The 57,671-nt window shown below is 56.3% G+C and carries 51 protein-coding genes, 1 tRNA gene and 3 pseudogenes (1 of these 55 only partly in view); 23 read left to right on the forward strand and 32 right to left on the reverse strand.

The genetic code is table 11. From position 1 onward, the window contains the following. Positions 1-961 carry the 5' portion of an agmatinase gene (speB, locus tag N8E89_RS21035; protein ID WP_262263071.1) on the reverse strand. 101 nt of this gene lie to the left of the window's left edge, so the window shows 961 of its 1,062 coding nt (coding positions 1-961); its start codon is at positions 959-961; its stop codon lies beyond the left edge, outside the window. A gap of 213 nt (positions 962-1,174) precedes the next feature. On the opposite strand from speB, the gene N8E89_RS21040 reads away from it, so the two are divergent. Continuing rightward, the gene (locus tag N8E89_RS21040) at positions 1,175-2,221 is read left to right on the forward strand and encodes a LysR substrate-binding domain-containing protein (protein WP_262263072.1); all 1,047 of its coding nucleotides are present in this window, start codon (positions 1,175-1,177) and stop codon (positions 2,219-2,221) included. Between the two features lie 11 nt (positions 2,222-2,232). Beyond that, positions 2,233-3,408 (forward strand): aminotransferase, encoded by a 1,176-nt coding sequence (locus tag N8E89_RS21045; protein WP_262263073.1) that lies wholly within the window; start codon positions 2,233-2,235, stop codon positions 3,406-3,408. A gap of 76 nt (positions 3,409-3,484) precedes the next feature. Here N8E89_RS21045 and ggt read toward each other — a convergent pair whose 3' ends face one another. Together ggt and N8E89_RS21055 are read right to left on the reverse strand one after the other, a co-directional pair. After that, the gene (gene ggt / locus N8E89_RS21050) at positions 3,485-5,230 is read right to left on the reverse strand and encodes a gamma-glutamyltransferase (RefSeq protein ID WP_410010443.1); all 1,746 of its coding nucleotides are present in this window, start codon (positions 5,228-5,230) and stop codon (positions 3,485-3,487) included. A 106-nt stretch (positions 5,231-5,336) separates the two neighbouring features. Further along, on the reverse strand, positions 5,337-6,059 hold the full coding sequence (locus tag N8E89_RS21055) for a glutathione S-transferase (protein ID WP_262263074.1): 723 nt from the start codon (positions 6,057-6,059) through the stop codon (positions 5,337-5,339). A 295-nt stretch (positions 6,060-6,354) separates the two neighbouring features. On the opposite strand from N8E89_RS21055, the gene N8E89_RS21060 reads away from it, so the two are divergent. The 5 genes from N8E89_RS21060 to N8E89_RS21080 all read left to right on the forward strand — a co-directional run bounded on the left by N8E89_RS21060 (position 6,355) and on the right by N8E89_RS21080 (position 11,653). Continuing rightward, positions 6,355-7,698 (forward strand): extracellular solute-binding protein, encoded by a 1,344-nt coding sequence (locus N8E89_RS21060; protein ID WP_262263075.1) that lies wholly within the window; start codon positions 6,355-6,357, stop codon positions 7,696-7,698. 90 nt (positions 7,699-7,788) lie between these two features. Next, positions 7,789-8,685, forward strand: a complete 897-nt coding sequence (locus tag N8E89_RS21065; protein WP_262263076.1) for a carbohydrate ABC transporter permease — start codon at positions 7,789-7,791, stop codon at positions 8,683-8,685. A gap of 9 nt (positions 8,686-8,694) precedes the next feature. After that, complete coding sequence (locus N8E89_RS21070) at positions 8,695-9,582, forward strand: ABC transporter permease subunit (RefSeq protein ID WP_262263077.1); 888 nt, start codon at positions 8,695-8,697, stop codon at positions 9,580-9,582. Positions 9,583-9,593: 11 nt separating this feature from the next. Beyond that, positions 9,594-10,712, forward strand: coding sequence for an ABC transporter ATP-binding protein (locus N8E89_RS21075; RefSeq protein ID WP_262263078.1), 1,119 nt, complete (start codon positions 9,594-9,596; stop codon positions 10,710-10,712). Positions 10,713-10,732: 20 nt separating this feature from the next. After that, positions 10,733-11,653 (forward strand): sugar phosphate isomerase/epimerase family protein, encoded by a 921-nt coding sequence (locus N8E89_RS21080; protein WP_262263079.1) that lies wholly within the window; start codon positions 10,733-10,735, stop codon positions 11,651-11,653. Positions 11,654-11,695: 42 nt separating this feature from the next. Here N8E89_RS21080 and N8E89_RS21085 read toward each other — a convergent pair whose 3' ends face one another. From N8E89_RS21085 to N8E89_RS21120, 8 genes are all read right to left on the reverse strand, one after another. Further along, complete coding sequence (locus N8E89_RS21085; protein WP_262263080.1) at positions 11,696-12,682, reverse strand: aldo/keto reductase; 987 nt, start codon at positions 12,680-12,682, stop codon at positions 11,696-11,698. Between the two features lie 70 nt (positions 12,683-12,752). Further along, positions 12,753-15,062, reverse strand: a complete 2,310-nt coding sequence (locus N8E89_RS21090) for a Tex family protein (protein WP_262263081.1) — start codon at positions 15,060-15,062, stop codon at positions 12,753-12,755. 77 nt (positions 15,063-15,139) lie between these two features. After that, a complete protein-coding gene (locus N8E89_RS21095) occupies positions 15,140-16,279 on the reverse strand; it encodes a Gfo/Idh/MocA family protein (protein ID WP_262263082.1) in 1,140 nt (379 codons plus the stop codon). A 14-nt stretch (positions 16,280-16,293) separates the two neighbouring features. After that, a complete protein-coding gene (locus N8E89_RS21100; RefSeq protein ID WP_262263083.1) occupies positions 16,294-17,040 on the reverse strand; it encodes a sugar phosphate isomerase/epimerase family protein in 747 nt (248 codons plus the stop codon). A 27-nt stretch (positions 17,041-17,067) separates the two neighbouring features. Further along, positions 17,068-18,156 carry an ABC transporter ATP-binding protein gene (locus N8E89_RS21105; protein ID WP_262263084.1) on the reverse strand — a complete coding sequence of 363 codons (1,089 nt, stop codon included), beginning with the start codon at positions 18,154-18,156 and terminating at the stop codon, positions 17,068-17,070. Positions 18,157-18,158: 2 nt separating this feature from the next. Then, a complete protein-coding gene (locus N8E89_RS21110) occupies positions 18,159-19,076 on the reverse strand; it encodes a carbohydrate ABC transporter permease (RefSeq protein WP_262263085.1) in 918 nt (305 codons plus the stop codon). Continuing rightward, positions 19,069-19,962, reverse strand: a complete 894-nt coding sequence (locus tag N8E89_RS21115; protein ID WP_112760094.1) for a carbohydrate ABC transporter permease — start codon at positions 19,960-19,962, stop codon at positions 19,069-19,071. The genes N8E89_RS21110 and N8E89_RS21115 overlap by 8 nt, the downstream gene beginning before the upstream one ends. 76 nt (positions 19,963-20,038) lie before the next feature. Then, the gene (locus N8E89_RS21120; protein ID WP_262263086.1) at positions 20,039-21,274 is read right to left on the reverse strand and encodes an ABC transporter substrate-binding protein; all 1,236 of its coding nucleotides are present in this window, start codon (positions 21,272-21,274) and stop codon (positions 20,039-20,041) included. 318 nt (positions 21,275-21,592) lie between these two features. On the opposite strand from N8E89_RS21120, the gene N8E89_RS21125 reads away from it, so the two are divergent. After that, the gene (locus N8E89_RS21125; protein ID WP_262263087.1) at positions 21,593-22,648 is read left to right on the forward strand and encodes a LacI family transcriptional regulator; all 1,056 of its coding nucleotides are present in this window, start codon (positions 21,593-21,595) and stop codon (positions 22,646-22,648) included. Between the two features lie 8 nt (positions 22,649-22,656). Here the strand turns inward: N8E89_RS21125 and N8E89_RS21130 are convergent, their stop codons facing one another. Continuing rightward, the gene (locus tag N8E89_RS21130; protein ID WP_262263088.1) at positions 22,657-23,511 is read right to left on the reverse strand and encodes a PCC domain-containing protein; all 855 of its coding nucleotides are present in this window, start codon (positions 23,509-23,511) and stop codon (positions 22,657-22,659) included. A 205-nt stretch (positions 23,512-23,716) separates the two neighbouring features. On the opposite strand from N8E89_RS21130, the gene N8E89_RS21135 reads away from it, so the two are divergent. Continuing rightward, positions 23,717-24,574: an IclR family transcriptional regulator gene (locus N8E89_RS21135; protein WP_262263089.1), complete on the forward strand. Its 858-nt coding sequence runs from the start codon at positions 23,717-23,719 to the stop codon at positions 24,572-24,574. Positions 24,575-24,631: 57 nt separating this feature from the next. Continuing rightward, positions 24,632-26,212 (forward strand): acyl-CoA synthetase, encoded by a 1,581-nt coding sequence (locus N8E89_RS21140; RefSeq protein ID WP_262263090.1) that lies wholly within the window; start codon positions 24,632-24,634, stop codon positions 26,210-26,212. Between the two features lie 924 nt (positions 26,213-27,136). Here the strand turns inward: N8E89_RS21140 and N8E89_RS21145 are convergent. Continuing rightward, a tRNA-Met gene (locus N8E89_RS21145) sits at positions 27,137-27,213 on the reverse strand. A 277-nt stretch (positions 27,214-27,490) separates the two neighbouring features. Between N8E89_RS21145 and N8E89_RS21150 the strand changes: the two genes are divergently transcribed. From N8E89_RS21150 to N8E89_RS21165, 4 genes are all read left to right on the forward strand, one after another. Continuing rightward, on the forward strand, positions 27,491-27,874 hold the full coding sequence (locus N8E89_RS21150) for a hypothetical protein (protein ID WP_262263091.1): 384 nt from the start codon (positions 27,491-27,493) through the stop codon (positions 27,872-27,874). Between the two features lie 342 nt (positions 27,875-28,216). After that, the gene (locus N8E89_RS21155; protein ID WP_262263092.1) at positions 28,217-28,399 is read left to right on the forward strand and encodes a DUF3606 domain-containing protein; all 183 of its coding nucleotides are present in this window, start codon (positions 28,217-28,219) and stop codon (positions 28,397-28,399) included. 8 nt (positions 28,400-28,407) lie between these two features. Then, entirely contained in the window at positions 28,408-28,635 is a 228-nt protein-coding gene (locus tag N8E89_RS21160) for a hypothetical protein (protein ID WP_262263093.1), read from the forward strand. Between the two features lie 120 nt (positions 28,636-28,755). Then, positions 28,756-29,322, forward strand: a complete 567-nt coding sequence (locus N8E89_RS21165; RefSeq protein WP_262263094.1) for a PRC-barrel domain-containing protein — start codon at positions 28,756-28,758, stop codon at positions 29,320-29,322. 251 nt (positions 29,323-29,573) lie between these two features. On the opposite strand, the gene N8E89_RS29430 is transcribed toward N8E89_RS21165, so the two are convergent. The 3 genes and pseudogenes from N8E89_RS29430 to N8E89_RS29060 form a co-directional block, all read right to left on the reverse strand. Continuing rightward, positions 29,574-30,161, reverse strand: a complete 588-nt coding sequence (locus tag N8E89_RS29430) for a sensor histidine kinase (protein WP_410010454.1) — start codon at positions 30,159-30,161, stop codon at positions 29,574-29,576. After that, positions 30,162-30,547, reverse strand: a pseudogene (locus N8E89_RS29435) (PAS domain-containing protein); the annotation flags it as partial. 36 nt (positions 30,548-30,583) lie between these two features. Beyond that, positions 30,584-31,069, reverse strand: a pseudogene (locus N8E89_RS29060) (GAF domain-containing protein); the annotation flags it as partial. A gap of 252 nt (positions 31,070-31,321) precedes the next feature. On the opposite strand from N8E89_RS29060, the gene N8E89_RS21180 reads away from it, so the two are divergent. Next, positions 31,322-32,350, forward strand: coding sequence for a sensor histidine kinase (locus N8E89_RS21180; protein WP_262263095.1), 1,029 nt, complete (start codon positions 31,322-31,324; stop codon positions 32,348-32,350). A gap of 128 nt (positions 32,351-32,478) precedes the next feature. On the opposite strand, the gene N8E89_RS21185 is transcribed toward N8E89_RS21180, so the two are convergent. The 8 genes from N8E89_RS21185 to N8E89_RS21220 form a co-directional block, all read right to left on the reverse strand. Further along, positions 32,479-32,877 carry a DUF1236 domain-containing protein gene (locus N8E89_RS21185; protein ID WP_262263096.1) on the reverse strand — a complete coding sequence of 133 codons (399 nt, stop codon included), beginning with the start codon at positions 32,875-32,877 and terminating at the stop codon, positions 32,479-32,481. Positions 32,878-33,490: 613 nt separating this feature from the next. Next, the gene (locus tag N8E89_RS21190; RefSeq protein ID WP_262263097.1) at positions 33,491-33,760 is read right to left on the reverse strand and encodes a hypothetical protein; all 270 of its coding nucleotides are present in this window, start codon (positions 33,758-33,760) and stop codon (positions 33,491-33,493) included. Between the two features lie 106 nt (positions 33,761-33,866). Then, positions 33,867-34,454 carry a sulfocyanin-like copper-binding protein gene (locus N8E89_RS21195; protein ID WP_262263098.1) on the reverse strand — a complete coding sequence of 196 codons (588 nt, stop codon included), beginning with the start codon at positions 34,452-34,454 and terminating at the stop codon, positions 33,867-33,869. 757 nt (positions 34,455-35,211) lie between these two features. Continuing rightward, the gene (locus tag N8E89_RS21200; RefSeq protein ID WP_262263099.1) at positions 35,212-35,694 is read right to left on the reverse strand and encodes a BA14K family protein; all 483 of its coding nucleotides are present in this window, start codon (positions 35,692-35,694) and stop codon (positions 35,212-35,214) included. A 1,281-nt stretch (positions 35,695-36,975) separates the two neighbouring features. Next, a complete protein-coding gene (locus N8E89_RS21205; RefSeq protein ID WP_262263100.1) occupies positions 36,976-37,341 on the reverse strand; it encodes a hypothetical protein in 366 nt (121 codons plus the stop codon). 269 nt (positions 37,342-37,610) lie between these two features. Then, positions 37,611-37,940 (reverse strand): transcription termination/antitermination protein NusG, encoded by a 330-nt coding sequence (locus N8E89_RS21210; RefSeq protein WP_262263101.1) that lies wholly within the window; start codon positions 37,938-37,940, stop codon positions 37,611-37,613. A 25-nt stretch (positions 37,941-37,965) separates the two neighbouring features. Further along, on the reverse strand, positions 37,966-38,217 hold the full coding sequence (locus tag N8E89_RS21215) for a hypothetical protein (protein WP_262263102.1): 252 nt from the start codon (positions 38,215-38,217) through the stop codon (positions 37,966-37,968). 158 nt (positions 38,218-38,375) lie between these two features. Further along, complete coding sequence (locus N8E89_RS21220; protein WP_262263103.1) at positions 38,376-39,107, reverse strand: class I SAM-dependent methyltransferase; 732 nt, start codon at positions 39,105-39,107, stop codon at positions 38,376-38,378. 417 nt (positions 39,108-39,524) lie between these two features. On the opposite strand from N8E89_RS21220, the gene N8E89_RS21225 reads away from it, so the two are divergent. Beyond that, positions 39,525-40,532, forward strand: coding sequence for an AI-2E family transporter (locus N8E89_RS21225; RefSeq protein ID WP_410010444.1), 1,008 nt, complete (start codon positions 39,525-39,527; stop codon positions 40,530-40,532). A 178-nt stretch (positions 40,533-40,710) separates the two neighbouring features. On the opposite strand, the gene N8E89_RS21230 is transcribed toward N8E89_RS21225, so the two are convergent. From N8E89_RS21230 to N8E89_RS21250, 5 genes are all read right to left on the reverse strand, one after another. Next, positions 40,711-42,567: a type II toxin-antitoxin system HipA family toxin gene (locus N8E89_RS21230; protein ID WP_262263105.1), complete on the reverse strand. Its 1,857-nt coding sequence runs from the start codon at positions 42,565-42,567 to the stop codon at positions 40,711-40,713. Positions 42,568-42,629: 62 nt separating this feature from the next. After that, positions 42,630-42,818, reverse strand: a complete 189-nt coding sequence (locus tag N8E89_RS21235; RefSeq protein ID WP_262263106.1) for a hypothetical protein — start codon at positions 42,816-42,818, stop codon at positions 42,630-42,632. A gap of 822 nt (positions 42,819-43,640) precedes the next feature. Beyond that, positions 43,641-44,735: a M6 family metalloprotease domain-containing protein gene (locus tag N8E89_RS21240; RefSeq protein WP_262263107.1), complete on the reverse strand. Its 1,095-nt coding sequence runs from the start codon at positions 44,733-44,735 to the stop codon at positions 43,641-43,643. Between the two features lie 415 nt (positions 44,736-45,150). Next, positions 45,151-46,641 (reverse strand): peroxidase family protein, encoded by a 1,491-nt coding sequence (locus N8E89_RS21245; RefSeq protein WP_262263108.1) that lies wholly within the window; start codon positions 46,639-46,641, stop codon positions 45,151-45,153. Continuing rightward, complete coding sequence (locus tag N8E89_RS21250) at positions 46,565-47,050, reverse strand: hypothetical protein (protein ID WP_262263109.1); 486 nt, start codon at positions 47,048-47,050, stop codon at positions 46,565-46,567. Before N8E89_RS21250 ends, N8E89_RS21245 begins: the two co-directional genes overlap by 77 nt. A gap of 211 nt (positions 47,051-47,261) precedes the next feature. Between N8E89_RS21250 and N8E89_RS21255 the strand changes: the two genes are divergently transcribed. Both N8E89_RS21255 and N8E89_RS21260 read left to right on the forward strand, forming a co-directional pair. Continuing rightward, complete coding sequence (locus N8E89_RS21255) at positions 47,262-47,531, forward strand: hypothetical protein (RefSeq protein WP_262263110.1); 270 nt, start codon at positions 47,262-47,264, stop codon at positions 47,529-47,531. 278 nt (positions 47,532-47,809) lie between these two features. Then, positions 47,810-48,446, forward strand: a pseudogene (locus tag N8E89_RS21260) (transposase); the annotation flags it as partial. 363 nt (positions 48,447-48,809) lie between these two features. On the opposite strand, the gene N8E89_RS21265 reads toward N8E89_RS21260, so the two are convergent. The 3 genes from N8E89_RS21265 to N8E89_RS21275 form a co-directional block, all read right to left on the reverse strand. Further along, positions 48,810-49,928 (reverse strand): IS110 family RNA-guided transposase, encoded by a 1,119-nt coding sequence (locus tag N8E89_RS21265; RefSeq protein ID WP_262260933.1) that lies wholly within the window; start codon positions 49,926-49,928, stop codon positions 48,810-48,812. Between the two features lie 281 nt (positions 49,929-50,209). Next, positions 50,210-51,357 (reverse strand): IS3 family transposase gene (locus tag N8E89_RS21270; RefSeq protein WP_106667833.1). Its coding sequence is split into 2 segments (ribosomal slippage): positions 50,210-51,108 and positions 51,108-51,357, totalling 1,149 coding nucleotides; the frame shifts between segments, so codons are not numbered across the junction. Positions 51,358-51,611: 254 nt separating this feature from the next. After that, entirely contained in the window at positions 51,612-52,055 is a 444-nt protein-coding gene (locus N8E89_RS21275) for a hypothetical protein (protein WP_262263111.1), read from the reverse strand. Positions 52,056-52,437: 382 nt separating this feature from the next. On the opposite strand from N8E89_RS21275, the gene N8E89_RS21280 reads away from it, so the two are divergent. From N8E89_RS21280 to repB, 5 genes are all read left to right on the forward strand, one after another. Beyond that, entirely contained in the window at positions 52,438-53,037 is a 600-nt protein-coding gene (locus tag N8E89_RS21280; protein WP_262263112.1) for a DUF6088 family protein, read from the forward strand. Beyond that, complete coding sequence (locus N8E89_RS21285; RefSeq protein WP_262263113.1) at positions 53,027-53,593, forward strand: nucleotidyl transferase AbiEii/AbiGii toxin family protein; 567 nt, start codon at positions 53,027-53,029, stop codon at positions 53,591-53,593. The genes N8E89_RS21280 and N8E89_RS21285 overlap by 11 nt, the downstream gene beginning before the upstream one ends. Before the next feature lie 34 nt (positions 53,594-53,627). Continuing rightward, positions 53,628-53,981, forward strand: a complete 354-nt coding sequence (locus N8E89_RS21290) for a nucleotidyl transferase AbiEii/AbiGii toxin family protein (RefSeq protein ID WP_262263114.1) — start codon at positions 53,628-53,630, stop codon at positions 53,979-53,981. A 1,273-nt stretch (positions 53,982-55,254) separates the two neighbouring features. Beyond that, positions 55,255-56,529 carry a plasmid partitioning protein RepA gene (gene repA / locus N8E89_RS21295; RefSeq protein WP_262263279.1) on the forward strand — a complete coding sequence of 425 codons (1,275 nt, stop codon included), beginning with the start codon at positions 55,255-55,257 and terminating at the stop codon, positions 56,527-56,529. A gap of 9 nt (positions 56,530-56,538) precedes the next feature. Then, positions 56,539-57,606, forward strand: coding sequence for a plasmid partitioning protein RepB (gene repB, locus N8E89_RS21300; RefSeq protein ID WP_262263115.1), 1,068 nt, complete (start codon positions 56,539-56,541; stop codon positions 57,604-57,606). The last annotated feature ends 65 nt before the right edge of the window (positions 57,607-57,671 follow it).

The raw sequence follows: 57,671 nt of genomic DNA on the forward strand, positions 1-57,671 counted from the left end.
GCGGTGCGACTTCGACCACGTCGCCGCCGACGAGATTGATGCCTTTCAGGCCGCGGATGAACTCCAGCACTTCACGTGTTGTCAGGCCGCCGACTTCCGGCGTGCCGGTACCGGGCGCAAAACTTGGATCGAGGCTGTCAACGTCAAAGGAAAGATAGGTCGGGCCGTCGCCGACGATGGCTCGTGCCTTTTCGATGATGGCGGGAATGCCAAGACCAGTCACTTCTTCCGCGTGGATTACAGTCATTCCGGATTCGTAGGAGAATTCCCACAAATACTCCGCCGAGCCGCGAATGCCGATCTGGATCGTGCGGCTCGGGTCGAGCACGCCGTCGAGAACCGCGTTGCGGAAGGGACCGCCATGATGGAATTTCGTCTGGTCGAAAGCGCCGCCCGTGTCGCAATGCGCATCGATGTGAATCATGCCCACGGGACGCTGCTTGCCGACGGCCTTCATGATCGGATGAGTGATCGAATGGTCGCCGCCGACGGAAAGGGGGACCACGCCGGCGTCGACGATCTGATTGATGCGGCGCTCGATATCGTCATGGCTCTGCTCCAGCCGGTAGCGGCTGGCGAAGGGCACATCACCAATATCGGCAACGCGCAGGTCGAACACCGGGGCGCATTCGAGAACATGATTGTAGGGGCCAATGCGCTCAATGGTGCGCAGCGCCCGCGGACCGAAACGCGAGCCGGTGCGGTTGGTAACGCCAAGGTCCATCGGCACACCGATCATGGCGACCTGAAGATTGCCGAAATCCGGATTGGTGGCATCGACGGGCATGTGGGGCGCAGTCAGGAAGGTCGGAACGCCGGCATAGGGGGCAAGGCGTGTACCGCTCTTGGAAAAGATCTTGTCTGCAACCTTGCGGAATGTCGGGTCGAACAATTCACCGCCATGGCTCTCGCCATACTTGGCGCGTAACTCGCTCAGCTTCTTATCGTCCCATGATGCCATGACGGTATCCCATTGTCTTCATGCGCGGGGCATAGGAGCGGATTGAAATGCGAAGAATGCCAGATAATCCGTCGCCGTCTGTTCCCCGGGCATTTTGCCTCGTTGGCAGCATTATCAGTGCAAATCAGATAGAAAAGCAATTGACATTGTTATAGCCTCCATTGTGAGAAAATCTCACATGACTTTATGCCGTTTGACCGCTAATGGAATCCTATGACGCCAGGCCGCTTGCCCCCGCTGAACCCCTTGCGCGCCTTCGAGGCGACGGCACGGCATGGCTCCGTGACGGCCGCTGCGCGTGAACTCAACGTTACCCATGGCGCGATCAGCCATCAGATCAAGGCATTGGAGGCAATCCTCGATGTCCAGCTGTTCGAACGTGGCGCGCAGCGCCTGAAGCTCACCCCGCAGGGAGCATTGCTTCTTCCGACCGTTTCGAGGGCATTCGAGGACATTGCAAGCACGACAGCGCTGATCAAGCGCCCGACGACGAGTGGCGAGCTGAGCGTTACCTGTGTACCCGCACTTCTGTCGCTCTGGCTGATCCCGCGCATGAATCAGTTTACCGAGCAATATCCGGATATCCGGCTGACGCTGATCGCCGCAAACGAGCCCGACCATCTGCGCTCGGCGGATGTCGATGTCTGTGTGCTGTACGGGCATGGCAATTGGACCGATTGCTGGATACGGCTTTGGACCACGCTGAAACTCTTTCCTGTGGCCAGTCCGACTCTGCTCAACATGCGGCCGTTACGGTCCGTGCGCGACTTGCGCAACCATGTTCTCGTGCATGGTGACGATGGACGCGAGTGGAACACCTGGCTGGCCGCGGCCGATGCGACCGAGCATGCCCGCGGGGCCCAGCATTTCATGAGCGATGCTCGCCTTTCCACCGAGGCTGCTCTTTACGGCCAGGGCGTTGCGCTCGGCGATACGATCACGGCAAGCAACCTTATTGCCAAAGGGGAACTGATCGTGCCGTTCGATCTCACGGTACCGGCGAATAATGCCTTCTATGTCGCCTGCCGCAACGAGGTGCGCAACGCGCCCATCGTCAAGGTTTTCATCGACTGGCTCTTTGCCTCGCTTGAGGCCGATACGATCACCGAGCCGCAAACTTCAGCACGCCGGATCATCCGCCGGCGCAACGGCAAGGTCAGCGCACCGGAACGCCTCGCGGCACCACCCTCCATTCCGACGACACGCCCAAGACGTCCCGATCGTTCGCACAAGCGCCGGGCCAAGATTGATATCCGATAGGACTTTTGCCCATGACCGCTGCACTGCTCAATTCGCTTGTCACCCGTCTGTCGCCGCCGCCGATACCGGCGGTACAGGCCTGGGGGAAAACCTATGGCGGCGACCATGGCCCGCTCATTGACCTGTCACAGGCGGTACCCGGCTATCCACCGCATGCCGATATGCTGCAATGGCTGGGCGAGGCGGCTTCATCTCTGGCCTATACCAATTACGGGCCGATCGAGGGCGAGACGCCGCTGCGCGATGCCTACGCGGCGCATGTCTCGGACCTGTACGGGGCGAAGATTGGCGCTGGCAATATCCACATCACTTCCGGCTGCAACCAGGCCTTTATCTGCGCGGCCATGGCGGTGGCGGCAGCGGGTGACACCGTGCTGATGAGCGATCCGTTCTATTTCAATCACGAGACGACACTGGCGATGCTCAGAATCAAGACCGGCTTTGTCGCCTGCGATGCCGCCAATGGCTTTGTGCCGACAGCCGATGCGGTTGAACGCGCGCTGACACCCGGGGCGCGCGCGCTTGCACTGGTTACCCCGAACAACCCGACGGGAGCCATCTATCCCCCCGAGCAGTTGAAGGCGATCTTCGACGTGTGCAGGGCGCATGGCCTATGGCTCATCCTCGACGAAACGTACCGCGATTTCCTGCCGGAGGGTTTTGGCGCCCCCCATGGCCTGTTGAATGAAGAGCGTTGGCACGACAATCTCATCCAGCTCTACAGTTTCTCCAAATCCTTTTGCATACCGGGACACCGGCTTGGCGCCGTGACCGCCGGCGAAAAGGTCGTCGAAGAAATCGCCAAGATCATGGATAATCTGCAGATCTGCGCACCCCGGGCGGCTCAGGGCGCCGTGGCCCGGGCTTTGCCGGCGCTCGTTGAATGGCGGGCCGCCAACCGGCACGAAATCGACGTGCGTGCCGATGCACTGCGCGAAGTGATGACGGATCTTGACGGCTGGAAGCTTGAGGCGATCGGCGCCTATTTCGCCTTTGTCCGCCATCCATTTGCAGACCGGTCGTCAACGGAAGTGGCCGAACAACTGGCCAAGCGGGCAGGAATTCTTGCCATTCCCGGCGAGTACTTCGGCCCCCAGCACACGCGCTTCCTGCGTTTTGCCTTCGCCAATGCCGATGCCACAACGATCCGGCAACTGCGCGAGCGTATGGTCGAATTCCGCTTGTAAGATCAGTTGCCGCAATCCCTCGTGCCGTGGTGGGCGCCGCACCACGCATAATGACTTTGCCGGCACGATCCGCATATCAGTAACCGAGCGCCTCCCCTGAGCCGGAACGGCTGTCAATTGCACCATTATAGCGTGCGCCGTCGCCTTTTTCGATTTCAGTTAAGCTTTTTCCGCCAACCAGGATACCCGCTGCCTGGCCCCAGATGGTCCAGCTCTTGTCGATCTCGACGTCGTGGCCCATTTCGGTGAGGATTTTGCGCGTATCAGCGGAAAGAGCATAGGGCTCCATATAGACCTTGTCCGGGAGCCACTGATGGTGGATGCGCGGGGCGTCGATGGCCTCCTGGATATTCATGCCGTGATCGATGACATTGATGATCGCTTCAAGCGTAATTGTGATGATGCGAGCACCGCCGGGGCTGCCGATGACCATGAACGGCTTGCCGTCCTTGGAGATGATTGTCGGGCTCATGGATGACAGCGGCGTCTTTTTCGGCGCAATGGCGTTGGCTTCACCCTGAACAAGCCCGTAGAGGTTGGGAACGCCCGGCTTGGCGGTAAAATCATCCATCTCGTTGTTGAGCAGGATGCCGGTTTCCGGCGCGACAACACCCGCACCGAATGAACCGTTCAGCGTATAGGTGACGGCCACCGCATTGCCTTCATCGTCGACGATGGAGTAGTGCGTGGTTTCTTTGCTCTCGCCAAAACCCTTCGGCATCAATTGCTGCGACTCGCCGGCCTTGAACGGACTGATCTTCTCACGAATATCCTTCGCATATTGTTTGTCGAGCAGTTTCGTCACCGGATTGTCGACAAAATCAGGATCGCCGAGCGAAGCATTGCGATCGACATAGGCATAACGCATTGCTTCGACCATGGCGTGGACCGTTTCGGCCGAACCATAGCCGAGATAACCGAGCGGGTAACCTTCGAGAATATTCAGGATCTCGCAGATAATCACGCCGCCGGAGCTTGGCGGCGGTGAGGAGACGATGTCATAGCCGCGATAATTGCACTTCACAGGCTCAAGTTCGCGTACGGAATATTGTTCGAAATCGCCCTTGGCAAGAATGCCGCCGCCTGCCTGGCTGGCCTTGACGATGGCATCGGCGGTCGCGCCCTTATAAAATGCTTCCGGACCTTGCTCGGAAATAGCCGATAGGGTTGCTGCCAGATCGGATTGGACCAGCGTCTCGCCAATCGCATAGGTCTTGCCGTCCGGCTTCAGGAAGATCTCTGCGGCAGCCCTGTCCTTGGCGAGTTTCTTGGCGCCGCCCTGAAGCGAGGTGACATCGCCCTGGTTGAGCACGAAGCCATCCCGGGCAAAGCGAATTGCCGGCCCCATCAGCTCCTCGCGCGGCTTGGTGCCGTATTTGGTCCTGGCGGTTTCAAAGCCGAGAACGGAACCCGGCACGCCGACTGCCAGATAGCCATCGGTGCTGAGGCCTTTGACCATGTTGCCTTTATCGTCGAGATACATCGTCTTGGTCGAGCCGAGCGGCGCGCGTTCGCGGAAATCGAGGAACGTCGTCTTGCCGTCTTTCAGGCGAATGGTCATGAAGCCACCACCGCCAATGTTGCCAGCCGTCGGGTAGACGACGGCCAGCGCATAGCCAACGGCCACGGCGGCATCGACCGCGTTGCCGCCGTTTTTCAAAACCTCGACACCGACTTGCGACGCAAGATGCTGGGCGGTGACGACCATGCCGTGGTCGGCCTCGACCGGTTCCGGTGACGCTGCAAGCACGGAGGCAGCCGGTGCAAGGCCAATACTCAGTGCAACGGCGAAGACACCAGCTTTCATAGAGCGATAATCCATGGTCGTTCCTCCAAAAAAGGATTGAATGGGCTACTGGAACCTGTCCGGCACGCCATGTCCAGCAAAAGTGACGGCGCAGGACGGATACGGCGGTATCTGGCCTTACTCAGGCGTCCTGGTCAAGCTCGGGATAGTGACGGAAGATGCCTGATTCATTGAAATCGAGCCGGCGTTCGGAGGTGAGATATTTTTCTATGTTGGGGCGCTGCTCAATGGCATCATGCAAGGCAACAAGTGCCGGATAGTGTTTGCCAATATCTTTGGTGGCCCGCGGAAAAGCGTAGCGCAGCCCTTCGACAATCTGAAACAGCGAGAGATCTACGTAGGTCAGCCCGCGGCCGACCGTATGCTTGTTGCCTTGCGGATTTTGCGCCAGTACCCGCTCGAAATGGCCCATGAACTTTGGAATGCGGTGTGTAATGAAATCTGCCGCGCGCTGCTTTGCCGCTTCCTTTTGATCTTCGTAATAAAGGTTTGTTGAAAGAGGATGATGCGTGTCGTGGACCTCGGCAACAAAGTCGGTGATGGTCAGTTGCAGGCCATTGGCAATAAAGCGCAAAGGCTCGTTCTTTGGTGCAAGGCCAAGTTTCGGACCAAGATAGAACAAAATGTTGGCGACGTGCGATACGATGAGATCGCCATCCTTCAGGAAAGGCGGCGCAAAGGGTATGTGAGGCTCGGTCCTGCTCTTGAGCAGCTTCATCATCGCTGCCATGCCATCCGGCCGGCGTGCGACGTCGATATAGTCTGCTGCGGCCTCTTCAAGCGCGAGCCGGACGAATTCGCCGCGGCCTTGAATTCCATCCCAATAATAAAGTTCGAAGGACATGGATATCTCCCTGTTTCAGTGTTTGGGGTTTGCGCAGCCAAACACGGGAATGTGGCATCAATCGCCCTAGAAGGAGAAAGCCGTGTCATTTCAAGTGCTCCCCCTGCGAGCAGAAAGGGATGATTGTAGCCGGCTTGTTAAGCGCTTTTACGCAGCTGTGCATTGTCACAATACTTTCGCATCAGGTCGATCAAAGTTTCACATAGCCACCCTAGACATAGTCCCGATCGAGGCGGCCAGGGTTCTGCTGGAACTGCCCGCAAATTGCTGCCACTCATTGGAACGGGGACTTGAGATGAAAACACATGCTGTCAAATTCAGTTTGACCGTCGCTGCCTTGGCCGTTGGCCTTGGTGCCACGCCTGCGCTTGCAGACAAGACCAAATTCGAGTTCTGGTACGGACTGAGCGGTGATCTTGGCGAGCGCGTCGAGGATGCATGCAAGAAGTTCAACGACTCGCAGGCGGATTATGAAATCGTCTGCACCAGTCAGAACGGCTATCCCGAGACGGTACAGAATTCAATCGCTGCCTACCGTGCAAAGAAGCATCCGGCCATCGCACAGATATTCGACGGCGGCACGCTCGACCTGATGCTATCAGGCGCTTTTGTTCCGGCGAAGAAGCTGATGGAGGACAATGGCTACAAGATCGACTGGACCAACTATTTCGGCGGCATCGCCAACTATTATGCAACGTCGAAGGGCGAACTCTATTCGTTTCCGTTCAATTCCTCGACTGCGATGTTCTATTACAATGTCGATGCCTTCACCAAGGCGGGTATCGAAGGCGCCCCGCAGACATGGGAAGACGTGGAAGCCGCTGCTCGCAAGTTGAAGGCTGCCGGATATTCCTGTCCACTCGGCTTCAGCTTCGACACCTGGGCAACGGTTGAGCAATTTTCTGCAATCCACAACCAGCCAATTGCGACGAAGAGCAATGGTTATGACGGGCTCGACACGGAACTCGTCATCAACAAGACCAAGCTCGTCCATCACCTGACCTTCTTCAAGAAGATGACCGATGAAGGGTTGTTTGTCGTCAAGACCAAGCAGCTCGGCATGGATGTTGTTCCGGCATTCACCTCCGAGACATGCCAGATGATCCAGTCGTCGATCGCCGATCACGGCACAATCGGCAAGACCATCAAGCCGGGCACCAAGTGGGATGTCACCATGCTTCCGGTCTGGAAGGGCACCGAGCGCCAGAATTCGCTGGTCGGCGGCGCGTCGCTCTGGGTTCTGAACAATCGTCCGCAAGCCGAGTACAAGGGCGCTGCTGCCTTCCTCAACTTCATTGCCCAGCCGGATATGGTTCAATGGTGGTCGACGGTCACCGGCTATATCCCGGTTACGAAGACGGGTTTCGAAGCCATGAAGGCCAACGGCTTTTATGACAAGCCAGAATACAAGGGTCGCGACAAGGCCATTGCCAGCCTGACATTCACGCCGACTTCGGCCAACACACGCGGTATTCGCCTTGGCGGTTTCCCGCAAATCCGCAAGGAAATCTCCGATGCCATGGAAGGGATCTTCTTTGGCAAGATGACCGTACAGGCCGGCCTCGACCAAGCCGTCGAACGTGGCAACGCCATTCTTCGACGCTTCGAAAAGACCTATGCCGGGCGCGCGTTGAACTGATCCACATTCTCGTCAATGGTCCTGAGCGCCTAGCGCATCCGGGCCATTGATATTCTTGCATCCGATCAAGAGGCTGGGCCGGACGATCTCATGAACAAGCGCGCTGTCTTCAAAAGCTGGTGGTTGCCGATCCTGTTTGCGTTTCCGCAACTCCTGCTGATTTTGTTATTCTTCTATTGGCCGGCAACGTCGGTGCTCACCTGGGCCTTTTCGCTGGAGCCGGCATTTGGCGGGGTAGGCGAACGGTTGTTCGTTGGCTGGGACAATTTTCGCGACGTCTTTGCCGACACCGAATATTGGCAGTCAGTTTCTCTCAGCCTGTTTTTTGCCTTCAGCGCCACGGCTCTTTCGATGTTCGTCGCTTTTGTGCTTGCCATTTGCGTTGACCGCCAGCTGAAGGGGTCGGGTCTGTTCCGCTTCTTTTATATCTGGCCCTATGCAATTGCCGCCCCGGCGGTTGGACTTGCTTTCCGGTTTATCTTCGCTCCCGAGAGCGGTCTGATCGCTGTGGTCAACACCTGGTCACCTGATCTGTGGAATCCGGCCAAATTCGGCAGCCACGCAATGATCCTGGTAATCGTCTGTTTCGCGTGGAAATGGATCGGTTACAATTTCATCTTCATGACGGCGGGTCTTCAGTCGATCCCCCGCAGCCTGATCGAAGCCTCGTCGATGGACGGATCGGGCCCGGTCCGCAGGGCGCTCGATTTGCAGATCCCGCTGCTTGCGCCGACTTTGTTCTTCCTGCTGGTTCTCAATCTGACCGAAAGCTTCGTTGGCCCGGATACCTACGGCATCGTCGACCTGACGACCGAAGGCGGCCCGAACAAAGCCACCAATGTCATGGTCTATCGCATCGTCAGCGAAGCATTTCGCGGCCTGAACTATTCGGGTGCGGCGGCGCAGAGCCTCATTCTCATCGCCCTGATCATGCTCTTCACCTTCATCCAGTTCCGCTACGTCGAGCGGCGTGTGCATTACAAGTAGGAATCAGCGATGATTGAACGCACCCCCGTCCTCAACGCCGTGACGTACTTCATCATGTGTCTCGGCCTGCTTGTCATTCTCGGCCCGTTCTGGATGATTTTCGCGGCATCGACGCAATCATTGGCACAGGTCAACGCCGTTCCGTTCAATTTCACGCCGGGTGCGGACTTCCTGCACAATCTTCAAGAGGCCTGGCACAGGGCCAATCTTGGTCCTGCTTTGCTCAACAGTCTCATCACCTCGCTGCTGGTCATGACCGGCAAAATCGTGCTTGCAGCGCTGAGCGCCTTTGCAATCGTCTATTTCCGCAGTCCGCTGCGCCATGTGTTCTTCTGGATGGTGTTCCTCACCTTGATGCTGCCGCTCGAAGTGCGGGTGATCCCCACTTATAATATTGCAGCCGATGTTTTCGAACCGCTGCGCTGGCTGATCCAGACGCTCACCGGTATTGAATTGTCGTTGCAGTGGAACTTGCTGAATTCCTATTCCGGTCTGGTTCTGCCTCTTATCGCGACAGCGACAGGCACGTTCCTCTACCGGCAGTTCTACATGACCCTGCCGGATGAACTGGCGGAGGCGGCAAAGATGGATGGAGCGCGGCCGCTGCGCTTCTTCATCGATATCCTCCTGCCGCTATCGCGCACCAATATGCTGGCGCTGGCAACGATCATGTTTGTCTATGCGTGGAACCAGTATCTCTGGCCAAAGCTGATGACGACGGAGGTCGATTACCAGACCGCGATGGTGGCGATGCGAACTCTCGTCCCCTCGGTGAACAGCCTGCCGGAATGGAATATCTCCATGGCCGGTGCCCTCATCATCATGGCGCCACCGCTGATCGTCGTCGCTGTTCTGCAGCGCTGGTTTATACGCGGTCTTGTCTCGACAGAGAAATAAAGGAAAAAACCATGGCTGAAATCAGCATCAAGGACGTTTGCAAATCATACGGCCGAACGCAAATCCTGCATGGTGTCGATCTCAATTTCAAATCCGGAGAATTCGTCGTCATTCTTGGCCCATCGGGTTGCGGCAAGTCGACCCTGCTGCGCATGATCGCCGGGCTTGAGGAAATTACTGGCGGGGAAATCTCGATCGATGGCGTCGTTGTCAATGAGCTCGAGCCACGTGATCGCGGCTGTTCGATGGTTTTCCAGAACTACGCGCTTTACCCGCATATGAACGTGGCGGCGAATATCGGCTATGCGCTGAAGGTAGCGGGCGTTCCGCGCGCCGAGCGCACCCGGCGCATCGTCGAAACCGCCCGTATCGTCGGGCTCGAGGAACTGCTGGACCGCAAGCCGGCCCAGCTTTCCGGTGGCCAACGCCAGCGCGTCGCGATGGGTCGCGCCATCATTCGCGAACCCAAGGTCTTCCTGTTCGACGAGCCGCTCTCCAACCTCGATGCCAAGCTGCGCGTGCAGATGCGCGTGGAAATCCGCCGTCTGCACAAGCGGCTGTCGGCCACCTCGGTCTTCGTGACCCACGACCAGGTCGAGGCGATGACACTGGCCGACAAGCTGATCGTGATGCACAAGGGCAATGTCGAGCAGGTCGGCACGCCGCTGGAAATCTACCATCGGCCGCGGACCCGTTTTGTCGGCTCGTTCATCGGCTCCCCGGCCATGAACTTTTTCGACAGCACTGTCGCGCCGAGCGGCGATTTCGTGCTGCTTGACGGCATTCGGTTGGCGATCGACCCGGCGCTCGGCGGCGACAATGCAGGCAGTGCCGTTTCGGCCGGTATCCGGCCCGAGCATTGCCGGCTGGTTGCGGCGGGAACCGCAAGCAGCGTGCCGGCGACTGTCGATTTTGTCGAAGAGCTGGGTTCGGGCCGCATCGTTCACGTCGAGATCGACGGGCAGAATTTTGCGGTCGCCATGGATGAGGGGCAACTCGTCGAAGCGGGAACAACGGTCGGCCTGCAGCTGCCCTCCGAGCATATTCACCTTTTCTCGCTGGAAACCGGCCTTCGCCTTGATGACGTGCCCGCAGTAAAGCGTACAATTAAAACAACCGTGGCGGCCTAACCCGCTTGAAAGGATCGATCATGAACTCAGCCTCTACTGTTTCTTCCGTCGGTTTTTGTACCTATACGGGCGGCGGCAATTTCGATACCCTCCAAGGCTCGCTGCGCACGATCAGCGATCTCGGCGCTAGCGCTGCCGAACTGTCACTTTATGGCGAAGAACTGATTGCCGGCGGCCGCATTGTTCCGGGTCGTGCGGAGCGCCTGGTCGAGATTACCCGCCAGTTCGACCTGCGCTACAGCGTGCACGGACAGATCGTTTCCAACTTCATGGACCGCGAACATCTCGACCTGCAGAAGACCGTCGTTCGCGCCATGCTCGAACTTTGCAATCGTGCCGAGGCTGGAATTCTCGTTCATCATGGCGGCCAGGCGAAGATGCCGGCGCTGACACGCATTGGCGAGCTTGACCAGATGGAGCGCGATGCGCTGGCCGAAATGGCCGAGATCGCCAAGGGTTATGGCGTGCGTATCGCGCTTGAAAACATCTTTGCGCTGAGCGATGCGGAATACCGTCAGACGCCGGAAAAGGTCGGCGAGACGGTCAAGGCTGTCAACAGCCCCAATCTCTGCGGCCTGATCGACTTCAGCCATGCTTATATCGAATGTACGCGCCTCGGCCTCAACTGGCGCGAGCAGATCCGGGCGATGGCGCCGGTTTCCGGACATCTGCATGTGCATGACAGCTTCGGTCGTCCCTACAGCATGACGAAGTTCTATCACCCGGCCGAAGCGACCGCGCTCGGTATCGGCGATCTGCATCTGCCAATTGGATGGGGCGACATTCCCTGGCAAGAGATCTTTTCCGAACTCACCTTCCTGCCGGATACCATGCTGATCATGGAGATCACGGGAGAGCGATTTGCCAGCGAACAGGCCGACAGTCTTGCACGCGCGCTGAAGCTTGTGGACCTGGTCAATAGCCGCCGGCTTGCAGCATGATGTTGTTGGGCGTGGCCGTTGGCGCGGGCCACGCCTGACCACTCACCGGATTGTAAAGGGCTCAAACGCGGCATAGGCCGCCTCCGGTACATTCACGTTTAGCAGTTCCATGTTTCGGGTCAGGCTGGACGGCTTGGCTGTGCCGATCAGGACATTGGCGACAACCGGCTCACGCAACGGAAACTGCATGGCCGCAGCGGCAAGCGGCATCGAATTGGCTTGCGCGATCTGCTGCATGGCCCGTACGCGCTCGAGAATATCGTCCGAGGCCGGGCCGTAATCGAAATTGGCACCAGGAACCGGTCCCGTTGCGAGGATACCGGAATTGAATACGCCGCCGATCACCAGTGAAATCTGTTGCTCGCGGCACGCCTCGAGCAGCCCGCGCTCAGCCGAGCGATCCAGCAATGAATAGCGCCCGGCGAGGAGGATGCAGTCGATCGGACTTCTCGCGATTACATCGAGGCAGACCTCGACCTCGTTGACACCAAGGCCATAGGCAGAGATCGCGCCGGTGGATTTCAGTGCGTCGAGCGCCTTCATGCCACTGTCGAGCAACTGACGCAAATAGAGCGCATTCTTCTCGGCACCATGCGTGTAGGCGCCTATATCGTGGACGTAGAGAATGTCGATCTGGTTCAAACCGAGCCGGGCAAAGCTGAACTCGAACGAGCGCATGATGCCGTCATAGCTGTAATCATAGTCGACGGTGAAGGGCAGCGGATTGACATAGGAATGGTCGGGCACCTTATCGTCAGAAACGGGCCGCAACAGGCGGCCAACTTTGGTCGACAGAACATAGGTCTCACGCGGCTTGCTGCGCAGAAAATCACCGGTGCGCCGTTCGGACAGGCCGAAGCCATAAAACGGCGCGGTGTCGAAATAGCGTAATCCGGCATCCCACGCTGTTTGCAGCGTATCCATGGCTGCTTCGCGGGTGCACTCGCGGTAGAGCCCGCCGATGGCTGCTCCGCCAAACCCGAATTGCGTAACAGCGAGGGGCGTCTTGCCTATTTTGCGGATATCCAAGGTGCTTCTCCCAGCAGTTCATTATGGTGCGGCGATCGCCGATCGAGGTTCGGCTTGGTCCACGGCAATATCACTTCTTGCGCATCGCGTCCGCAAGAGCCGCCCCGAAGGCGCCTTGCGCAGCCGGTTGTGGCTTCGGCGCCGGCGTGTACGTACGGGGCCGCTGAATGCTGTCGTCAGCTCTCGGGGCCCTTGGCTGCGCGCCGCCGCCATCCTTGCGCATGGTCAAACCGATGCGGTTGCGCTTCACATCGACATCGACGACCCGCACCTTCACCACATCGCCGGCCTTGACCACTTCGTGCGCATCCTTGACGAACCGATCGGCCAGTTGCGAAAGGTGCACGAGGCCGTCCTGATGCACGCCGATATCGACAAAGGCACCAAAGGCCGCGACGTTTGTCACCGTTCCCTCCAGAAGCATTCCTGGCTTCAAATCCTTGATGTTGTCGATGCCATCGGCAAAGGACGCCGTCCTGAATTCAGGCCGCGGATCGCGGCCGGGCTTTTCCAGCTCGGCCATGATATCGCGCACCGTCGGTAATCCGAAACGTTCATCCACGAAGACGCGGGGATCGAGTGCCTTCAAAGCGCTATTGTCATTCATCAGCGAGCGCACATCGCGGCCGCAGGCGCTGACGATCTTCTTGGCAACGCCATAAGCTTCCGGGTGAACGGCCGAAGCATCCAGTGGCTCTGTGCCGTCCGCAATGCGCAGGAACCCGGCGCATTGTTCAAAGGCCCGCGGTCCGAGCCGGGCAACCTTCAGCAGATCGCGCCGGGTCCTGAATGGCCCGACATCGTCGCGATAGGCGATGATCGCTTCGGCGAGCGCGCTGCCGAGGCCCGAAATGCGGGCGAGCAACGATGCCGATGCGGTGTTGAGATCGACGCCGACGGCGTTCACTGCGTCTTCGACCACACCCTCCAGCGAGCGGGCGAGGCGGTACTGATCGACATCATGCTGGTACTGGCCAACGCCGATGGATTTTGGCTCGATCTTGACCAGTTCCGCCAGTGGGTCCTGCAGGCGGCGGGCGATGGAAACGGCCCCGCGCAGCGAGACATCGAGCCCGGGAAATTCGGCTGCAGCAGTCGCCGATGCGGAATAGACCGAGGCTCCCGCTTCGCTGACGATGACTTTCAACGGTTTGGGCGATGGCATGTCGGACAGCATGTCGGCGACGAGACGTTCCGTCTCGCGGCTACCGGTGCCATTGCCGATGGCAATCAGCTCGATCTTGTGCCTGACGATGAGCTTTGCCATTTCAGCCTGGGCACCGCGCACATCATTGCGCGGCGGGAAAGGATAGACCGTTGCCGTATCAAGCAGCTTGCCGGTGCCATCGATGACCGCGACTTTCACACCGGTGCGGATACCCGGATCGAGACCCATGGTCGCGCGCGAGCCGGCAGGCGCCGCCAGCAGCAGATCCTTGAGGTTGCGGGCAAAGACATGGATCGCCTCCTCCTCGGCGCGTTCACGCAGGGCGGTCATGAGATCGATGGAGAGATTGAGCGACAGGCGGATACGCCATGTCCAGCGCACGACCTCCATCAGCCAGCTGTCGGCCGCACCAGCATTGGCCGGGATCGAATAGGCGTCGGCGATCATGCGCTCGACCGGCTTGATGGCGGCGGTGTCTTCCGCATCGACCTCGAGGTCGAGCGACAATACCTCCTCGTTGCGGCCGCGGAGCATGGCCAGCGCACGGTGGCTTGGTACGATTGCCCAGGGTTCGAAGTGATTGAAGTAATCTGAGAACTTCGCGCCGGCTTCCTCTTTCCCCGTTACAACCTTGGCGCGCAGGACGGCGCGATCCTTCATGTAGTTGCGCAGGCGGCCGACTAGATCGGCATTTTCCGAGAAGGTCTCGACGAGAATGTCCCGGGCGCCGTCAAGCGCAGCCTTCACGTCAGGAACGTCATCGGAGAGAAAGTCCTTCGCCAGTTCGGAAGGAATGGTGCGCCGGTCGCAGAGAATTGTTTCCGCCAGCGGACCAAGGCCGCGTTCGCGGGCAATTTCCGCTTTGGTCCGCCGCTTGGGCTTGAAGGGAAGGTAAATGTCCTCGAGCTCTGCCTTGGTGACGGCCCCGGCGATCTTGCCTTCCAGCTCATCGGTGAGCTTACCCTGGCTGCGGATCGACTCGATGATCGTGTCGCGGCGCGCATCAAGTTCGCGCAGATAGATGAGGCGCTCGTCAAGCGTGCGGAGCTGCGTGTCATCCAGCCCGCCGGTCACTTCCTTGCGGTAGCGCGCAATAAAAGGCACGGTTGCGCCGCCATCGAGCAGTTCGATCACCGCATTGGCCTGTTCTGGTCGCGCATTGATTTCGCCAGCGATGAGGCGTGCGATGCGGGCAGTTTTTGTAACAGTCACTGGCATTTCCATAAATATAATCGGGCAGCCAACATAGTGGCGCCCGACCATGATCGCAATCGCCTGGGAGCGATGTCTCAGTTCTTTTTCAACAGCAATTTGGCTTCCTTGATGCCAAGCGCTTGCGGCCGTGTGCAGGTTGTCTTGATGTCGATAAACTTCTTTTCCTCGCCGGAGCGCAGGATGGAGACCATGACATCGACGCCGTGTAATGCCCGCTCGAGCGAGCAGCGGATGTCGCGTCCCTGCAGGATGGCGACTGCCATGTCGGCAAGACCGGCCGTGCGGTAGTTGGCCATCATGCCGGCCGAGTGTTTCTGGTTGGGCGTGCCAAACGGATGTGCCCAGGCTTTCACCGGCCTGGCCTTCTTGCCCGGCTTTGCCAGTTTGACCTTGCCGCCGAAGAAATTCGGATCGGGAAGAAACAGTGAACCGTCCGTGCCGTACAGCTCCATATTGGGATGATGATGGGCCCAGACGTCCCAGCTTGCCGACAGGGTGACCGAAGCACCGCTTTCGAATTCAAGCAGCGCCTGAATGGTTGTCGGTGTTGTCACCTTGATGATTTCGCCCTTGCGCGGTTCGCTGGAGATAGTGCGGGTCGGTTTGGCCATGGATGTCAGCGCTGCCACCCGCCTGATGGGGCCGATGAGGTTGATCAGATTGGCAATATAGTACGGACCAAGATCGAGGATGGGCCCGCCGCCCGGGCGGAAAAAGAAATCCGGGTTGGGATGCCAGTGCTCCATGCCATGGCTCATCACATGCGCCGTGCCGGAGGTGATCGTGCCGACCTGACCGTCATCGACCAGCTTGCGCGCCAGCTGGTGGGCGCCGCCGAGATAGGTGTCGGGTGCGCACCCCGCTTTCAGGCCTTTCTTCGCTGCGAGTTTCTGCAATTCCAGACCGTCCTTCAGCGACAGTGTCAGCGGCTTTTCCGAATAAAGATGCTTGCCGGCGGACAGGATTTGCTTCGACACATCGAAATGCGCGTCCGGCACGGTCAGGTTGACGACCAGATCGATGTCTTCGCTCGACAAAAGGCCATCGATGCTGCGCGCTTCAATGCCATATTCGGATGCACGCCCAGTTGCCGCCGCCTTGTTGATGTCGGCGACGGCACGGATTTCAATTCCCTTGAACAGCGGGGCAAGTCTTAGATAAGTCGTGGAGATATTGCCGGCACCGACGATGCCGATCCCAAGTGTTTTAGCCATGTCAGTGTCTTTCTTCACAATGCCTTGACGGTGGCGATGGAGCGGCGGGCGAACCGTTCATCATCCGATGGATTGTCGTGTTCCATGATGAAATAACGGGCCGGTGTACTTTTCAGGACCGTCATCAGAGCTTTCCAGTCGACGGTTCCATAGCCGACATCGGCCCAGCCGTCCTCATTGGTGTTTTGACCGGCGGCAGCGATGTCCTTGACGTGCACCGCGCTGATGCGTGACCCGTAATTCTCGATCCATTCGAATGGATCGCCGCCGCCGCGAATGATCCAGGCGATGTCCGCTTCCCAGGATATGCTCGGGGCTGCATCGAAGATCAGCTTTTGCGGTATCGAACCATCAGCAAGTGCCTTGAACTCAAAGTCGTGATTGTGCCAGCCGAAAATATATCCGGCCTTGCTGTAAGTGGCGTGTGCCGCTTCGAGCCGCTCACCGAAAGCCGACCAGCCTGCGGCATCAGAGGGACGAAGATCGACCGCCAGGTGTGGGCAGTATATCGCCTTCATGCCGAGTGTCTCTGCAAGATCGAGAACTTTCTGTTGGTCATTTTCCAGGAGGTCGATGCTGAAATGACCTGTCGGCATGGTGAGGCCATTGGCATCGAGCGCACTTCTTGTTGCTTTCGCGTCGGCATAAACACCGCCATAACCCTCAACCTGCCTGTAGCCATTGCGCTGCAACATTTCGAGCGTCTGGTGAAGCGGCGGGAAGTTGCGGGAGCTGTAGAGCTGGTAGGAAAGGTCGGTCACTTTATTTCTCCGTCATGCTTGGGAAATTTAGATGCGGTTTTCGGTCGCGACGTCGAAAAGCGAGGCCATCGCGGGATTGAAGATCAGGACCACTTTTTCGCCTGGCTGGTAGCGCCTGCCGGAATCGACCCGAACCGAGATGGCCTTTCCGGCGACTTTCAGCCAGACCAGACTGTCCGCACCCATGGGTTCATCCAGATCGACCACGGCCTCGCACGAGCGGCCGGCGGGGCCAGGCACATCACTGATGGTGATGTGTTCGGGACGGAAGCCAAGAATGACGGAATGGCCAGGCGCCAGGGACTGCTGGGTCTCATAGCCAGCAAGCGATATGTTCAGATCGCCGGCCGTGAAGACCGGCGGGCCGTTCGTCCCGGTGATCTCGCCTTTGATGAAGTTCATCGCCGGGGAGCCGATGAAGCTGGCGACGAAAAGATTGCGCGGCCTGTTATAGATCGTCAGCGGCTCGTCGAGCTGCTGGATCAGCCCGCCCTTCATCACCGCGATTCGATCGGCAAGCGTGAGGGCCTCGATCTGGTCGTGCGTTACATAGATCATGGTATTGGCCAGCTGCTGGTGCAACCGCTTGATCTCGACCCTCAGTTCCGAGCGCAGCTTGGCGTCGAGATTGGACAACGGTTCGTCGAACAGGAAGACGTCGACGTCGCGTACCAGTGCGCGGCCGATGGCGACGCGCTGTCGCTGGCCGCCGGAAAGCTGGCCTGGCCTGCGGTCCAGCAGCGGCTCGATCTGCAAGATGTTGGCCGCGCGCTCGATGCGCCGCGCGATCTCGTCTCGCGGTACGCCGGCATTCTTAAGCCCGAAGGTCAGGTTGCCGCGCACGCTCATTTGCGGATAGAGCGCATAGGACTGGAACACCATGCCGATGCCGCGGTCCTTTGGCTCCTCCCAGGTGACGTTCTTGCCCTTGATGAAGATCTGACCATCCGTAATATCGAGCAGGCCTGCAATGCAGTTCAGCAAGGTCGACTTGCCGCAACCCGACGGCCCGAGCAGCACCAGGAACTCACCATCGCCGACGTCGAGATTGAGGTCCTTCAGCACCGACACGGCACCGAATTCGAGGCTGAGATCCTTGATCGATACACTTGTCATCGTCAGCCTTTCACCGCGCCGGCGGCGATGCCGCGCACGAACAGCCGCCCGGAGACGAAGTAGACGATTAGCGGCACAAGGCCGGTGAGGATGGTTGCGGCCATGTTGACGTTGTACTCCTTCACGCCCTGCACAGAATTGACGATGTTGTTAAGCTGTACGGTCATTGGATAGGTGTCGGGCCGCGTGTAGACGACGCCGAAAAGGAAGTCGTTCCAGATGCCTGTCGTCTGGAGGATGATCGCCACGACGAAGATCGGCAAAGACATGGGCAGCATGATCTTGAGGTAGATTGCCCAGAACCCCGCGCCATCCACGCGTGCGGCCTTGAACAATTCCTCAGGCACCGCGGCGAAATAATTGCGAAAGAGCAGCGTCATGATCGGCATGCCGAAGATCGCATGCACCAGCACCAGCCCTGACAGCGAGCCATAAATGCCGATTTCCCGCAACAGGATGACGATCGGATAGATCATTACCTGATAGGGAATGAAGGCGCCCACGATGAGGATCGTGAAGAAGATGTCGGCCCCCTTGAAACGCCAATTGGCAAGCGCATAGCCATTCACCGAAGCGATCGCAATCGACAGGATTACCGAGGGAACAGTGATACGCACCGAGTTCCAGAAGCCGCGCGACAGCCCATCGCAATTCAGGCCCGTGCAGGCGCTCGACCACGCCTTCACCCATGGTTCGAACGTAATCTCCATCGGGGGCGAGAAAATGTTGCCAAGTCTGACCTCGGGCATGCCCTTCAGCGAGGTCACGACCATCACATAGAGCGGTATGAGATAGTACACGGCAACCAGAATCAGCGTGCCGTAGATGAAGATGTTGCGCCGGCTGAATGCATGGCGCGGGCGTGCGCCACGCGGCTCGATTGCGGCCTGCGGGTCGGATATTTCAGCGACGTCAGCCATGCCGGCGCCTCCCGAATTCGAGATAGGCCCAGGGCACCACGACGATGGCGACCGACAGCAGCATCATCGTCGAGGCGGCGAAGCCCTGGCCGAGGTTCTGCGCGTGGAACATATAGTCGTAGACATATTTTGCCGGAACTTCCGAAGCGATGCCCGGGCCGCCGCCGGTCTGCGCCACCACGAGGTCATAGACCCGCACGATGCCCGAGGCGATGATGACCAGCGTGGTGATGAATACCGGCCGCATCATCGGGATAACGATGAAGAGATAGGTCTTCCACGTAGGGATCCCGTCGACGCGAGAGGCCTTCCAGATATCTTCGTCGATCCCGCGCAGGCCGGCAAGCATCAGGCACATTATCAACCCCGTGCCTTGCCACAGTGCCGCGATGAGGATGCCAAAGATGACGATATCGGCATCGTAGAGCGGGTTGAATTCGAAGTTTGTCCAGCCCAGGCTGCGAACTACCGATTGAACGCCGAAATCGGGGTTGAGAATCCACTGCCAGACCAACCCGGTAACCACGAAGGACAGCGCGAAAGGGTAGAGGAAGATCGTCCGGAACGTGTCCTCGAAGCGGATTTTCTGATCGAGAAGCGCGGCCAGCAGGAACCCTATGACGAACTGGAAAATCAGCGACAGTGCGCCATAGATGAAGAGGTTTTCGACCGCGACGTTCCAGCGGGGTGCGGCCCACAGCCGCTCGTATTGCTCGGCACCGACGAAGCTGAAGCGCGGCAGCAGCTTGGAACTGGTGAAGGAATAAAGCACCGTCCAGAGGCTGCCCCCGGCAAATACGAAGGTCGCCGTGAGCATCATTGGCACAGCGGCAATCTTCGCGTTGAGGTTGCGCAAGAGACGGATGGGACGCTTTTGCTGGGGCATTTGAAACCGGTGGCTGGTGCTGCAGGGTGAGGGAAGACGAACCGGCCCCGCAGGGCCGGCCAAAAACCGCCTTTGTTCAGTCGGCCGTGGCGACGATCTTGGCGAAGCGCTTTTGCGCGTCCTCGCTCGTCATTGCGGTGGCGAAGAATTCGGAGAACAGGTCCTCGAACTGCTTCTGCGTGTCCTGCGACACCAGCTGGTCGGTCCAGGAGACGATGTCGCCTTTGCCGAGAATCTCGATCCCCTTCTTCATGCAGTCGTTGGCGGCATTGAGATCGACGTCACCACGCACCGGCACCGAGCCCTTCTTCAGGTTGAACGCCACTTGCGTCTTGGGATCGAGCAAGGTCGAGGCCAGCACTTCCTGTGCTTTCGCCTTCGCCTCGTCCTTCTGCAGCGGGAAGTAAAAGGCGTCGCCGCCTGTCGCAAGCGTCGGGTTTATGCCGAGGCCGGGCAGGCAGGTATAGTCAGTGCCGGCAACCTTGCCAGCCAGCTGGAACTCACCCTGCGCCCAATCGCCCATGATCTGGCCGCCGGCCTTGCCATTGATGACCATGGCGGTCGCCTGGTTCCACTCCTGGACATTGGCGCTCTTTGACAGGCGACGCGCGTCGTCGGCGGCCTTGAACACCTTGGCGACCTCCGGTCCTGCCGCGACCGCCTCGTCCTTGTCGCCATAGACTTTCTGAAAGAGTTCCTTGCCTCCGATCGCGAGCATCAGCACGGCAAACGTGTTATTGACCTGCCAGGCCTGCCCGCCCTGGGCGAAGGGCACAATGCCGGCCTTCTCAAGCGCCGGCGCGGCTGCAACGAATTCATCCCAGTTCTTGGGGATCGGTACGCCAGCCGTCTCGAACGCCTTGTTGGAAAGCCACAGCCACTGCCAGGAATGAATGTTGACCGGCACGCAATAGATCTTGCCGTCGAGCGTGCAGCTGTCGAGCAGGCTTTTCGGCCGTATGACCTCCGTCCACTTCTCCTTGGTGGCAAGGTCGGTCAGGTCGCGCATCAGTCCTGCCTGGACCAGTTCCTCGGCCTGACGGCCGTGATTGAATTGCGTGGCGCCCATGGGATCACCGCCGGTGATGCGGCTGATCATGATGGGTCGCGCCGTGCTGCCTGAACCGGCAATGGCGCCATCGACCCAATGATTACCGGTCGCATCGAAGGCCTTGGCGAACTCTGCGACCGCTGCCGCCTCACCGCCCGAGGTCCACCAATGCGTAACTTCGAGTTCGGTTGCCGGGGCGGGGCCGGCAGCGGCGAGAAAAGTGGACGTGGCCAACACGGCAAGAGCTGAACAGTAACGCATCGTATCCTCCCAAATCTGAAACGTTACAGGTAGGCTAGTGCAAACGTCACGCGGATGCAATTGCCCAAGGTGAAATTTTCACGCATTACAGGATCCGATGCGTTCGTAACCAGTGCTAGTCTTTGTTTTTCCGTAGGTTAGCCCGCAATCCATGTTGATTTTTATTGATGGAAGGATCAGTTTCAAGGCCCTGCCCGTTCACCCATGGGTTGCATGTGGGCGCCGTTTTGCAGGGAAAAGTTCTGTACATTTCGTTCAAATTTTGAAACGATACAAAGTGGCATTTTGCCTCGAGTAACTTTGGACGACCAGTTGATTATGAAGAACAAGACCGGCAATCCGATACTGCAGGACGCCGCCATTACGCCTGCCGAGGCCGAGCGGCCGACATTGAAGACGATTGCCTTTATGGCCGGTCTTGGTGTCACCACCGTTTCCCGCGCGCTAAAAGATGCGCCGGAGATCGGGCAGGCGACCAAGAATCGCGTTCAGCTCATCGCCAAACAGATTGGCTACCGGCCCAATCGCGCGGGCGTGCGCCTGCGCACCGGCAAGACCAATGTCATCAGCCTGGTGCTGAATGCACAATCCTCGATCATGGGCCTGACGTCCAACATGGTTTATGGCATTTCCGAAGTGCTGTCGCAGACACCCTACCATCTGACGGTCACACCCTATTCGCTGGAAAACGATCCGATGCAGCCGATCCGCTACATCGTCGAAACCGGCTCGGCGGACGGAATCATCATGTCACGCACCGAACCCGATGATCCGCGCGTTCGTTATCTCACCGAACATGGAATTCCATTTGCAACGCACGGCCGCACCGAAATGGGCATCGAGCATCCGTACCATGACTTCGATAACGAGGCCTTTGCCTATCTCTCCGTAAAGAGCCTGCTGGCAAAGGGACGCCGCAAGATCGCCATGCTTGCCGGACCTTCGCCTGCCGTCACCTATTACCGCCACCTTGATCGCGGTTTTTCGCGCGCCATTGAGGAGGGGAGCGCTGCGGCCGTCGCTTTTTCCGGCGTCGATGTCGATACGTCGCTTGGCCGCATTCGCGACCGGATGGAGGAGATCATGTCTGGATCGAACCGTCCGGATGGCATTGTGTGTTGCAGCGGCGGCGCGGCTATCGCTCTTGTCGCCGGAATCGAGGCGGCTGGATTGAAGATCGGCGAGGATGTCGATCTTGTCTCGAAGCAATCGACCGACGTGCTGCAGTGGTTTCGTCCGCAAATCATCGTGTTCAACGAAGATGTCCGCCATGCCGGGCGTGAGCTGGCGCGCGCTGTGCTGCGGCGCATTGCCGGTGTCGATGCGCGGGAATTGCAAAGCTTAAGCTACCCAGACGAGCATGAACTGCGCTGAGGGAGGCCTCAGGCTTCTTCCAGACAAAGCTCGAATGTGATGCAGACAGGGTTTTCACCGCGCAGGAGGGAGCCGTGGGTGATGTTGCCCTTGGTATCGACCATGGCAATTTCCAGGTGCGTCCCGGCCGAGTGAGCATCTACGAGTCCTTGGGTTACAAAAACCTCGGTGGCGATATCGTCCACGGTCGAACCATCGGCATAGCGTGCGCCGATGAGACTGCCGACACCGCCGCGCAACGTCGCTCCGGCAAAGCCATGCTTGCGGCAGATCGCTTCAGCGGTCTCGATGATATCCTCATTCGGGCCGACCCGGGCGATCACAGTGCGCGTTCCCGTGGTTGCGGCAAGAGGTTCCGCCGGCAGCGGATGGAACAGTATAAACGCCGTTTCTTCATCTGGTTCCGATACCATCCGCACTTCCTCGACGCCCCAGGCGGTGGCGCGAATGGGCCGGCTGATAATCGTCTCATGCGCAAGAATATGGCCGCCGCAGCGCTTGCCGTCCTGCTGGACCCATAGTGCATGACAATGGATAAAAGGGGTCCGGTCGCGCTCGCCGAAAGTAGCATTGCCATTCAGAAGCCCCGTTTCGCCAGCTGGCGAAAATGTCTCGCTGTACCAGGCAGCATGATAACCGTCGCTCGACAACGCAGGCATGAGGTAGTGGAATGGGGCGAACGCGCCACCTTCAAGGATGAGGGCAGCTGCCTTGAGATTCGTTTTGCTCAACTGACGAGCAATGGCCGCGTTAAGGCTCAGGCCAGGTCCCAGGATAAATTCGAACTTGCGTCCAACACCCTCAAGGCTCTCAAAGCGCTCAGCAGCGATCGTTCCAGGTTGTTGCAAGCGCCGTTCAGGCACGGGCAACCGCCGCGGCGTGCTGATCGCTTCGGTTCACAGACACGGCTGTGTTGGTGTCGGCAATGTGGTCCATATTATAGAATGCGATCCTCGATCCGGTGCAAAGAATCCTAAACGAACGGTGCCTGCTTGCAATCAATTTCGCCGCATAGTTCTATAAGATGGTAGAACGATCCATAATGTGGATCGACAACGAGCGCGGAACATGGAGCAAAAAGTTTCAACAACAGGTATGAGCGGGTCCCAGAGCGTCGACAGGGCGCTTGGCCTGTTGAGCCTTGTCAGTTATTTCGGCGATCAGGGTGGTGCACTCAGCGATATCGTGGAACAGAGTGGTCTCAATAAGCCGACGACGCGGCGTTTGCTGCTCGCGCTCATTCGGTCCGGATTGCTGGAACAGGATCCTTTGACCCGGCGCTATTATCTCGGGCAGGAGGCCTATGTGCTCGGCACGCTTGCGACACGCCGATATGGCCTTTTGCAGATATCGCGCGACAGTCTCAGTGTGCTTTCGGCCAAGACACAGGACACCAGTTTTCTGTCGATTCAACGGGACAATTATGCAGTGTGCCTTCACCGGGAGGAGGGCACTTACCCAATTCGCACCCACGCGCTCCAGGCGGGCTATCGTCATCCATTGGGGGTTGGCGCGGGGTCACTTGCCATTTTGGCGGCCATGGACGACGATGAAATCGAAGCCATCCTTGCCATGAATGAATCAGAACTCCTGGCCGAATTTCCGCACCTTTCACCACCGCAGATAAGAGCCGATATCGCGGCCGCGCGCGCGCAAGGTTTTGCTCTCAACCCGGGGCGTATCCTTGCCAATTCCTGGGGCATTGGCCTTGCCATTCGTTTTCCCGATGCGCGGCCCGCCGGGGCTCTGAGTATTGCTGCCATTGATAGCCGGATGCAGCCGGCACGCCAGGTCGAACTAGTCGCTTTGATGAAAATTGAGGCAAAGAAAATCGAGGCGCGGCTGGCGCATCTCCAGCCACTGCATGATCGGCCAAAACGACCGGTCAATCGTGGTGGTAGACCCGAACAGAACCCGTTGGCATAGGTGAAGATATGACGAGCAAGAAAGGATTGGTCATCGAGCCCATGTCGAAAAAGGGTCATGAATCTCTCCGGTTTTCTCGATCAATCGGCGGGCCGCTTTCCCAACGAGATCGCCCTGGTGTGGGGCGAAAAATCATGGTCCTGGTTACACCTGCAGCGCCGGGTCAATGCCATGGCTGCAGCGTTGCAAAAGCAATTCGGCGTCGTCATGGGTGACCGGATTGTCGTGCAGTCGCAAAATTGCAACCAGATGTTTGAATCGATGTTCGTCTGTTTCAAGCTGGGTGCTGTCTGGGTCCCGGCCAACTTCCGTCAAACCCCCGGCGAAGTTGCCTACCTTGTAAAGACGAGCGGTGCGAAAGGCATGATCTGCGGTCATTTGTTTCCTGACCATGCGGCAGCGTCCCGAGAAGCTTGTCCGGAACTGGAATTCATTATTGCAATCGGCAAAGCTGAATTTGGTGAAGACTACGACGATATCATCGATCGCTTCGTTGGCGAAACAGTCCCGGTGGCCGCTGTTGAACATGACGATCCCTGCTGGTTCTTTTTCACCTCCGGCACAACAGGACGGCCCAAGGCGGCTGTCCTCACGCATGGCCAGATGGGTTTCGTGGTCACCAACCACCTGTGCGATCTGATGCCGGATACAACGCACAACGATGCCTCGCTTGTCGTCGCTCCGTTGTCGCATGGTGCGGGCATTCACCAACTGACGCAGGTAGCAAGGGGCGCGAAAACCATCCTGCTGCCGACGGAAAAGCTCGATGTCGGGGAGGCCTGGCGTCTCATTGAAGAATGGCGGGTGAGCAACATGTTCACTGTCCCGACAATTTTGAAAATGCTGACAGAGCATCCGGCCGTTCATTTGCGCGATCACTCATCGCTGCGCTATGTCGTCTATGCTGGCGCGCCCATGTACAGAGCCGATCAGATTCACGCCCTGAAAACGCTGGGATCCGTCATTGTGCAATATTTCGGCCTGGGCGAGGTAACCGGCAATATCACCGTGCTGCCGCCCGCAGAACATCACGTCGAGGATAAGGACGATGCACATCCGGGCACCTGTGGGTACGTGCGCACCGGCATGCAAATCTCGATCCAGGATGATGCTGGCAATGAAGTACCGGCAGGCACGACGGGCGAGATTTGCGTCATCGGCCCGGCGGTCTTTGCCGGGTACTACAACAATCCCGAGGCGAACGCCAAAGCCTTCCGTTATGGCTGGTTCCGCACGGGCGATCTTGGTCATATGGATGAGGCGGGGTTTGTCTTCATCACCGGACGGGCATCAGACATGTATATTTCCGGGGGCTCCAACGTCTATCCGCGCGAAATCGAGGAAAAATTGCTAACGCATCCGGATATCAATGAGGTTGCAGTGCTTGGAATCCCCGACCCGGTATGGGGAGAAGTCGGGCTTGCGGTCTGCGTGGCCCATGCGGATAGATCCCCGGATGGAAAGGAGATCATCGCCTGGCTCGATGGCAAGCTGGCGCGTTACAAACTGCCCAAGCGTGTTGTCTTTTGGCCCGAAATGCCGAAATCCGCCTATGGCAAGATTGCCAAAAAACTAATTCGCGAAGAGTTGATCAAGCGCAATGAGCTGGACGAAAATAGCCATTCAGGCGCTTATTGATTTGCTGCGAACAGCGGCCAGACAGCGATGAAGATAATCAGTCCTTGACGATCAATTGGTAAAAATAGGATCGGCAAGCATGTTCATACCGTTGTCGAACCGAGTTACAGCCCGGGTAAAAGCTTTTCCGTACAAAGGGATGCCCATCGTGGGAGTGGAACCCGTATTTGGACGCGACAAGAATGCCCTTGATATGGAGGCGAAATCCACGGGGACGATATCGTTCTGGGAGGCCGATCTAAGGAAGCGTCAGGAACTGGTATTAAGATCAAGTTACGGTTCCTGCACGACTAGCCACTCGCTGCGGCTTCTACCTGCAGACAACAGCAGGTCGATGGCAGCGATAAACGCGCGTCAGTTCAGTTGATCTCTTCGCCTCCGGGCGCGGAATGGGCATCCGGCACTACGTCGTTTGGCTGAATTGCAGAATGCGGTCGTTTGGTACCTTGCCGCGGGAAAAACTGGGAAAAAACTTTGAGAGAAGAAATTTGGTTGTGTACGGCCGTCATCCTGACGACCGCGCTAATAGCGTGGTTGTGGCTCTTTCAACCCAACAACTAATAGATCCCGACAGCCAACATCATGTGCTCAACCGGTTGCGGCAGGGATTCTGAACCTTCGATCTCCCCTCTCCCGCCCGGTGTATTCGAGAATAGATTTCGATGACAGGAAGCCGTGAAGCTCTTCCCATGCCAGTGGTGGAAACACCAGATGATCGCAGATGTGGAGGAAAGCGTTCAGACGCTCGCGAAGAATTTAGGTGCGCTTGAGCAAAGGGAGGTAGACTATACGGTCTGCGATGAGCCAATAAAAACAAGAAAAGGCAATGACTAAAAACGGAGCTTGGATTCTTGAAATAATTGTTTTTGTGATGGTCCTTTTTGTACTTTTCTTGGCGAGCATTTACTTTTTGCCCTCATAATATGGTTGCGGTGGCCGGATTCTGAACCGACGATCTTCTGGTTATGAGCCAGACGAGATGACCACTTCTCCACTCCGCATGAAACTGAATTTGGGGAATAGTTTTCCATGACGGAAGCCGTGAAGCTCTTCCCACGCGCCCGGCGAGTGTTCCCTGTCTCCAGGTCCGCCAGTTAGCTGCAAATCACACCTTAGCCCGCATAATTGATTCGCTTCTTTAAACAGAGGATTAATTTCAGATTCTAGGGATAATTACCTAGTTTCGAAGCGATCGGGGACAGAACCAATTTTGAAAGCCACTAAGATTTTACTAGGCAAATAAACTCTGGCTTAGACAGCGTTGGCTATCCTGCGGCAATGGAGCAAGAAGACTATCAAGCCAACTGGCGAGGTGCGCGTCGATATCAATTCGACGAAGAAACACGCTTAAAGAAACTGGCTATGCAGTCGCGGGATCAGGTCGTCAAATTCCGGCGCGTAAAATGTGCCGACCCGGAACAGAAATTGAAGGTCCTTGTTGAAGACCTTCACCAAGTACCAGAACAGCGTACTCGGCCCGAGCGGCGTGTAGAATGGCCCGAGCTAGAGGAAAAAGTGAAAGTGCTTGTCGAGGATGATTTTCACCGAGACAATAGGCCAAAGGCGTGGCTGGAGCGCATACCGTCCCGATCATTTTGGCTGCTAACGTGTATTGCTGGAGCCATCACTTTTTGCATTGCCGCGCTACTGGCGCACAAGTAGCGCAGCACCCGCCAGAGATTGGTTGCGCCAGGTCGGATCCGAACCGACGATCTGCTGGTTATGAGCCAGACGAGATAGATGACCACTTCCCGGCTTGCTCCAAGCTCCGTTCCGCCACTTCTGACTTTGATAGCAGGAGCTGACAGATGCAGTGCCGTCGTCTCAACTTGCAAATAGGCAGCGGCATCTCTGTTTTGGTTGCAGCAGCCGGATTTGAACCTAAGGCGCTGTTGGTTATAAGCCAAGCGAGCTATTGGGCTGCTGCACTTGCACTCCGACATGGAACGAAAATGATTGCACACTGTTTTCCAGGTTAGCTGGCAAAACCGAGGTGTGCTCAAAATGGCAGATGACAAATCAAAACAGGATAACCGTGATCGCTCAAAAGTCTCGCCCAGTGAGGAATATGAGATCGAATATCTCATGACGAAATACGACCTAAGCAAGAATCGGGCGCGAGAGTTAATCGCCAAGCATGGAGGCAGTCGAAAGAAGATTGAAACTGTGCTTGCGAGCTCAGGATGAGATAACCGATGTTAAAGCTGATTGGTGCGATTCTTGTGATGGCGGGGGTACTCTACTCGGTCTGGGTGGCGCTTTCTCATCGCAAACTAAGTCAACCGCCTAGATCGTCTGACAATGAAAACTCAGTATCGTTGGAACCAGATAGGCAGGGCTTGCGATTTCTCGGCCTGAAGCAAAATTTGCCCTCCATAATCCTTTTGGTTATTGGCGCAGCGCTGCTGCTTTATGGAGACTAACGGCCTGCAAAGCGACCGCGCAGTGGAGTCAATGAACCTCCAGCTCCTTCTCTGTTCACTTGTAAGGTGGAATTTTCGGGCAATTGCTGAAAATTTTCACTAACAGAAGGAGGAAACACAATGATCAGGAACCTTATCACGCTCACCGCCTGTGTGGTTCTGATGTCCGGCCCCGCGCTGAGCCAAACGACGGCGCCCGCACCGACGGAAACTCCTGCACCGCTCACGGTAACCAACAAAGAATTGTTCAAGCCTGCGCCAGGCGCGGCGCCGGCCACACCCGAGGCCAGCGCCATGACAAAAGCCTCGGAGGGCCAGATTCTGGCTGCCGGTTTTCTCGGCAAATCCGTGTACAACGGAGACAGTGATACTGCCGAATCCATAGGCAGGCTCAATGATCTCGTCATCGGGCCCGACGGGATGGTTCAGGCCGCGGTGATCGGGGTCGGGGGCTTCCTTGGCGTCGGTCAAAAGGATGTCGCTGTTGCGGCCAGCCAGCTTAAGCTTTCCGTCCGCAGCGATGGCAATAGCTGGCTCGTCTTAAACACCACCAAGGATCAGCTGAGCGCCGCGCCTGCCTTTGACAGATCGGCGAATTTCACCGACGGTGTGGCCGATCCAATGAAAGCAAGCAAAGCGGAGGCAGAAAAGACAGCCCCGGCAGCGCCGGAAACCCCGGCGAAATAATGCCGCGGACAGAGGAGCCGCTTTCGCAGCGGCTTCTTTGCAAGCCTCAGTTTGAGATTCATGCGAAACGCAAGTTAAAATCGGCGATCCGATTACGCCGCAGGGGCCCAGATTCCTCGCAACCGGATGAGCCATTGCCGAGGCGCAAGAACAACCTGGTGCGCTCCTCCTCTCAGGCGAAAAGTTCGGATTGTTCCCACAAAGCCCATGTCGAAGAACTGGCTGATTGGCGAAATCTCGGGGAATGGACATCAGGTTTGACTGAGGCTATTCCTCGGTATCGACAATCGGACAGTGAGACCTGAAGATTTCCATTCTTTCGAGAGATCAGCTGCGAGTTGACTGGTTGTGACATTGATCAGTTTGCTGCCAAAGCCCTCGTTGTTTTGCTGCTTTTGTGCTGATGGACCCCCGCTTTCCTGCCAGACCAGCACGATGCGACCATTTTCAAGGACGGAGTGGATGTCAATGCGTCCGGTTGCCGTGGAAAGGCCGCCGTGTTTGGCGGCATTCGTTGCAAACTCGTAAAGCAAGAGGGAAATAGGGATGATCGCGTTTCCGCTGACCGGAACGTCAGGCCCTTTAACAGCAAAACGGGATTCGGTCCCTTGCATGTCCGCGACATAGGGCGCGAGGATCGTCTGAATAATCGCCTGCAGCGTCGTCGCGGGCTGGCTCCCTTCGCCGTTGGTCGAAACGGTCAGCGCATGCGCTCGCGCGAGCGCATCGAGACGATTTCTGACCGTGGCAGCAAGTTCCGTCGCCGAAGCGGCGGCCTGAGCGCTCAGGCCCACTATGCTGCTTGCCACGGCGAACAGATTCATGATCCGGTGGTTCATTTCCCTCAGCAGGACCTGCTGCTTTTCCTGTGCCCGGCGCCGATCGGTGATATCGCGGGCAATCTTTGATACGCCGATAATCGTGCCGTCCGCATCCATAATGGGAGAGACGGTGAGCGAGATGTCGAGCAAGCTTCCGTCCTTGCGTTGCCGCACAGTTTCATAATGTTTGATGTGCTCGCCACGGCGGATCCGGCCGATGATAACTGGTTCCTCATCGTGCCGGTCGATAGGAATGAGGATCCCCCGGGTTCTCCGACGATTTCGTGCTCTGCGTAACCAAACAGCCGCTCTGCTCCTGGATTCCAGGTCGTGATTATGCCATCCAGATCCTTGGCAAAGATCGCGTCGTCGGATGATTCAACGATGGCGATAAGTCGCCGGGCTTCATCATCCGCCAAATGCCGGCCGATACTGAAACCCAATTGCCGCGCAACCATCAGGGAAAGCTGAAGCTCATGCTCCGTGAATTCGTGCGGTTTATCATAATAGGTCATGAACTTGCCGATGACTCTGTCGTCAACGGTCACCGGGACGAATGCAAGAGCTCGGATGCCTTCCTTACGGATGGTTTCCTTTAGCGCTTCCGGTTCATTCGCCGACTCAATGTCGTCAATGCAAATTGGCTGCGCGTTTCGATCATCTGGTCGCCAAGGGGAGTGTCCATCGACGGCTTGTCGGTAGCTAGCCGACAATCCTCGCCAAGCGACAAACCGCATCACGCCGGTGGGGTCGAAGCGCAGAATTGACGCGCGGTGGCAGCCCAAGCCATCGCTGATCGCATCGAGCGCCGCGTCATAAATGTTGTTTAGCGAATGTGCGCGGTATAGGCTATCGGTAAAACGAAATAGCACACCCTGCTCGTGTGCGCGTTGGGCGAATGCTTTTTCGATACCGATCTGCTCCATCTCCAATCCGCATGTGTGCAGGTTTAAAATTCAATACTAGCGCTCAAGACTGGTTTTGCACAGGCTCCAGGTTTAATATCTCTGACGGAGTGCGAGCGAAGATCGCCGGACTTCTGGACGCTAATCAGAGCTCGTCGGAGGCGCTTTGCAACGTTCTATGCGAGGGAGCGTTTAAACGATAATATATAGGAGACATCCGAGGATCGACATTTGATCACCTCTAGTCGACACGGTGCACCGGCAATCAAGGCGTTGCGTGATCTGCGCCTCGACGTTTCAACGCTGCTCTCCGAATTGCCTGCTGCTATCTACACTACCGATGCCGACGGAAGAATCACCTTTTACAATGAAGTGGCTGTCGATCTTTGGGGGCGCCGTCCGGCGATCGGTGAAGATCATTGGTGCGGCTCATGGAAGCTTTTTTGGCCCGACGGCACTCCGATGCAGCATGATGAATGTCCCATGGCGGTGGCGCTGCGTGAAAACCGCAAAGTCAGCTGCGGCGAGGCAATCGCCGAAAGACCAGATGGGACGCGGGTACCATTTCTGGCATTTCCGACCCCGCTCACTGATCAGGCGGGAATCGTAATAGGCGCGCTCAATATGCTCGTCGATATCACCGCACAAAAGGAACAGGAAAACCGCATCCGGACGTTGACGCGAGAAGTCAACCATCGCGTGATGAACCACTACCAAGTGATTTTGGCCATGATCCGCGAAACCAACGAGCGGGTGAAGAGCCCGGCTGAGTTTGAGGAGCGGATCAGAGACCGAATTCAGGCGCTCGCCAGTTCGCAGCAGCTGCTGGTTTCTTCCAACTGGCGCGGAGCTACCCTCTCGGACTTGTTGATGGCGCAGATCAAACCGTTCGGAGCAGAAAATTCGATTGTCGTCTCGGGCCCAAATATTCTCTTGCAACCGAATGCAGTTCAGTATCTGGGCATTGCATTCCACGAGCTTGCAACCAATTCCGCCAAATATGGCGTATTTTCAGCCGACCATGGTAATGTTGAAGTGCGATGGGACGTCGAGCGGGACGATGAAGGAAACGAACGTTTTGTGCTTACCTGGAGGGAAACCGGCCCCGAACTTGTCGCCCCCAATGAACCTGGTTTTGGGCAAACCGTACTGGAGAAAGCAACACCGCTTTCTTTGGGTGGCGAGGCGAAGGTCGACTATGGCCCCCAGAGCGTATCCTGGAACTTGCGCGCGCCGCTGAAGCACGTTCTAGCTGCTGCGAACTCCGAACAAGCGGGTCCGATGACCTCATCTGGCATATAGCATTCACCGTTGTTAAAGGCATTCGGTGCCGAATCGTTTGACACCAGCAGGAAGCCCGCTGCCTCAGCTTCTCGTTATCTCCCAGTATTCACAGCGGCCGCCGATCGGATGGGATAGCCACTCGCCATTTATTTCTCGATCACGAGAACGATCTCCAACGTGTCAGGGTCTACTATGACAATGCGGCTGTCGGCGAGCACGAAATACTCGTAATCCGCATACGCCGGAACGATCTGCACAATTCCTGGCGGGAGTGGCAATCGTTTCACGGTACTCGGCACGACCACGCCGACATTAACTTCGAAATTAATATCAAGGATCGGCTCGGTCTTTGTTTCCGTGATTGCCTGCCGAATTTCAGTCTGCTGTTCCGCAGTGACGTCTACGTCGGTGCTTTTCTCAGATTGTGCTGGTTGACTTTCAGTTTGCTGTTCGGGATTTTTCTTCATGATTTCCGTTTGCGCGAGGGCTCCCGTTGCAACGCCGAGAGTAAGGACCAAGGCGCCTTTGAGGATAATGCTCTTCATCGAACATCTCCCCGTTGAAAGTCCCTTCAGGCACCTAAACTCATCGGTCCGGTCATTGTTCCGATTTTTGCGGATGGGACGCCGATGAGCTGCTTCGCCTCGAATCCAATTGGGGTCCCAGGGGTAGAAAGAGCGCCTTTGCGCCGATTGCGAAAGCAATGAACTATCTCATCCTCTGCGCAAGTATACTGCCCAGCCTTGCTTTAACCCAATTGAATTGATTTCTGTGCCACATCTCTGGGATCAAATGCGTTGAACCAGGCAGCTACTGTCTTATGCCGCAGGGGTCAGCAGCAAAATGGGTTATCTCTTCGAAAACGAAGCGGGCCTTAGGTGAAGGCAACGTCGTCGGCTGAGAGGTCCGCCAGCGAGAGATTCTCGATGAGGATACCGCTGGTGTCGCCATCAAAGCTGACATAGACACCTTCCGCCGTATCGTGGGACGCCGCGAGAAAGCGTTGAAATCGTGGATACCAGTGCTGCTCGAGGCAAACCGGCGCGGTTATTCCATTTGCCCATGAACTATCACCGCCGATGTATCATCAACGACATGACAACTTCGGCGAAATAGATCGCTTCGACAATCGCGACACGAGCGGGCCTTCGCCCGCTGTTACTCTCGTTTTGACGCGTAAGCTTCGAGCATCCGATCGGCGTCAGATAGTTGCCGATAGAGTTCGTCCAGCATATCGTTAACGACATTCATCTTTTCACCCGCCACGGCAAAAATCTCCTGTGAGGCACCGCGGACCTTGGAGTCCGAGACCGTCTCCAAGATCAAATCGAGCCCATCGTAGCGATAACGGGCGTGAGCAAGCGCATCTTTGATGTCGATGACGTGCCTGCGAAATGGATCAAGCACTTCGCCTAAATCAATCTTCATTCTGGGATCTCCACTATTCGAACGATTTTCCGCATAGATTGTAAGCCGCCATGGATTGCATCGGTCTCCAAGACGACGCCATGGCGCGCAGGCTTCTCGCGCAGACCTATGGACGTCCTGGCGGCTGCTCCTGCGGAAACTTGTCGTCATGAACGATTGCCACGGCCTGCTCGAGGTTGTCTCTCACCTCGAAACCGATCCAGTGTCCGTCCATCAGATGCGTTTGCCTCGCGCAGGCGAGGAAATAGTTCCCGGCCTGCTGCGCAACAAAGTTGAGTTGTCTCATCTCATTGGTTTTGATTCCTGCTGGCGGATCGGTGTACACTCCCCAGATCGCATCTTTGGCTGTTAACTTCACTGGCATCTCTGACTGAGCATAGACCCTGGTCACCATCAGGCTGTGCCGGAAAGACGAGGAGCCATTGATGAACTCGATCTGTACCGACCATTTTGCTGGCACCATGATCGTGAGATTGCCGCCCCAGTAGCCGTTGAAGTCGATTATGTCGGTCCGGATGTTGTCCCTGCGGTACCGCTCGACTTGGTTCCAATCGGCAACAATCTCTATAGCCACTGTCTTGGCTGCGGGATCGTTCTTGATCCAACCCGGGACGAAAGGCTCTCCAGCCAGTGCAATTTGGGGCAACAATCCCAAGGCGAAGGCAAGAAGGGCAAGGTGGGCAAAGCGCGCCATCGCAATCAGAGGCTCCTCCCGCGGCATGGCGTAAGCGACCGCAACCGCGGTCGACTAGACCTAGCCTTTACCGAAGAGAATACCCTCAAAATAAGATCCACACCAGCAAACCCACCTCTGGTGGAACGTATCAAAGCTGTAGTCGCCGGAGGTCGCCAAAGCGAACACTCCAGCTGCTGCAAAGTCTGCTTCGGGTCGATACCAGCATTCCAGCTGCTGACGCGGAATGGCCAGTTATCCCCTTGTGGCGTGAAGCGGAAATTGAGCCGGTCTTGTGCCGCAGGTGTGAGCTGTTTCGGCTCGAACTCAACCGGCGTCATGCGTCCGAAAAAATCAATAAGCGCGATCACGGTGCCTATAATTGCGGCATCAGCGGGCCTCTCTCTAGAGGACCCAAAGTCTCCTGTTGGCCGATACTGTTGAAAAACTCTAAAACCGGAGCTTGCCGAAAAGTCAGCCATTTCGCAATCTTAGCGAATGTTGCCGCTCGATACCGTCCCAGTTCCGCTACGCGCCTCACACGCTGCTTGATGGCAAAATTGGTAGGTCCCCAAGTAAATTCTCAGTGTGGGCCTCTACGGCCCTCCAGAAAATCAAACATTCTAGAAAACCGACTTTTTCAACGGTATTGGCCGAAAGGCGTCATGGCTCGTTCGCGCCCGCGGCGATCGACGCAGCCGTTTGAGGAGAAGCCGAAGAATCCGGTAGCCTGCGCGTCCGGGAAAAGTGCCAGGTGGCTCGCCAACTCCGCCCGCAATCAATAGTAGGGGGAGACGCACGCCCGTCGCGGACCGTAGTAGGGCTGGAACGTGTTGTCGTAAGCCCTGTAGGACCGGTAGCGGGCATAGCACCAGCGCGTGTGTGTGTTGCCGCCATAATAGACCTGGCGGTAATTGCGTGGCGCGTAGTAGCGCGGACGGTAATAGGTCGGCCCGTAGTAGCCCTGATCGTAGTAGCTGGGGCCATAATACCTCGGCTGCGCCAGCAATCCGCCGATAATTGCGCCGGCCGCGAGCCCGCCGAGTGCCAATGCCCAATCGTCGTTACCATTGTGGTGTCCATGCCCGCGGTAGCCTCGATAGTATCCACGGTTGTAACCGCCGCGGTAACGCCTGTACTGGACCGGCTGCGCCTCTTGGACTTCGATCTTCGGCACGGCAACGGTTGGAAACGCCATGGCCGGCGGGGCGCTCGTCAGCGCCGTCACCAGCGACAGGGCAAAGATTGCTAACCTTTTCATTGGCTTCACCTTTCCTCTACAGTGCTCCGCGTCGAAGACGGCGCGCAAGGACGCTGCAGCCCTTTAAATGCTCTGCGCAATTTTACTCCAAAATCTATTTTGACTCGAGAAATTATGCGTTAGCAGGAAAGCTTTCTTTCAAAAATGGTCCATTCGCGGTGTCGCATCGCCGCGCGCGGAAAACGCATTCTGTTGATCGCGAACGCTCGTATCGTTGGCCCATCCGGTGCGGTCCTTCCCGATTCATCTAGAGGAGTGTCCGCATTGGGTCCCGTTGCGATCATTCTCATCCTCAATCGACCCGGCGCAGATTTTCCGCATAGACACCCAAACTGGTGCCATGGCCAATGAGAACGATGCGCCTACCGGAATTGGGGCTCTGCCTAAATTCGTTCGTGACGCCGCAAACTCTGTCGAAGTAAAACGGTAGCCCTTGGAGCTCAACCGGCGAGCGGCATCGTTTCGTGCCATAACCATCATCGGCCCGAACCACGATATACGGAAGCTAGGCTTGATGGCCTGCGATCGCACGACAAATCATTCTCCAGAAGAAACACAACTTTCAAACTCGGAAATGTCTAATAAATCTGCCGATCTGCCTTCCTGCAAGGCAATGGAGGGCAATTGTTGCAACGGGCAACGATCCGAGGGACAGAACCGAGAATATCACGAACCAATGGGCAGCGCCTCCGCTGTCGCCTGCCTGATCGTTAGAGAACACAACATACAAAGGAAACGCAACGAAAAGGCCGAAAATTCCAACTAGGTCCGCTACTGCAGACCTGGTAGATAGCTCGGCTTCTCGAATGGACTATGCGATTGCGGCTATAAGCAAGGGGACATAATGCACCGTCATAAGAATGGAAGAAAGGCCAACGGCATCAAGAAATTCGTCCATTAAATCCAATCTTTCTTGGCCCACATACGCTAAGGACGTGAAATCGTCGGCTCGGAACATAAGTTCTCGCGCGGGCCGGTAGGAGCAGTCGGGTTCTTCAGCTTGCAAGCGGCTGCCAACAACGCTGGAAAGTTTTCGATCGAACCAAGGGCGCTGAGGACGAACGCTGCAATGGCTTTTCCTTCACGTTCAGCCTGGCGGGAATATGTCTCCACGGGGCCATCCCAAACCGTCCACACGGCAGCCAGGTTCTGCTTGATTGATATGGCTGCAGTGCAGAACGTTGTGCCTGAGGAACTTTTAGTATCACAGACGACCGATGCTCCGCCGATCTCTAGTTGCATTTGGTGAAGTTGGTCCGAGACACGCTCGCCGCCGACGGTCTAATGATTCTGGAACACGTCCAATTTCCTGTCGTCGACGAGATAGAAACGATTATTCGGCAAGGCTTTCTGGAGCGGGGCCCTTGGATCATCACAAACCGACTTCGACCATTGGCGGCTCAAGAGGGCACAAATTCCTTCCCTCGACGAGTCGACTCCTGTCGATCCGAATGTACTCATCGTAATTTCCAGTTGGTCAACTGACGGTGCAGTTTCCCGACTGCTTGCCGCTTCGCGAAATGCTTCCAAGCGTTCTTTCGCCGCTTGATGATCTTCCTGCTTATGGAATGAAAAGGATGGCTTTTCAGATATCAGACCTGTCAAGGCTACAAATGGCACGATCAGCGGCACATCTCCGACGACCACATGAGCATCGGAAGCGAGGAATTCGATTGAGTGGTGCTTTGGCGATGGAGCACGCCGCAAGGACGGCACCGAGCGTGAGGCAAAGGGACAGCATCGTCGAGAACGCGCAGCGAGACATCATAGTGTGAAACTACAGCGTTCCTATTGCGAGAGCGTTATTACAAAGCTGCTAATTCTAGCGGCTTTGAGTGTGGCGTCGCCTGATTGCCATGCCGTTTGGCGAAAGGTGCTCCGCGATTGGGGCGCAAAGCGGAAACTAAGTTGATGTCTTATGCCCGCTGGGCTGAGTGTCTCGGCTCGAATTCAACCGGCGTCAAGCGTCCGAAAAGTTCGATAAGCGCTACAACCCTTCCCGATTTGGTTACCTCTTGAACTACGCCTCCAAACTTTGCAAACGGGTTCATGCTGTCCGATACTAAAATGCCCTCGCCTTTCGGGAACTGCATTTCCGTCGTTGCCTTCCGGGACTTGGCCTCTACCTTGAGGTGAATGCGCGCGGCGCGGGTATCATCGAATTGCATGTCGATTTCGGTGAGGTAGATTGCTTCGACGTGATCAGTTGAAATGCGGACAGGACGGCATTTTAGCCAAGGATGCATTCAACACCAAGCACGAAGCTGCAGGTCAGGATCCGACGTGGGCGATTGCGGGAAACTTCCGAACGGCTGGGTCAATGACTTCGTCGCCTCGATCTTCTCCGAATTGTTCATTTTCCTGTAGCTCCTGGATGAGTGAACGTGCTGCATCTGTTGATTTCCGAACATGGACAAATCCATTTGGTTTTCGCGCGCCGATATGGAGTGCGCCAAGAACGGTGCCGACCACCGTGCCAACACCATCGGCAAGACTGGTGCCGCCCAGCACGACTGCAGCCATGGCGACGACTTACGGACGCGGACCCAAAATTCCAAAACACTGTTGGTCTATTTCACCACTTAAATTGCGCTTTTCTGTCCCGTCACAACGTTCATGACAATCCTGCTCGTAACAGTGCTGTGTGTAGCGGCAGCCTTTATCCGAGCTTCAAACTCCAATCAGATCTGCTCGAGTGTTTTCGCAGGACGTTGAGCCAGTTTGTGCCATGCTGGATGGGCAATGGATTTGTCCCAAACGGCCAATGCGTCATCCAGATTCATAACATGCTCCTGCATGAGTTCCTGATTGACTTCGAGCATTGCGAAGCCGGATGCTTCGAGAAGTTGGCGGCATTTGTCGGTCGTGTTGGCCAGCGTCGCATAGGGCAGCTCGATGCCGTGACCGGCGGCGGTTTCCGCGATGACGGTGTTTATGCCGAAAGGCTCGCCAGGGGCGTCGAAACTGACGATGCCACCAGGTCTCAGCCAACGGTTCCAGGTTTTCAAAGCTTTCCGCGGCTTCGACATGAGTATGAAGGCAGACGAGCAAAGAATTCTGTCAAAGGCCGCGTCTTCAAGTTCAATCGACTCGGCATCACCCTGTATGAACTGGATATTCGTCAGGCTCTCCATGCCAGCCTTGAAATGCGCCTGTGTCAGCATTTCCGAGGAAAGGTCGATCGCGACGACGGACCCTTCGTTGCCGATCAACTTGGCTGCGTGCAGTGCAAGCCGCCCCGTTCCGGTTCCGACATCCAGTACCGAGAGCCCCGGCTCAAGCCTCGCATGTTTGATGATAACAAATGCGAGTTTGGGATGAATTGCATCCTGGTCGTAAGTCTCGCTGCGGCGATCAAAATAATCGGCCGTCAGACCCTTCAGATTGGGGTTGTACTCGGTGTCCTCATGCATGGGGCACACCCCGTATTTCGTCTGACACGAGCACAACAATCACATTCCCCATTGTTTCGCCGCAGCGCATGGGAACAATCGATTTCAGCCGAGCGTATGACGCATCTGACAAGAGTCGGGTTGCCTTTCTCCGCCCCATCATAGCGGACTTTAGTAAACGGACTGTACACTTAACTCCGGGGAAGGGTCTGCGTTCCAAGGTTTGCGTAGAGAGCCGATCAATCGGGAAGTGAAGTTCGTCTGGCTCAGTTGTGCACCTTGCGCGTCTGCAATATCGTTTTGGACGCATGTCGCATCTCGCACCGGTTCGGCGGGTCGTCTCCAGCTCGAATTTCCGACTGGTTGCCGCTTGCATCCCATCCAGTTTCAAGGCTAGGAACAGCGAACTAGAAATAAAGCCTTTTTCGGGTGCTAAACTTGTCAATCGCCACCAGGCTCATTGTTGCGTCCTATGTAATATCGTTCATCGCGCTGGTCGCTGTTCTTGAACTCGGCTTGCTTTCGGCACTGCTCGCTGGCCTCCTCGTCTATAATGTCGTGCATCTAGCCGCCCCGGTTCTCGGCAGACTTGGTGTCGACGGCAATCTCGCCAAGACGGTTGCGCTGGCATTGCTGGCGCTGGTTTTCATCCTTTTGATCGTTACCGCAGTGGTGAGTGGATTGGCCCTGCTGACCGACGGATCAGAAGGTATCGCGTCACTTTTCAAAAAGATGGCGGAGATCATCGATACGGCTCAGGTTCATTTGCCCGGCTGGGCGCGTGATTATTTTCCCTCCAATCTAGAAGAACTGGAGTCGTTCGCAGCGAAGTGGCTCCGTGAACATGCCGGCCAACTCCAGTTGGTTGGTAGAGACATCGGTGTTTTGCTGGTTCGTATTATCGTTGGCATGGTGATCGGCGGAATGATCGCACTGAGTTCCGTTTCGCCTTCTCGTAAACCTGGGCCTCTGGCGGTTGCGCTTACAGAGCGTATAGACCGCTTCAGCGATGCATTTCGCAACATCGTTTTCTCGCAGCTTCGCATTTCGGCGCTGAACACGCTCTTCACCGCGATCTATCTTGTCGTCATTCTGCCATTCTTCGGCGTTGAACTTCCGCTTGTCAAAACCCTGATAGCCGTGACATTCGTTGCTGGTCTTCTTCCCGTTATCGGCAACTTGATTTCCAATACGATCATCGTTGTGGTTGCCCTCAATGTTTCCCTGACCGCCGCCTTGAGTTCACTGGCCTTTCTCGTTGTCATTCATAAGCTTGAGTATTTCATGAATGCAAAGATTATCGGCTCACGAATCAAGTCGGGAGCATGGGAGCTGTTGTTGGCTATGGTCGTGTTGGAGGCGTGGTATGGTCTCTCGGGCCTCGTCGCTGCACCGATCTACTATGCCTATCTGAAGGATGAGTTGAAGCTACAAAAGCTGATCTAGTGACACTAATGGCAATGGCTGACGAGGCAGGGGTTGCGTCAAACGTATGCCTATCTGAAGGATGAGTTGAAGCTACAAAAGCTGATCTAGTGACACTAATGGCAATGGCTGACGAGGCAGGGGTTGCGTCAAACGCCAAACGGGCATGGCGACCTCAAAAGCGCCACTTGAGCCTACCTCATCGGGCTAACCAACCATCCTGTCCAAGTTTGTCTATGCGTTGCATAGAAATATCTTTCATTCCCACGATCATCGCATTCATTTCATCGTTAGAAATGGGGGCGGGCAACAGCTGCAAGTCTAAAGATGTGCGCAGCTGTTTTAGCACCTGCGCGACCTCGCTTTCGACCGCGGCGGCGCTAATACCCATTGTCACCGCCGCCCTCGTGAAATCTGCCAGTTTCAGCCTGTTGTCTTTATCGTTCAGCTTTAGTGCCATCCGGTCGTGCTCGAGGTTAGCAAATACGACCGTTGTGACGGCATCATACAGCGGTGCCATCCGCACGGAGCGAAACACGATATCATCCGGCATTGCGGTTTTTAGGACGGCCATGTTTTTCAGATGCATGTCGCCATCGGCAATAAGCCAGGAAAAAACCGCGCGCTTCAACAGCAACAGCAAGTCGTCGTTGGGGCGCGTTGATATTCCCCTTAGGGCTCGTCCGGCCTGCTCGATGGTGCCCTTGTACTTATCTTCGGGAGGCAGATCCAGCAATGAACAAAAGTCTTCCATGGCCATTCTGCGATTATCGTGTTCCGACGTACGAACATCGAAACGTTCGACGATGAGGGCCGGAGGCATTTCGTCTGGCATCGCGACCAGAGAAAAATCGGGAACTTCAAACCCCGCACTTCGCCCAAGACTGAGCGACATCCATTCGACTAAGGGAAGATATCGAAATCCGCTTGTACCTGCGGGTTTTAGGATATGGGTAAACGGTCTTGCGGTAGCAGGCACGAGGGAACCATCCTGCTCCAGACACATCGGTGCTTTGACTTGAACGCCCGAGAGCCGGGGGGTCTCGGGATCGCGAAACACCCGCGCAAGATTTTCTTCAAAGCTTTGGTCGAAAGTGTCCCGCCTTGCGCCCCTATACGTTCCGGTGAACAAACCCCCAGATGAATAATCCCGCAACCTGCCCTGCCGAATATCCTCCGGCAAATCTGCGAGTCCCCTGGGGTCTCCAACGATTACGATGTTTGACATGTAGCGCTTGCCGGAGCGCAAGACCGCGCGTTCATCTTCGCTTTTGAGAATCTTCTCCAGCCATCCCTCGGGTAACAGAGAGGTGATAAATGAAGGGAGCTTGCCTGGGACCGTCTGCCTGATGAGCGGCACATCTTTTTCCGGCACATGCGTCCAGCGCCACTCAAAGCCGTCGTGCTTAAGATGGCCAAGAATTTTGCCATGCCATGCCACGACAAAATTAAGTACTGCCAGATTTGTGACGGGCGCTAATTCAAGACCCATCCTGAAATAGCGGTCTACGCTCTCTCCTTCACGGTACCATCCGTTTTCACGAGCAAGTTGAAAGACAGAATCGGCGGCCTTATCAACGCTCCCATATTCTTCGATCAACCGCCTAGCCATGTCTTCCCGCATGCTCTGATCAATAGAATGGGCGTGTACGCTCCGCAGCCTGAAGGCTTCCAGGAAGCGTTGACGTAAAGATGATGCTTCGACCTTAAATTCCCCCATTCCGTCGTCGATGAAAGCACTGGAGAGGGAGGGATGACGGGGGGCCTGGTTTTGGATGATCTCCAGATTGCGTATTCGCGTTCGCTGGTTTCTCCTGCCAGCCAAGCAGAGATTGCCTGTCGCCGTGGGTGTTAAAAGGACAGCGCTGGCAGCTGCCAGATAGGTTTTGGGATAAAGATACTTTGCGATCCGGACGGCGTGTTTCAGTACGGCAGTTTCGATGTTCTCATTAATGTCGAAATAAATGCCGCGCATGACTTGAACAAGCCGGCCAGTTTCCGCCTGATAGTGAGCTCGGTCCTTATCGATATTTTCACCAACCAGGAAAACTGTCATTTCCAACTTTCTCGCATTTCATGTTTAGAAAACAGCAGAATGGGTTGGTGTTTTTCAAGTTCTTAATTCTTAATTGTAATTCGGTTGATGATATTCCAATCTTTTGCACGAGCGGTGCAGTTGAGCTTTGTATCAATAAATAGGTCCCACACGGCGTGCCTGACGTGCATTACGGTCACGCGCTTCAGTTCTTCGATATCCTTCGCTGCCAGAGCATCGATCATCTGGTGATGCTCTGAAGGCAGTGTCAATTTAGTGTAACTCCGCGAGAAGCGGGCTGAGCCTGACCCCAGTTGCCGCACAGCCGCAGCCAAGCCTTGGCGGGGCGCGCCCTCAAGGACTGGTTGAGGCGGATTGGTAGACATCGACGATCTAACGGACGATCGCCTGCTCAATTTCGTCAAGGTTGAAACCAGGTTTCGGTACGCGATGTCCGCTTTCGCCAGCTGACTCCAAAAGTAGGAGTGGTCTGTATGCTGGCCGGGATCGGATTGGGGACTGCACGACCCGTACACCGAGACCAACTGCGGCCGTCCAGAACGCGTCATCGCACCAATTGCGATCCGTCAAGATTGTCATTGGACAACCATGCATGTCCCACTGTGCGACGCACGGCTGCCTCGGCGAACGCTCGCTAGTCGGATACCAACATCCGAAGCATGCTCGAATGGGCGTCCACTGACATAGGTTCAGACAGAGCGTCCGAAAAGTTGTATGATCGATCCGAAGGGTTCCGGAATGCGCGCCCAAGTTAAGAGTGCAGAGGGATATCCGTTTTGCAGATCATGCCTAATAAGACGATTGTGGAAGGGAAAGTCAAAAGCGTCGAACCATCACCCGATGGATGGGGAGCGGACGTAGAGCTACTTGTCGAGGCGAGTGAGGCGGCTGCGGGATTCTCTGATTTTCTACATGCTGAGCCCGGGACAGTTCTCAGAGCGTTTGCAGCGCAACCCGATGGGATTCGACCAGGGCAAAGCTACAGTCTGACGACGTCGGTTCTTGGTGGTCCACAGGGTGAACGAGTCGTCATTGAAGATGCTCAAGCCAAGCCATAATCGGTAGCCTGGCAATCAAACGATGACGTCTGCTGTTACATCACCATTTACGACCATGATGTTCGATATTGCAATTCCGGTCGCTGTACCATCGTTCTTGCGTGTGTGCGGATGGCTGGCGCCACTGTCATCAACCAGCGTCACATGTCTTGATCCGGGGAACAAATGCCCCGCGTCCCCGGCGTTTCTGTTGAATTCCAGATCTCGTCGACCGTTCGCCTGGACCAGGGCCACGCGGTAGGCCAGCGGGTTGGTATTGTCGGACTGTGTTTCATCGATGTGCCAAACGGCCAATCCGCTTCCTGGTAGCCCAGTGTCGCGTCCTGACTTCTGCCGATTCTCGATCAGGAAATATTCCTTGGAGGTTCTGCCGCCTGTCCACAGTCGATAGCATGCAGTCTTATCCGTCTCCAGCGGCCTGATTAGGAGTGAACCTTCAGCAGCAACATTGTTGGGCTTGATCCAGCCGAGCGTTGAAAGACACCATGCCGACATTCGCGCCGGTAGATCTCCTCCCCCATTCCAGGATCCGGCTGCCATCAGACACCACTCGCCGATGCCGTGGCTCCGGTAACTGGTATCGTACAGATCGGGCAGACCTAAGAAATGGCCGAATTCGTGCGAGAACACGCCAAGTTTCCCGTCTTCTGGAGCAGTGAAATATGCGAAGGCCCCTACTCCGCCATTCACAAACGCCGCGGGGAGCGTCCACTTGTGTGACCAGATCATTTTTTTCCGCAAGACAGGGTTTTGTTCGGCCTCGGCGCCGCCACCGGCGTGGACGAGAAACAACCCGTCAACGAAGCCGTCACCGTTCACGTCAAAGGGGGCAAGACTGTTCGCCCTGCAGTACTTCTGCAACACCTCGGTGAGGAGCCCGGGAGCGTTTTTCGGGAAAGTGCCCCCCGTACCGCTTTGCCCATCCGTGTAAAAGCTGTAGGGCCTTCGCGCTCGGATCCAGTTCGTTACCTGACCTGTGACGTTAAGGGTGCCGAACGACATCTCTTTATAAAAACTGTGCATCGAATCGGGATTTGCCGGGTCGAACAACAACTGCTCGAAATGGGCGGAGGTTTGCGTCCCTGGATTGTCTGAAAAATCGACGAGCAAGACGAGACAATTCAGCGTTTGTTTGCGAGAAGATCTTCTCAGCGAAAAACGCGCGCTCGGGGGCCGGCTAGCGGATGGCGCCAGTGCCCGGCCTTCCATTGCAACCGGCGGATAGATGACACCATCATTGAAACCCGTCCTTCCCACGGTCGGGATGTCCAGCATTCCCGATAGCGTCGCCAAACGGGCATCGGCGACCGAGAGAACGCGGCCGGACGAAATTTGGGACTTGATGCTTGCCGTTACCCCCGGGCTAGCGATGCAGGCTGTGGGCCCTTCCAGATAATCATCGCCCGCATTACCGCAAGAGCAACGTGAAATATGCACAGCCACGACGATCTCCTCCGCATCTAGTTTACAAAGTCGACGTGATTTCAGCTTTGCTTACAAGCTTCACACGGCGCGTTCGTGGCTGCTACTCCATCACGACGGCAAACTTCATCCATTTGGCGATCGAGTCGATCGGGCTGTCATCACTCATCCTCAGTGGACTCTGGCTGGGCGTGAAATCTCGTGAAAGTGCAGAATCCGGGTCCGACAGCAGCACGCCGATCATAGTCGATGCGACAAGCCAGCTGCCGACTTCGCCGAGCGATCCGCCGCCACCCTGCTCGGCCTCGGCCAGACAATAGAACCAAAGCGGGGTGCGTTCGTGAAACTTCGCACCTGAATTCTTGAGGAAGTCCCGCATGTTGGGTTTGGCGGCGAATATCGTGCTCACGTCGTCGATTGGCGCGGAGGTGATCGCTCCATGCTGCCTCAGATAGCGGTGGACGGCCTGTCCTGTGGGAAGGCGCAAATTGTACCCGCGCCTGAGATTGCGGCGTGCCAAATGCTTGAAAAGGTCCTGCAATTGGCCCGGGGGCAGATTGTTGCCCTCCTTCTGCATCACCCCTAGTGGAGGCGCCAGCTCGGTGTCGATCTTGCGTGCAACCCGCTCCGCTAGCCCGTCATTGATTTTGGGCGGATTGGCAACCACAAAGCGTGTCCAGTCAATGACCCAATTTTTCGGGAGTTTGGGGCTGCCGAACATCCCGCCGCCACCCGTGAACGTAAACAAAAGGTCAAAAGCGGCTGGATTATTCGGGCGGCCGAATGTCCGGTTATGATCGTAAGCGGCTCGAACCATGGAATGACCAAACCTGTAGGCTGCCACAGAGAATTCGAGCGGCAGGGCGTTACCAAGTCGCACGGCGGGCTGGCGGGCATCATATTCTGCCCGGAACTTGAAAAAATGCGACGCGCGGCTGTCGATAATCCTGCTGACGACTGTCGGCTGGCAGATACCTTTTAGATAGCCTTCCACGATCAGCCATTGATAGTGCAGCCGCGTCAGGAGTTGTGCCGAATGGAAATCGGCGATCCAGCCGGTATCGTGACTGGCCAAAAAGTCCACAGCCTTGTTGTGGAATCTGAGAAAGCTCAAATGGAATTGAGCGACGATAAGGTTTTCGTCATTTCGTTGGTCTCCAATCAGCGCCCGGAGCGGAAGTGTTGCCTCGAACGCTGTGAAGTCCTCGTTCGACATCGAAGCCTGAGCGAGGCGTAGGGCGGCTTGCCTGACGCTGTCCTGAACCTGAGAATAGCGCGGAAGGTCGCGATGCTCGTCGAGATTGTCCGGTAGGGGTCCAGGTTCTATCGCGGTGCCGACCCGCATCTTGTTAATCTGGGTCGGGTGGCGCATGCCGGAAATCACCATTGCCACGTCGGCCGAGATCCCGCCACCGGTTGGAATACCGCCGTAGACACTATCGAGATCGAACCTGGGTGTGCGTGCATTCCGGAGCTGCGCCTCGACAATCGAAGAGGATTGTGGCGGATGCGCATTGCTAACACTGGTAATCAGGCTTTCCCGATCGGTCCGTGCGGTCAGCTCGTGATCCAGAAACTGTCCCCAATATGTCAAAACAGGAGGCAGCGTCGAGATCGGCTACTGACGTCTCACTTGCAGCCTGATCAATCATCAGGTTACCGAGTTCATCCAGCTCGCCGAGGGTCTCGCCAGTTTCGGGAAGATAGTTTTCCGGGGCGTCAAGCGGAGGAATCAGGTAACCGAAATCCGCCTGCTCGTCGACTGCGATGTCCGCGCCAGCCGGGCGTGCGGCCGGAGACAAGCTTAAGCCCGGCGTGCCTTCAGGTTTCTCTTTGCCGCCATGAGATTGAAACAAAACAGTCATTGTCAATTCTCCTGTATGATCCCATGAACTACCCGTGAAAACGGAAATAGTTATGAGCTGAAAAACGCACTGCAGGCTGCCGCTCACTCTGGTGGCGTCGGCAACACCAAGAATGACGGGGTCGTTTGTACCTGCCAAAATATTTCCACCCGAAGTGGAACATTGCGTGGGCAACGAGCTATTGCCGTTTTGTGCCCGGTGATCGTTCTGATTTGCGACGAGAAGAGAAGGTTTTAAAAACCTTCTATGCAGTTCCGACGATTAACGGTCACCGATATCTCTTTTATGAGAGTAGAAATCAACACACCAATTGGTATTAAGTTGGATCGGGCTAGGGCGGACTGGGTGTTTGGAAGAGCCATTTGGGCCACAGGGCCGGTCTTTTGTAAAACAAGTTCGCGACTTTTTTGCGCTGCCCAATTTAATGGCACATACTTCGCGCAATTGTCAGCGCCGTGAAGAAAACGGGAAGATAGTCAACGTCGCTACGAATGAGCCATTCACCTACGACGATGCGTGTATGGAACTCGGCTCGATTGAGCGTTACGACAAAGCCGCGACTGAGGCAGCACAAGCCGCCGTGAAGAAGTTCTTGACGGAAGTGTTTGGTCTCAACTGACCTCATCGAACATAGGCCCGGGCCGCGCCGCTAAAGCTGCGGAATAGCCTCGCTTCCAGTTCGAGACGAAATTGGAGTCTTCTTTGTTCGCTCAACTAGCAGGCGCTCTATGGCGTCTGCAATTTCCGCTTCGCCATAAGGCTTCGCAATCACGATTGCATTTTCGATCAATGAAGCCTCATCAATATCGATACGGCCGGTGGCGAAAATAATACTGACCTGCCACTGCGAATTTCCTCCAGAATTGATTAGAGTCCGGCCTGACGAAGGACGGACGAATGAAGAAGCAGAGATTTACGGAAGAGCAGATCATCGGTGTTTTGCGGGAGCAGGAGGCTGGGGCAAAGACAGCCGATCTGTGCCGCAAGCACGGTATTTCAGAAGCAACGTTTTATAATTGGAAAGCCAAATACGGCGGCATGGAAGTCTCAGAGGGGAAGCGGCTGAAAGCGCTCGAAGATGAGAACGCCAGGCTCAAGAAACTACTGGCCGAGCAGATGCTGGATGCAGCCGCGCTTCGCGAACTTCTATCAAAAAAATGGTAGGGCCCGCCGCCAAGCGTGAAGCCGTCACGCATCTGAAGGCCGTCATGGGGCTTTCGGAACGGCGGGCCTGCCAGATTATATCCGCCGACCGTAAGACGATCCGTTATCGATCCTGCCGACCGCCAGAGGTCGGGTTGCGGGCGAAGCTTCGCGACCTCGCAAATGAGCGAAGGCGTTTCGGATATAGGCGGCTATTCATCCTGCTTCGGCGGGACGGAGAACCGTCCGGCGTCAATCGCATCTACCGCCTTTATCGCGAGGCCGGCGTGCTGTCGGCACCCGTGCGCCGATCCTGGTCGAAGCGAGGGCCAATGCTCGCTGGTCGCTGGATTTCGTCCACGATCAGTTTGCCTGCGGCAGACGCTTCCGCGCCGGTTGCTCACGCCATTTGGCGTATTCAAAACCCCCGAGGCTCTCTTATGTTCGTTTGCAAGCTCTTTAGTCACGACTCTTTCCTTTCCGGCTTTGACGACGAAAGCACATGCGCGAAGCTGTTGAACAAAGGAGGAGGCAGGGCGTTTAGACGACGGCTGGCATACTCTTATGCGCGGGTTGGGTACCGCATTTCCGTGTGTTCGTCTGGGGCTGCCTCTGTCTAATCTCGGACTTGGAATTTATCCGCCACATAGAGCCTGCGAGGGTTCCCCACCGGAGCCCTGCCTCCATCTTTGTCCAACAGCAGATGATTTTAAATTTTGGGTTAAGCGTCTCTCTTCAAGCTGACCATCGGCATTTAGCCTTTAGCTGTGGGAGCGACCTCCTGTCCAATCGCCCACAGGAATGCTGCCATTTCTCGGGCAATGGCGGTGACAGCGACGACCTTCGGCTTGCCTGCCGCCATCAGTTTTCGATAGCGCGCGCAAAGCCGCACCTGGGCTTTCCAGGCAATCTCGCGAACCGTTCTTGGCAGGTCATCCAGCCGCGCCTGGATCTTCGGGCTCACGCGAGCCGGGAAGCGATATGTCCAGGCCGCTTCAACGAGTACCCTTCGAGCCCTTGTGTTGCCGGCCTTGGTGATCCCAGCGCGCTTGACCCTTTCGCCCGTTGAGCGTTCCGACGGCACAAGACCCAGATAGGCCATCAACTGACGGGGATTATCGAAACGCCTGACATCGCCGATCTCGACCACAAAGGTGACCGCAGTCATGAACGCGACGCCGCGCATCGCTTGATAGGCTGCCACAACCGGTGCCATCGACCAGGATGCTGCGGTCTCCACCACCAGCTTGGTCAGCCGATCCAGACGCACGCCGGCATCCTCGATGGCCTGGCAATATTCTGCCAACAGAATTTGGTGGGCGGGATGATCGAAGGCCTGGCATGCCAGCCATCTTGTATGGGCGCGCGTCCAAGGCGTGCGGCCAGTATAGATCCGGCCGTGGCGCAGGAGAAAAGACTGGAGTTGTTGGCGTGCCTGCTTCAGCGCATCGTTGGCAGCCTCGCGAGCCCGCACCAGGTCGCGGATCGCCTCATGGCCTTCGTCCGGAACCCAGACAGAGGTCAGTTCGCCCGCCCGATGCAGGCGCGCCAGACTTACGGCATCCCGGCGGTTTGTCTTCACCCGGTCGCCCGCACGCTTGGGCACCAGGGACGGCGCCACGACCACACAATCGTGCCCCAATTCAACAATCTGCCGGTAAAGACCGTAACCGGTCGGGCCGGCCTCGTAGCAAAAGTGAAGCTTGGCCCCGCGTCGGGAAAGCTTGTCGACCATCGACGCCACCGACGCCGGCTCCGAAGAGATGTCGCCGAAAAACCGCACCTCGCCGTTGCGCACCCCGTCCGCAACCGCAACTGAAATCTTCAGCTTCGACGTATCCAAGCCGATGAAAATTACGCTATTCTCTTTCATGGTTCGCCCTCGCTAAGCGTGGGGCTCGGCCTATCCAGAGCAACCCCCGAATTCAGCTTACTGCGGGGGCGGGCCACCTTCACCCCGAGAACATACGGTCTAGTCGCCGCTGGATGAAAGTTCAATGGCAGGTCAGACTCCGTGACGATATAAACAACGAACGTATCTTCGCTCACGCATTTTTCGCTGCTTTCTATTAATTTTTGTCTGGCACCAATCGCGGACCCACCTATCGCCGAAACTACGCTGAATGGCCTGCTGCCGGTTTTTCGGGCACGAGGTTAAGCTAATCCCACCTTGGTTTCAAAATCGTTCGGGCTGAGATAGCCCAGTGTTGAGTGGCGACGCCTTGGGTTGTAGAAGCGCTCGATGTAATCGAATACGTCCGCCCTTGCATCATTTCTTGTCCGATAAACCTTTCGTGCCGTTCTCTCCGTTTTCAGTGATGAGAAGAAGCTTTCCATCGCTGCGTTATCCCAGACGTTCCCCGATCTGCTCATGGAGCAGGTGATGCCGTGATCGCCCATCAGGCGCTGGAACTGTTCGCTGGTGTATTGGCTGCCCTGATCGGAATGATGCAACAGCGCATCCGGCTTTCCTCTGCGCCATATCGCCATGATGAGGGCGTCGGTGACGAGCTGCGCCGTCATATTCGCATTCATCGACCAGCCGACGACACGGCGTGAGAACAGGTCGATGACGGCGGCAACATAAAGCCAGCCTTCGGCCGTCCAGATATAGGTGAAGTCGGCCACCCATTTCTGGTTCGGTCGGTCGGCTGCGAACTGGCGATCCAGGACGTTGGGCATGATGACAGATCGGTCGCCGGCATCTTTCGGCAGACCGCGCCGCCGTGGTCTCGCTCGGAGCGCGTTCTGACGCATCAGCCGCTCAATGCGATGAAGACCGCACGACAAGCCTTCAGCCAGCACATCATGCCAGACACGCCGGGCACCATAGGTTCTGTCGCTGTACTTGAAACTCTGCCCAATCTTGTCCAGCAGAACCTCATCGTAGCGGGCATGGTCGCTCGGCGAGCGATTGAGCCAGGCATGGAAGCCGGAACGAGAAACCCCCAGCGCTTCGCAGAGCCATGCCACCGGCCAGATCGAACGGTGCTTTGCAATAAACGCAAACTTCATATCGCGTCCCTTGCAAAGTAGGCTGCGGCCTTTTTTAGAATATCGCGCTCCGCCTTCAGCTTCGCGACCTCGCGCCGCAGCCGTTCGATCTCAAGCTGTTCCGGCTTCATCTGTCCATGCCCTGGAAAGGACTGGACCGGATCGGAGCCATGCTCCCTGATCCATTTGCGCAGTACATTCTCGTGGACATCGAGGTCGCGGGCAGCCTGTGCAACAGCGACACCCCGCTCCTTCACCAGCTTCACCGCTTCAAGCTTGTATTCGCGGCTGAACTTTCGTCTTTGCATTCATACTCTCCGGTTTCACGCAGAACACCTTAACTCAGTGTCTATGAAACCGGCAGCAGGCCAGAAACCACAGCCTATTGCCGACAGTGTATCTTTTATGCGGCGTGCGTCCGACTCCGCATACTTGAGGCGGTTCCGGGACGGGCCGTTTGAGCCCACAACCACTGCTATACGCATCGGCTGATTCCATAGCGAACCGCTCTACTTGAATCTAATATCGCGTCGGCTTTCAGCGGATATAGGGTTCGACAATTTCACGGGCGCGCGGCTTCCTCTCGCCCAATCCGCAACATCCTCCAACGGATAAAATCCGTCAAGCAACTCCTCTTAATCATTTGGAGCGTGCCTGGGCGCGCGTGGATCCGGAGTGATCCCCCGCTGCCAAAGGAGGCTAAAGCTTCATCTTGTTCCGGCGTGGGACGGTATTTTGGTTTGGAGCCTGTTTTTGGCAAGATTTCTTTTCGCGAACCAAGTGCTTCCGGGGTTGGGCTTTCTTGATCGACGGTAAACAAGTCGATGGGATGCTCAATTGCACTTCTGAGCTTGGCGGTTTTATCTCGGAGCCCAACGGCCTTTGCCTTCCTGAAGCCAAACTCGTGATGAAGCAACTTCAAGAGCTTCTTGTCGCGGTTTACGCTCGCACGGCCAAACTCTTGTTCAAGTTGTTGGGCAGAGTATCCGATATATGGCCGCTTCATTTTGAATCCAGGCAAGTTAACCAACCGCGCGGAATTTCGCGCACTGGTTGCAGCCTATACGCATCCCGTAAATAAAATCCGCAACGTATAGCCACTTTGGAACGTGCGCCGTTCAATACGCCTTGCATCGCTACGGCTGATCTAGTTGGCAAATTCGCTTGAGCCTGGCTGCCAGCCAAGTCGAGTATACCTCTGCCAAAGTTTCGATATTCATGTGCGTTGCGGGGGGATCCGCTGCATGTACCGGTTGGCAGATAGACAATCATTCACATGACTTGATGCGCAAGCGTGCTTACCTAATTTATATCGTTGACTCAATGGCTTAATCTTGACCCCTGTCAGAAAGTCAACTACTACTTCTGACGGAAAGGAGACGCGCGTTATGGAACAGTTGTCGGAAGCTATCATAAAACAGGTAAAAAAATCGCCGGAAGGCAAAATCCTGACGGCTAAGGATTTTTTGCATCTTGGTAACAGGTCTGCAGCTGACAAAACTCTCAGCCGACTTGCCCTCAGAGGGGAGGTGGTCCGAGTGGCTCGTGGTATGTATGTCGCGCCAATTAAGGGCAAGTTCGGGCAATACCTGCCGTCTCCCGAAAAGGTTGTTAAATCTTATGCAAAAAGGACGGGATACAAAATCCTGCCAACTGGGGCATCCGCAGCCAATAACCTGGGGATGACGACTCAGGTTCCTGTCCGTTCCGTCTTTCTCACCAGTGGAAAAAACGCCGAACTGAAGTTGGGGAAACGGACTGTTGAGCTTCGACATGCTCCGCGATGGCAGACTCACCTTCCAGGGACAATCGAAGGCGAAGCTATTCGGGCGATATCTCATTCCGGCAAACGGTTTGCCAAGGAATACGCTGTCATGGCCAAGAAGAAACTCGGACCAAGTAATTGGGAACGCGTGCTCAAATTGAGGTCCAAACTCCCAGGATGGATGATTGAGGCTATAACGGAAGCAGACCACATTGACCGCTGAGCTCAAGAAGTATTTTGACCTTTCTCCAAAGGATCGCCGCGAGATAATCAGTCTTGCGGCGACCGAGACTGGTGGGGAGGAAAAGATCCTCGAAAAAGATGTCATGGTCGTATGGATTCTTGATACCGTCTTTCGTTCACCCTTCGGCGACGCGCTCTCGTTCAAAGGCGGCACGTCTTTGTCAAAAGTGTATCAGCTGATTAACCGGTTTTCCGAAGACGTTGATCTGACTTACGATATCAGGAAATTTCTTCCTGGCATGGCATACGACCATGACGGCATTCCACCGAGCAACAGTCAGCAGCGCAAGCTCACAGCCGCTGTGCGCGAAAAATTGCCTGCTTGGATCGAAGGAGAACTTGCGCGCCTGTTGACGAAGGCGATCAGCGATCAAGGGTTATCGGCCACGCTTCGCCAAAATACGGCAGAAACCTTGAATATCGATTATCCCAGCCTGTTCGAAGGACATACTTACGTCAGACCGTCCGTTCTTCTCGAATTCGGAGCCCGGTCGACGGGGGAGCCCACGTCAAACCGATGCGGCGGCCGTCAGTAACGGCATTGATTTTCCCGCCGCTAGCGTCCGTGCAATGGCCGTAGAGCGGACTTTTTGGGAGAAGGCGACCGCTGCACACGTCTACTGCATGCAGGAAAACATGAAAAAAGACCGGTTTTCCCGCCACAGGCACGACTTGCATTACATTCACAGGTCAGAGTATTTTGATGCCGCTTTGAAAGACAAAGAGCTCTCTGAAAAAGTCGCGAGGCATAAATCTTTCTTCTTTGCAGAGAAGGACAAGCACGGCGAATACATTGACTATGTGGGTGCGGTTAAAACCGGGCTTAAACTGGTTCCTTCGAAAGATGCCCGATCGGTACTAGCCGAAGACTACGTGCTTATGAAGGAAAGTGGAGTCACGGCTCCTGACCTCGCCGTCTTTTGACGAAATCATGGAAACGTGCAGCAAAATTGAGAGTTCTTTTTCGGTCAAATGAGGTTGTTGCGGTCCGTACCTTTCCGCGTTGCGGTCGTCCCGGCAGACGACTTAAATAGTGTTTGCGCCAAGCTGGGGAAGGATTGGCAAGGACGGAATTGACGCCCGCTCCACTTCATAACGTTTACCGGTCTGCAGCCGGAATTCCCTCTACAGCCGTAGTGCCGGAACATAACGGTCAGCCGCATGGCAAAAAGAGATCGCTCAAATCCTGACCCTCTAGCGCGAGAAAACCGGCGCTATTAGGAAGGACAAAACATCTATCTCCGCTCTTGCAAGCCTGAGCAACAGGCGACGGTGTTAGTCGACAATTCGATGCCTATCGCATAGACAAAGGCGACGTGGGCAGGCCATCATCCTCAGGGGGCAGTCCGCCAAGGCTTCTTACGCTATTGGCCCGAGAGGATGGTTATGCCGCGATCGCACCGATTAATCGTTTCCGCCTTCCGAAGGAGATCGAAGATTAGCGCCATCAAACTAGCCGCGTTCTACGTGGACGGGACCATTCTGCGCGGCGAAAACATCTGCGGCTGTATCGCGAGGAATATTGGCCGTTCGACGGAAATGGATGCTTTCGAGCTACTCCGCTCGCAAGAGGAAATCGCCGCCGGACGCGAAAACATGCTGGAATGGTACACGCCCTTTGGCAGCGCCAATCTGATCACCCACTTGTCGGAACTCCGTCTAGCTCCAGGCGTCAAAGAAGGATTTGCCCGACTGAAGCATTCAGGGTCAAGATCGCCCTTGTCTCGATCACTTGGAGTTTGCGGTTGGCTGGCTCGCCTCTGAACCATCTCGCATTTTTGGCCGGAAGATAAGGCCAACTATTTGAACTCACTGCTTTCCGAACTAAATCTCGACCGGAACGCCCTCGCAGCGGCAGGCGACTCGCATGGAGTGCCAGGATGGTCTCTTAAGGGCAATTTGGGACTCTTGTTATGCGCCGAACCAGAATATTGGTCTCGTCCGGAATCCAAGACGGTGACGCGTTTGACGTTGACTATAAAGTTCTTGACGCGACTCGGTTCTTTCCCCACGTTGGTTACGGTTTTGAGGGGCATCGAGTGAAATAAGCGTTACACGGGTTTCGCGGTGTTAGTACCGTGATGCGGCGTTAAATTGTTGTCCAGCGTTACCCCTTTGGTTTTTCTATCGAGATCGGCGCATGGTTGCTGCGCCGGTGAGGTTCGACTTAACAGGCGCACAGGATCAACAGGCAGTGATGAATACGCTCCAGCCGAATCAACAGCAACGCGTGCGATTGCCGGGCGCGCCATCCCTGTCTGTTGCCATATCGGCCGACCGGGCAATTGCTGCCGATGCGGAGATACTGTCGGCGCAATTACGAGCCATGCGCAATCGCCTGTTCCCGCCAACGGCGCAGAAGGCCTTGCGCAAATTCACCAGCGGCGAGGCCGCAAAGTTGATCGGTGTCTCTGACGGCTACTTGCGCCAGTTGTCCATTGCGGGCGAGGGACCACAGCCGGAAACCGGAAGTGGTGGTCGCAGGCTCTATGCGTTGGCTGAGATCAATGCGCTGCGCCGCCACTTGGCGGAAGCCGGCGGCGCCAAGGCAAAGACCTATCTGCCGCATCGCGATCCTTCGGCCAACGAACATATGCAGGTCATCGCGGTTACAAATTTTAAAGGCGGGTCAGGAAAGACGACAACCAGCGCTCATCTTGCTCAGCACCTGGCCATGGCGGGCTTGCGGGTTCTTGCCGTCGATCTCGACCCCCAGGCGTCGATGTCAGCGCTGTTTGGTTATCAGCCGGAGCTGGACCTTACCGGTAATGACACGCTTTATGGGGCGATCCGTTATGATGGCGAGCGTTGCCCTTTGCGTGACATTATCTGCAAGACCTATTTCGATGGCCTTGACCTCATTCCGGGCAATCTGGAGCTACAGGAATTTGAACATACCACGCCACAAATGTTGGCCGACCGCCAGCATGGCGCGCAGCAAAGTGTTGAACAGCAATTGTTCTTCGCACGTGTCCAGGCTGCCCTGGACACGGTGGCAGGCGACTATGATGTCGTTGTTATCGATTGTCCGCCACAACTCGGGTTCCTGACGCTTTCAGCGCTTTGCGCGGCAACGTCGGTTCTGGTGACAGTTCATCCGCAAATGCTCGACGTGGCGTCCATGAGCCAGTTCCTGTTCATGACAGCGGATCTTCTCACCGTCGTACGCGAGGCGGGCGGTGAACTCAATTTCGACTTCATGCGCTATCTTATCACCCGTTTCGAACCGAATGACGCCCCGCAGCAACAGATCGCCGGCTTCCTGCGATCCCTGTTCGGTGACCGTGTGCTGACGTCTTCGGTAGTGAAATCGACTGCTTTTTCTGACGCGGGCCTGACCAAGCAGACACTTTACGAAGTATCCCGTGATAGTTTCACCCGCGCGACCTATGACCGTGCGATTGAATCGCTGACATCAGTCAATTCTGAAATTCAAGGCCTTATCTTCAAGGCTTGGAACAGGCGGGGGTGAGGAGCGAGGATGGCAGACAAGAACCGCAGGGATCAGCTCAGGGCACTGTTTGAAACAGTCGAGACATCGCCCACTTTCACGCAAAGACAAGCCGACAACGCTGCGCCCATTGAACGCAATGCTTCCCTTCAAACGCCGAAGCCGAGGTCGGCTTCGGGCGCGGTCAAGGCTATGGGCCTGTCACTTGGTGGTATTTCGCAGGAAATCGAGGATGCACGCCGGTTGAAGGAAAGTTTCGAAGGCACGGAGCGTGTGGTCGATATCGATCCGCGATTGGTGGAAAGCTCGTTCATCGAGGACCGGCTCAGCCACGACACCGGACTTGATGAAGGTTTTGAGAAACTGGTCGAGAGCATCAGGCTGAACGGCCAGCAGGTGCCTATCCTGGTTCGGCCGCATCCACAAAAGCAAGGGTTTTATCAAAGCGCTTATGGTCATCGCCGCCTGCGGGCCGCTGCCCGGGTTGCAAAACCGGTGCAGGCTATTGTCCGCGACCTGACCGACGTGCAACTGGTTCTGGCGCAGGGTAAAGAAAACACCGAGCGGCGCGATCTTTCATTCATCGAGCGCGCGTTCTTTGCCCGCAATCTCGTCGAGCGTGGCTTTGAACGAGGGCTGGTGCAGGACGCACTTTCCCTCGACAAAGCGGAGATGACGCGGTTTTTGCAAGTGGCCGCGGCAGTTCCGGCACCGATTGTGCGCGCCATCGGCCCGGCTCCGAAAATCGGGCGGCCGCGATGGGTCAGATTTGCCGAGATGCTCAAATCCGACAATGCGCACCAAGCAGCGTTGGAGGAGATTGCCCTTGATGGTTTCAAGGCGGCAGACAGCAATTCGCGCTTCAATAGGATTTTCGAACGGCTGCTAAAACAGGCAGCACCCGCGGCGGCGCGGGAAGTGAAGGGTATCATCCAGGACAGCACGGGCGTCAAAGTAAGCGCTCTCGCGCAATTGCATTTGGACAAAGGAAGACATGTTCTCGCCTTTGCTGAGCATGCGCCGAACGGTTTTGCGGAATATGTCGCATCGGAACTCGAGACGCTTTTGGATCGCTTTGAAAGCCGGCGGCGAAGTTGAGTCGCTTTTCCGTTTTGCAAGGTTAGCAAACGGGAAGAGACAAGGACTTCTTCGAGAAAAAAAGG

The organism is Phyllobacterium sp. A18/5-2, assembly GCF_025452215.1.
GTDB classification, from domain to species: domain Bacteria; phylum Pseudomonadota; class Alphaproteobacteria; order Rhizobiales; family Rhizobiaceae; genus Phyllobacterium; species Phyllobacterium sophorae.

What these genes read in the sequence shown, in the direction of transcription:
- N8E89_RS21045 (WP_262263073.1), top strand. Translation starts at nt 2,233, where the DNA reads ATGACCGCTGCACTGCTCAATTCGCTTGTCACCCGTCTGTCGCCGCCG.
- N8E89_RS21220 (WP_262263103.1), bottom strand. Translation starts at nt 39,107, where the DNA reads ATGCATGAGGACACCGAGTACAACCCCAATCTGAAGGGTCTGACGGCC.
- N8E89_RS21125 (WP_262263087.1), top strand. Translation starts at nt 21,593, where the DNA reads ATGAAGAACAAGACCGGCAATCCGATACTGCAGGACGCCGCCATTACG.
- N8E89_RS21060 (WP_262263075.1), top strand. Translation starts at nt 6,355, where the DNA reads ATGAAAACACATGCTGTCAAATTCAGTTTGACCGTCGCTGCCTTGGCC.
- N8E89_RS21165 (WP_262263094.1), top strand. Translation starts at nt 28,756, where the DNA reads ATGATCAGGAACCTTATCACGCTCACCGCCTGTGTGGTTCTGATGTCC.
- N8E89_RS21135 (WP_262263089.1), top strand. Translation starts at nt 23,717, where the DNA reads ATGGAGCAAAAAGTTTCAACAACAGGTATGAGCGGGTCCCAGAGCGTC.
- N8E89_RS21265 (WP_262260933.1), bottom strand. Translation starts at nt 49,928, where the DNA reads ATGAAAGAGAATAGCGTAATTTTCATCGGCTTGGATACGTCGAAGCTG.
- N8E89_RS21115 (WP_112760094.1), bottom strand. Translation starts at nt 19,962, where the DNA reads ATGCCCCAGCAAAAGCGTCCCATCCGTCTCTTGCGCAACCTCAACGCG.
- N8E89_RS21110 (WP_262263085.1), bottom strand. Translation starts at nt 19,076, where the DNA reads ATGGCTGACGTCGCTGAAATATCCGACCCGCAGGCCGCAATCGAGCCG.
- repA (WP_262263279.1), top strand. Translation starts at nt 55,255, where the DNA reads ATGAATACGCTCCAGCCGAATCAACAGCAACGCGTGCGATTGCCGGGC.
- N8E89_RS21200 (WP_262263099.1), bottom strand. Translation starts at nt 35,694, where the DNA reads ATGAAAAGGTTAGCAATCTTTGCCCTGTCGCTGGTGACGGCGCTGACG.
- N8E89_RS21040 (WP_262263072.1), top strand. Translation starts at nt 1,175, where the DNA reads ATGACGCCAGGCCGCTTGCCCCCGCTGAACCCCTTGCGCGCCTTCGAG.
- N8E89_RS21195 (WP_262263098.1), bottom strand. Translation starts at nt 34,454, where the DNA reads ATGGCGCGCTTTGCCCACCTTGCCCTTCTTGCCTTCGCCTTGGGATTG.
- N8E89_RS21055 (WP_262263074.1), bottom strand. Translation starts at nt 6,059, where the DNA reads ATGTCCTTCGAACTTTATTATTGGGATGGAATTCAAGGCCGCGGCGAA.
- N8E89_RS21280 (WP_262263112.1), top strand. Translation starts at nt 52,438, where the DNA reads ATGGAACAGTTGTCGGAAGCTATCATAAAACAGGTAAAAAAATCGCCG.
- N8E89_RS21070 (WP_262263077.1), top strand. Translation starts at nt 8,695, where the DNA reads ATGATTGAACGCACCCCCGTCCTCAACGCCGTGACGTACTTCATCATG.
- N8E89_RS21290 (WP_262263114.1), top strand. Translation starts at nt 53,628, where the DNA reads ATGGCCGTAGAGCGGACTTTTTGGGAGAAGGCGACCGCTGCACACGTC.
- N8E89_RS21095 (WP_262263082.1), bottom strand. Translation starts at nt 16,279, where the DNA reads ATGGCTAAAACACTTGGGATCGGCATCGTCGGTGCCGGCAATATCTCC.
- N8E89_RS21105 (WP_262263084.1), bottom strand. Translation starts at nt 18,156, where the DNA reads ATGACAAGTGTATCGATCAAGGATCTCAGCCTCGAATTCGGTGCCGTG.
- N8E89_RS29430 (WP_410010454.1), bottom strand. Translation starts at nt 30,161, where the DNA reads ATGAACCACCGGATCATGAATCTGTTCGCCGTGGCAAGCAGCATAGTG.
- N8E89_RS21190 (WP_262263097.1), bottom strand. Translation starts at nt 33,760, where the DNA reads ATGAAGATTGATTTAGGCGAAGTGCTTGATCCATTTCGCAGGCACGTC.
- ggt (WP_410010443.1), bottom strand. Translation starts at nt 5,230, where the DNA reads ATGGATTATCGCTCTATGAAAGCTGGTGTCTTCGCCGTTGCACTGAGT.
- N8E89_RS21150 (WP_262263091.1), top strand. Translation starts at nt 27,491, where the DNA reads ATGGAGCAAGAAGACTATCAAGCCAACTGGCGAGGTGCGCGTCGATAT.
- N8E89_RS21080 (WP_262263079.1), top strand. Translation starts at nt 10,733, where the DNA reads ATGAACTCAGCCTCTACTGTTTCTTCCGTCGGTTTTTGTACCTATACG.
- N8E89_RS21275 (WP_262263111.1), bottom strand. Translation starts at nt 52,055, where the DNA reads ATGAAGCGGCCATATATCGGATACTCTGCCCAACAACTTGAACAAGAG.
- N8E89_RS21155 (WP_262263092.1), top strand. Translation starts at nt 28,217, where the DNA reads ATGGCAGATGACAAATCAAAACAGGATAACCGTGATCGCTCAAAAGTC.
- repB (WP_262263115.1), top strand. Translation starts at nt 56,539, where the DNA reads ATGGCAGACAAGAACCGCAGGGATCAGCTCAGGGCACTGTTTGAAACA.
- N8E89_RS21140 (WP_262263090.1), top strand. Translation starts at nt 24,632, where the DNA reads ATGAATCTCTCCGGTTTTCTCGATCAATCGGCGGGCCGCTTTCCCAAC.
- N8E89_RS21120 (WP_262263086.1), bottom strand. Translation starts at nt 21,274, where the DNA reads ATGCGTTACTGTTCAGCTCTTGCCGTGTTGGCCACGTCCACTTTTCTC.
- N8E89_RS21230 (WP_262263105.1), bottom strand. Translation starts at nt 42,567, where the DNA reads ATGACAGTTTTCCTGGTTGGTGAAAATATCGATAAGGACCGAGCTCAC.
- N8E89_RS21160 (WP_262263093.1), top strand. Translation starts at nt 28,408, where the DNA reads ATGTTAAAGCTGATTGGTGCGATTCTTGTGATGGCGGGGGTACTCTAC.
- N8E89_RS21215 (WP_262263102.1), bottom strand. Translation starts at nt 38,217, where the DNA reads ATGGCTGCAGTCGTGCTGGGCGGCACCAGTCTTGCCGATGGTGTTGGC.
- N8E89_RS21065 (WP_262263076.1), top strand. Translation starts at nt 7,789, where the DNA reads ATGAACAAGCGCGCTGTCTTCAAAAGCTGGTGGTTGCCGATCCTGTTT.
- N8E89_RS21075 (WP_262263078.1), top strand. Translation starts at nt 9,594, where the DNA reads ATGGCTGAAATCAGCATCAAGGACGTTTGCAAATCATACGGCCGAACG.
- N8E89_RS21185 (WP_262263096.1), bottom strand. Translation starts at nt 32,877, where the DNA reads ATGAAGAGCATTATCCTCAAAGGCGCCTTGGTCCTTACTCTCGGCGTT.
- N8E89_RS21210 (WP_262263101.1), bottom strand. Translation starts at nt 37,940, where the DNA reads ATGCATCCTTGGCTAAAATGCCGTCCTGTCCGCATTTCAACTGATCAC.